This is a genomic window from Arthrobacter sp. SPG23, from assembly GCF_000876655.1.
Classification (GTDB): domain Bacteria; phylum Actinomycetota; class Actinomycetes; order Actinomycetales; family Micrococcaceae; genus Arthrobacter.
In genome coordinates, this window is sequence record NZ_JYCN01000031.1 from 1 (window position 1) to 56531 (window position 56531).

At 66.4% G+C, this 56531-nt stretch carries 52 protein-coding genes, 1 rRNA gene and 1 pseudogene (1 of these 54 running past the window's edge); 27 read left to right on the plus strand and 27 right to left on the minus strand.

Annotated features, from left to right (window positions below):
- The 4 genes from TV39_RS20295 to rpmB all read right to left on the minus strand — a co-directional run.
- Positions 1–210 (minus strand): 16S ribosomal RNA (locus tag TV39_RS20295); the annotation flags it as partial.
- A 688-nt stretch (positions 211–898) separates the two neighbouring features.
- Complete coding sequence (rpsN, locus tag TV39_RS20300; protein ID WP_043485315.1) at positions 899–1204, minus strand: 30S ribosomal protein S14; 306 nt, start codon at positions 1202–1204, stop codon at positions 899–901.
- Positions 1205–1209: 5 nt separating this feature from the next.
- On the minus strand, positions 1210–1377 hold the full coding sequence (gene rpmG / locus TV39_RS20305) for a 50S ribosomal protein L33 (protein WP_011693743.1): 168 nt from the start codon (positions 1375–1377) through the stop codon (positions 1210–1212).
- A complete protein-coding gene (rpmB, locus tag TV39_RS20310; protein ID WP_011693744.1) occupies positions 1377–1613 on the minus strand; it encodes a 50S ribosomal protein L28 in 237 nt (78 codons plus the stop codon). The genes rpmG and rpmB overlap by 1 nt, the downstream gene beginning before the upstream one ends.
- A gap of 479 nt (positions 1614–2092) precedes the next feature.
- Between rpmB and TV39_RS20315 the strand changes: the two genes are divergently transcribed.
- From TV39_RS20315 to TV39_RS20325, 3 genes are read left to right on the plus strand one after another with little or no spacing between them, the layout of a single operon-like run.
- Positions 2093–3538, plus strand: coding sequence for a ferredoxin reductase family protein (locus TV39_RS20315; RefSeq protein WP_043485318.1), 1446 nt, complete (start codon positions 2093–2095; stop codon positions 3536–3538).
- Entirely contained in the window at positions 3535–4086 is a 552-nt protein-coding gene (locus tag TV39_RS20320) for an FMN-binding protein (RefSeq protein ID WP_043485321.1), read from the plus strand. The genes TV39_RS20315 and TV39_RS20320 overlap by 4 nt, the downstream gene beginning before the upstream one ends.
- A 46-nt stretch (positions 4087–4132) precedes the next feature.
- Complete coding sequence (locus TV39_RS20325) at positions 4133–4927, plus strand: FAD:protein FMN transferase (RefSeq protein WP_043485324.1); 795 nt, start codon at positions 4133–4135, stop codon at positions 4925–4927.
- A gap of 43 nt (positions 4928–4970) precedes the next feature.
- Here TV39_RS20325 and TV39_RS20330 read toward each other — a convergent pair whose 3' ends face one another.
- The 3 genes from TV39_RS20330 to TV39_RS20340 are packed head-to-tail and all read right to left on the minus strand — an operon-like array spanning position 4971 to position 8127.
- Positions 4971–5732 (minus strand): SGNH/GDSL hydrolase family protein, encoded by a 762-nt coding sequence (locus TV39_RS20330; protein WP_043485326.1) that lies wholly within the window; start codon positions 5730–5732, stop codon positions 4971–4973.
- A 43-nt stretch (positions 5733–5775) separates the two neighbouring features.
- Complete coding sequence (glsA, locus tag TV39_RS20335) at positions 5776–7590, minus strand: glutaminase A (protein ID WP_043485329.1); 1815 nt, start codon at positions 7588–7590, stop codon at positions 5776–5778.
- A gap of 57 nt (positions 7591–7647) precedes the next feature.
- A complete protein-coding gene (locus tag TV39_RS20340; protein WP_043485332.1) occupies positions 7648–8127 on the minus strand; it encodes a MarR family winged helix-turn-helix transcriptional regulator in 480 nt (159 codons plus the stop codon).
- Positions 8128–8206: 79 nt separating this feature from the next.
- On the opposite strand from TV39_RS20340, the gene TV39_RS20345 reads away from it, so the two are divergent.
- Both TV39_RS20345 and TV39_RS20350 read left to right on the plus strand, forming a co-directional pair.
- Positions 8207–8839, plus strand: a complete 633-nt coding sequence (locus TV39_RS20345; protein ID WP_043485335.1) for an NADPH-dependent F420 reductase — start codon at positions 8207–8209, stop codon at positions 8837–8839.
- 22 nt (positions 8840–8861) lie between these two features.
- Positions 8862–9149: a YciI family protein gene (locus TV39_RS20350; RefSeq protein ID WP_043485337.1), complete on the plus strand. Its 288-nt coding sequence runs from the start codon at positions 8862–8864 to the stop codon at positions 9147–9149.
- Here TV39_RS20350 and TV39_RS20355 read toward each other — a convergent pair.
- The 6 genes from TV39_RS20355 to TV39_RS20380 all read right to left on the minus strand — a co-directional run bounded on the left by TV39_RS20355 (position 9146) and on the right by TV39_RS20380 (position 15386).
- The gene (locus TV39_RS20355) at positions 9146–9997 is read right to left on the minus strand and encodes an SGNH/GDSL hydrolase family protein (RefSeq protein ID WP_043485339.1); all 852 of its coding nucleotides are present in this window, start codon (positions 9995–9997) and stop codon (positions 9146–9148) included. The two genes, TV39_RS20350 and TV39_RS20355, sit on opposite strands and share 4 nt — an antisense overlap.
- A 211-nt stretch (positions 9998–10208) precedes the next feature.
- Entirely contained in the window at positions 10209–11249 is a 1041-nt protein-coding gene (locus tag TV39_RS20360; protein WP_043485341.1) for a siderophore-interacting protein, read from the minus strand.
- Entirely contained in the window at positions 11246–12073 is an 828-nt protein-coding gene (locus tag TV39_RS20365; RefSeq protein ID WP_043485344.1) for an ABC transporter ATP-binding protein, read from the minus strand. The genes TV39_RS20360 and TV39_RS20365 overlap by 4 nt, the downstream gene beginning before the upstream one ends.
- Position 12074: 1 nt before the next feature.
- On the minus strand, positions 12075–13157 hold the full coding sequence (locus TV39_RS20370; protein WP_442853516.1) for a FecCD family ABC transporter permease: 1083 nt from the start codon (positions 13155–13157) through the stop codon (positions 12075–12077).
- 32 nt (positions 13158–13189) lie between these two features.
- The gene (locus TV39_RS20375; protein ID WP_043485351.1) at positions 13190–14245 is read right to left on the minus strand and encodes a FecCD family ABC transporter permease; all 1056 of its coding nucleotides are present in this window, start codon (positions 14243–14245) and stop codon (positions 13190–13192) included.
- A 10-nt stretch (positions 14246–14255) separates the two neighbouring features.
- Entirely contained in the window at positions 14256–15386 is a 1131-nt protein-coding gene (locus TV39_RS20380) for an iron-siderophore ABC transporter substrate-binding protein (RefSeq protein WP_043485354.1), read from the minus strand.
- Between the two features lie 254 nt (positions 15387–15640).
- Here TV39_RS20380 and TV39_RS20385 point away from each other — a divergent pair, with 254 nt between their 5' ends.
- From TV39_RS20385 to TV39_RS20395, 3 genes are all read left to right on the plus strand, one after another.
- The gene (locus tag TV39_RS20385; protein ID WP_043485356.1) at positions 15641–17593 is read left to right on the plus strand and encodes an MFS transporter; all 1953 of its coding nucleotides are present in this window, start codon (positions 15641–15643) and stop codon (positions 17591–17593) included.
- Positions 17590–18147 carry a TetR/AcrR family transcriptional regulator gene (locus tag TV39_RS20390; protein WP_052500646.1) on the plus strand — a complete coding sequence of 186 codons (558 nt, stop codon included), beginning with the start codon at positions 17590–17592 and terminating at the stop codon, positions 18145–18147. Before TV39_RS20385 ends, TV39_RS20390 begins: the two co-directional genes overlap by 4 nt.
- A gap of 377 nt (positions 18148–18524) precedes the next feature.
- Positions 18525–19019 (plus strand): FBP domain-containing protein, encoded by a 495-nt coding sequence (locus TV39_RS20395; protein WP_043485359.1) that lies wholly within the window; start codon positions 18525–18527, stop codon positions 19017–19019.
- A gap of 29 nt (positions 19020–19048) precedes the next feature.
- On the opposite strand, the gene TV39_RS20400 is transcribed toward TV39_RS20395, so the two are convergent.
- The 4 genes from TV39_RS20400 to TV39_RS20415 all read right to left on the minus strand — a co-directional run bounded on the left by TV39_RS20400 (position 19049) and on the right by TV39_RS20415 (position 25791).
- On the minus strand, positions 19049–19771 hold the full coding sequence (locus TV39_RS20400) for a hypothetical protein (protein WP_043485435.1): 723 nt from the start codon (positions 19769–19771) through the stop codon (positions 19049–19051).
- A 202-nt stretch (positions 19772–19973) separates the two neighbouring features.
- On the minus strand, positions 19974–23453 hold the full coding sequence (locus tag TV39_RS20405; protein WP_043485362.1) for an ATP-binding protein: 3480 nt from the start codon (positions 23451–23453) through the stop codon (positions 19974–19976).
- The gene (locus TV39_RS20410) at positions 23450–24340 is read right to left on the minus strand and encodes a DUF4194 domain-containing protein (RefSeq protein ID WP_235347466.1); all 891 of its coding nucleotides are present in this window, start codon (positions 24338–24340) and stop codon (positions 23450–23452) included. Before TV39_RS20410 ends, TV39_RS20405 begins: the two co-directional genes overlap by 4 nt.
- A 2-nt stretch (positions 24341–24342) precedes the next feature.
- Entirely contained in the window at positions 24343–25791 is a 1449-nt protein-coding gene (locus tag TV39_RS20415; RefSeq protein WP_043485365.1) for a DUF3375 family protein, read from the minus strand.
- 304 nt (positions 25792–26095) lie between these two features.
- Here TV39_RS20415 and TV39_RS20420 point away from each other — a divergent pair, with 304 nt between their 5' ends.
- From TV39_RS20420 to TV39_RS20430, 3 genes are all read left to right on the plus strand, one after another.
- On the plus strand, positions 26096–26398 hold the full coding sequence (locus TV39_RS20420) for a hypothetical protein (RefSeq protein WP_043485438.1): 303 nt from the start codon (positions 26096–26098) through the stop codon (positions 26396–26398).
- A 64-nt stretch (positions 26399–26462) separates the two neighbouring features.
- Positions 26463–28448: an acyl-CoA dehydrogenase family protein gene (locus tag TV39_RS20425; RefSeq protein ID WP_043485368.1), complete on the plus strand. Its 1986-nt coding sequence runs from the start codon at positions 26463–26465 to the stop codon at positions 28446–28448.
- Positions 28449–28605: 157 nt separating this feature from the next.
- Entirely contained in the window at positions 28606–29436 is an 831-nt protein-coding gene (locus TV39_RS20430; protein WP_043485370.1) for a TIGR04086 family membrane protein, read from the plus strand.
- Here the strand turns inward: TV39_RS20430 and TV39_RS20435 are convergent.
- The gene (locus tag TV39_RS20435) at positions 29433–29819 is read right to left on the minus strand and encodes a YchJ family protein (protein ID WP_235347467.1); all 387 of its coding nucleotides are present in this window, start codon (positions 29817–29819) and stop codon (positions 29433–29435) included. The two genes, TV39_RS20430 and TV39_RS20435, sit on opposite strands and share 4 nt — an antisense overlap.
- 226 nt (positions 29820–30045) lie before the next feature.
- On the opposite strand from TV39_RS20435, the gene TV39_RS20440 reads away from it, so the two are divergent.
- The 6 genes from TV39_RS20440 (at position 30046) to TV39_RS20465 (ending at position 37359) form a co-directional block, all read left to right on the plus strand.
- Positions 30046–30687, plus strand: a complete 642-nt coding sequence (locus TV39_RS20440; protein WP_043485375.1) for a hypothetical protein — start codon at positions 30046–30048, stop codon at positions 30685–30687.
- Positions 30688–30837: 150 nt separating this feature from the next.
- Entirely contained in the window at positions 30838–31911 is a 1074-nt protein-coding gene (locus TV39_RS20445; RefSeq protein WP_043485377.1) for an aldo/keto reductase, read from the plus strand.
- Between the two features lie 50 nt (positions 31912–31961).
- Positions 31962–32966: an aldo/keto reductase family protein gene (locus tag TV39_RS20450; RefSeq protein ID WP_043485441.1), complete on the plus strand. Its 1005-nt coding sequence runs from the start codon at positions 31962–31964 to the stop codon at positions 32964–32966.
- A 2-nt stretch (positions 32967–32968) separates the two neighbouring features.
- The gene (locus tag TV39_RS20455; protein WP_043485379.1) at positions 32969–33871 is read left to right on the plus strand and encodes an SDR family oxidoreductase; all 903 of its coding nucleotides are present in this window, start codon (positions 32969–32971) and stop codon (positions 33869–33871) included.
- A gap of 149 nt (positions 33872–34020) precedes the next feature.
- Entirely contained in the window at positions 34021–36141 is a 2121-nt protein-coding gene (locus tag TV39_RS21490; RefSeq protein ID WP_052500648.1) for a hypothetical protein, read from the plus strand.
- A 108-nt stretch (positions 36142–36249) separates the two neighbouring features.
- Complete coding sequence (locus TV39_RS20465) at positions 36250–37359, plus strand: sulfite oxidase (RefSeq protein WP_043485382.1); 1110 nt, start codon at positions 36250–36252, stop codon at positions 37357–37359.
- 19 nt (positions 37360–37378) lie between these two features.
- Here the strand turns inward: TV39_RS20465 and TV39_RS20470 are convergent, their stop codons facing one another.
- From TV39_RS20470 to TV39_RS20485, 4 genes are read right to left on the minus strand one after another with little or no spacing between them, the layout of a single operon-like run.
- Entirely contained in the window at positions 37379–37870 is a 492-nt protein-coding gene (locus TV39_RS20470) for an RpiB/LacA/LacB family sugar-phosphate isomerase (RefSeq protein WP_043485385.1), read from the minus strand.
- Positions 37867–39630, minus strand: a complete 1764-nt coding sequence (locus TV39_RS20475; protein WP_043485387.1) for a dihydroxyacetone kinase family protein — start codon at positions 39628–39630, stop codon at positions 37867–37869. Before TV39_RS20475 ends, TV39_RS20470 begins: the two co-directional genes overlap by 4 nt.
- Positions 39631–39675: 45 nt before the next feature.
- On the minus strand, positions 39676–40452 hold the full coding sequence (locus tag TV39_RS20480; RefSeq protein ID WP_043485389.1) for an SDR family NAD(P)-dependent oxidoreductase: 777 nt from the start codon (positions 40450–40452) through the stop codon (positions 39676–39678).
- Between the two features lie 33 nt (positions 40453–40485).
- A complete protein-coding gene (locus TV39_RS20485; protein WP_043485391.1) occupies positions 40486–41310 on the minus strand; it encodes a sugar phosphate isomerase/epimerase family protein in 825 nt (274 codons plus the stop codon).
- Between the two features lie 184 nt (positions 41311–41494).
- Here TV39_RS20485 and TV39_RS20490 point away from each other — a divergent pair, with 184 nt between their 5' ends.
- The 5 genes from TV39_RS20490 to TV39_RS20510 all read left to right on the plus strand — a co-directional run bounded on the left by TV39_RS20490 (position 41495) and on the right by TV39_RS20510 (position 46011).
- Positions 41495–42832: an MFS transporter gene (locus TV39_RS20490; protein ID WP_043485395.1), complete on the plus strand. Its 1338-nt coding sequence runs from the start codon at positions 41495–41497 to the stop codon at positions 42830–42832.
- Positions 42832–43740, plus strand: a complete 909-nt coding sequence (locus TV39_RS20495) for a transketolase (protein WP_043485397.1) — start codon at positions 42832–42834, stop codon at positions 43738–43740. Before TV39_RS20490 ends, TV39_RS20495 begins: the two co-directional genes overlap by 1 nt.
- Positions 43737–44744: a transketolase family protein gene (locus TV39_RS20500; protein ID WP_043485400.1), complete on the plus strand. Its 1008-nt coding sequence runs from the start codon at positions 43737–43739 to the stop codon at positions 44742–44744. Before TV39_RS20495 ends, TV39_RS20500 begins: the two co-directional genes overlap by 4 nt.
- Before the next feature lie 132 nt (positions 44745–44876).
- On the plus strand, positions 44877–45536 hold the full coding sequence (locus TV39_RS20505) for a GntR family transcriptional regulator (RefSeq protein ID WP_043485402.1): 660 nt from the start codon (positions 44877–44879) through the stop codon (positions 45534–45536).
- 40 nt (positions 45537–45576) lie between these two features.
- Positions 45577–46011 carry a DUF1003 domain-containing protein gene (locus tag TV39_RS20510; RefSeq protein WP_043485405.1) on the plus strand — a complete coding sequence of 145 codons (435 nt, stop codon included), beginning with the start codon at positions 45577–45579 and terminating at the stop codon, positions 46009–46011.
- Here the strand turns inward: TV39_RS20510 and TV39_RS20515 are convergent.
- From TV39_RS20515 to TV39_RS20530, 4 genes are all read right to left on the minus strand, one after another.
- Positions 46005–46787 carry an SDR family NAD(P)-dependent oxidoreductase gene (locus tag TV39_RS20515; protein WP_043485408.1) on the minus strand — a complete coding sequence of 261 codons (783 nt, stop codon included), beginning with the start codon at positions 46785–46787 and terminating at the stop codon, positions 46005–46007. The two genes, TV39_RS20510 and TV39_RS20515, sit on opposite strands and share 7 nt — an antisense overlap.
- Before the next feature lie 95 nt (positions 46788–46882).
- A complete protein-coding gene (locus TV39_RS20520) occupies positions 46883–48583 on the minus strand; it encodes a DUF4389 domain-containing protein (RefSeq protein WP_043485410.1) in 1701 nt (566 codons plus the stop codon).
- A 74-nt stretch (positions 48584–48657) separates the two neighbouring features.
- Positions 48658–49713 carry a zinc-dependent alcohol dehydrogenase family protein gene (locus TV39_RS20525; RefSeq protein ID WP_043485412.1) on the minus strand — a complete coding sequence of 352 codons (1056 nt, stop codon included), beginning with the start codon at positions 49711–49713 and terminating at the stop codon, positions 48658–48660.
- Positions 49710–50111, minus strand: a complete 402-nt coding sequence (locus TV39_RS20530; RefSeq protein WP_144406491.1) for a hypothetical protein — start codon at positions 50109–50111, stop codon at positions 49710–49712. Before TV39_RS20530 ends, TV39_RS20525 begins: the two co-directional genes overlap by 4 nt.
- Positions 50112–50334: 223 nt before the next feature.
- Here TV39_RS20530 and TV39_RS20535 point away from each other — a divergent pair, with 223 nt between their 5' ends.
- Both TV39_RS20535 and TV39_RS20540 read left to right on the plus strand, forming a co-directional pair.
- Positions 50335–50973, plus strand: coding sequence for a hypothetical protein (locus tag TV39_RS20535; RefSeq protein ID WP_052500649.1), 639 nt, complete (start codon positions 50335–50337; stop codon positions 50971–50973).
- Positions 50974–50985: 12 nt separating this feature from the next.
- Entirely contained in the window at positions 50986–52521 is a 1536-nt protein-coding gene (locus tag TV39_RS20540; protein ID WP_043485415.1) for an amidohydrolase, read from the plus strand.
- Positions 52522–52623: 102 nt separating this feature from the next.
- On the opposite strand, the gene TV39_RS20545 is transcribed toward TV39_RS20540, so the two are convergent.
- Complete coding sequence (locus tag TV39_RS20545; protein WP_043485417.1) at positions 52624–53130, minus strand: hypothetical protein; 507 nt, start codon at positions 53128–53130, stop codon at positions 52624–52626.
- A gap of 160 nt (positions 53131–53290) precedes the next feature.
- Here TV39_RS20545 and TV39_RS20550 point away from each other — a divergent pair, with 160 nt between their 5' ends.
- The 3 genes and pseudogenes from TV39_RS20550 to TV39_RS20560 form a co-directional block, all read left to right on the plus strand.
- Positions 53291–54199 carry an SRPBCC family protein gene (locus TV39_RS20550; protein WP_043485419.1) on the plus strand — a complete coding sequence of 303 codons (909 nt, stop codon included), beginning with the start codon at positions 53291–53293 and terminating at the stop codon, positions 54197–54199.
- Between the two features lie 163 nt (positions 54200–54362).
- Positions 54363–55673, plus strand: a pseudogene (locus TV39_RS20555) (HNH endonuclease).
- A 372-nt stretch (positions 55674–56045) separates the two neighbouring features.
- Positions 56046–56531, plus strand: the 5' portion of a protein-coding gene (locus TV39_RS20560; RefSeq protein ID WP_043485421.1) for a uracil-DNA glycosylase. Its footprint extends 132 nt past the window's final position; only the first 486 of its 618 coding nucleotides appear in the window; it begins with the start codon at positions 56046–56048; its stop codon lies off the right edge, out of view.

The following is a 56531-nucleotide window of genomic DNA, read 5'->3' on the forward strand; positions in this document are numbered from 1 at the left end:
AAAGCTTTCCACCCCCCACCATGCGATGAGGAGTCATATCCGGTATTAGACCCAGTTTCCCAGGCTTATCCCAGAGTTAAGGGCAGGTTACTCACGTGTTACTCACCCGTTCGCCACTAATCCCCCAGCAAGCTGGGATCATCGTTCGACTTGCATGTGTTAAGCACGCCGCCAGCGTTCATCCTGAGCCAGGATCAAACTCTCCGTTGAAGTAAAACAAAAACAGACACACCATGCGCCCCCGGGAAAACGGGAAACACACAATGCACAAAATTTGAAACCAGCTGTAAAAACCAGACCACACCACGGGGTGGCGGATCCAGTCAATTCAACCAATCCATAAAATAAATTGGTATCAACAAACTTGGCACACTATTGAGTTCTCAAACAACAGACACACCCGGCACCACCACAACATCTCAGCCGTGGATCGCTCCGGAGCAACTTCCCAAACTTACCTGAACTCAAGACTCAAAGCAAATCAGCGTTTCCGTGATCTGCCGGTCATCGAGGCCATCCCCGCCTTCACACAGCACGCCAAGTGGCGAACCGTTTTTCAGGCTGTTTAGAAGGGGTTTTGGCCGCCTTCGGTAACCAGCTTCTCGCCGGCCCCCTCTCGGCGACTTAGAAAACAATACACCTACTTCGCCCTCACCGCAAACCCTCCCCGCTTGGAGGTCTAACCCCCGTCAATCCGGGCCAAAACGGGCACTGCCGGCACGTTCCGGGGCACCGGCGTCGTGCGCGGATTCTGTGTGCTGCATCACCGCAGCCGACTAGTCGGGCAAGCCCGACTGGAACCCGAACGGTTTAACGCAAGAAGGGTCGGCAACCGTGAGGTTGCCGGCCCTTCTTAGACCACTGGAATCAGCAGCTCTGAGCTAACAGCTGTACTGAATTACCAGGAAGACTTGGTGATGCCCGGAAGCTCACCGCGGTGAGCCATGTCGCGGAAGCGAACACGGGAGATACCGAACTTCTGGAAGGTACCGCGGGGACGGCCATCGATGATGTCGCGGTTACGCAGACGTACCGGGGAGGCGTTGCGGGGCAGCTTCTGCAGGCCGAGGCGTGCAGCTTCGCGTGCTTCGTCGGTTGAGTTGGGGTCAACCAGGGCCTTCTTCAGTTCGAGGCGCTTTGCAGCATAGCGCTCGACGATGACTTTACGCTGTTCGTTCTTAGCGATCATTGACTTCTTAGCCATAGTGCTTAGCGCTCCTCTCGGAATTCGACGTGCTTACGGATGCGGGGGTCGTACTTCTTCAGAACCATGCGGTCCGGGTCGTTACGACGGTTCTTGCGCGTGACGTAGGTGTAACCCGTGCCAGCGGTCGACTTGAGCTTGATGATCGGACGTACGTCCTTGTCCTTAGCCACTAGAGCTTCACTCCTCGTGCCAGGATGGCGGCTACGACAACGTCGATGCCACGCACGTCGATGGTCTTGATGCCACGTGCAGAGACCTGCAGGGTGACATTACGGCGCAGGGACGGAACCCAGTAGCGCTTCTTCTGGATGTTCGGGTCGAACCGGCGCTTGTTGCGGCGGTGCGAGTGCGAAATGCTGTGTCCAAAGCCCGGCTCGGCTCCGGTCACCTGGCAGTGTGCTGCCATGACGACTCTCCTCATGAAATAAATGAAACGGTCCGCAGCGTTCCGCGTCCCGTGCGACAGGCGGCGTCCGCATCCAGCTTTCACACATTCGGCAGTCCGCAGGCGTGGACAGTCGGCGAAAGCCGGCTGTCTTCCGTACTACGGGCGAACATGATTGGCCACGAGTACCGGGCAGAGGAATCCACTGCGAAGTACCGGGATGCTGGGCGAATACAGGAGTGCACGCAACTTGAGCCCCTAACTACCGGCCTTGAGGACTGTCGATGTTGAGGACAGATCCCGCCAACCGGAGCAATTGCACACGCTCCGCGCCACCTAGCGCCTACCAAGTCTACGAGCTTGACTAATTAAAGGCCAATCGGGTAGCCGTCGTTGCCGCTCGGGGGTGTATAAGACCGGCACGCTCACCGTTCCCAAGTCACATCGGCGCCGAAGACTTTTCACAGCAGAATGAAAGGATCCGGCCGCAGTCTTGAAGCATGAACACACAACTCCTGCCGGCCATGGCCGCCAGTTCCCGGGGCACCCGCAAGGGGCCGGGCACTTTTACGGCCCAGCACCGCCGGCGCCTTTTCCGCGCCGACCTGCTGACAACGTCAGCCTGGGCCTCCGTTGCCGCCGCAGTGGCGTTATGGCTGGCCGACGGCGGAGCTACCGGATTCTCTACACCCGCCGGAGCCTTCACCGCGTTGGGCATTGTGGCCGGACTCGCCGGCATGGACTTGGTCCTCCTGATGTTGCTGCTGGCGGCACGGATTCCACTCATCGATCAGACCGTCGGGCACGACCGTGCCCTGGAATTCCACCGGAAGCTCGGCAAACCGTCGCTCTACCTCCTGCTGGCGCATGGAATCCTGGTCGCCATCGGCTACGGAATGGCCGAGGGGCTGGATCCCGTCAGTGAAGCAGTTTCCCTCTGGGTGATGGTCCCGGATATGTGGCTGGCCTATATTTCCATGGCGCTGTTCATCGCCGTCGTGGTCACCTCCCTGGTTGCCGTCCGCAGGCGCTTTCCCTACGAGTTCTGGTACGCGGTGCACTTGCTGACCTATGCCGCCGTCGCTACCTCAATCCCCCACCAGTTCAGTGTGGGCGGGCTATTCGCCGAAGGTACCTGGCAGCGCTGGTACTGGCTGGCCGTGTGTATCGCCACGGGCGCCGCACTCCTTCATTACCGCGTCCTGGAACCCGTCGTTGCCACGTTCCGGCATCAGCTCACGGTAAGCCGGGTGGTGCAGGTGGCACCCGGCGTGGTCAGCATCGAGATGCATGGTCTGCACCTGAACGAGCTGGCCGGAACCGGAGGCAGGTTCTTCATCTGGCGGTTCCTGGCTCCGGGCCTGTGGTGGCACCCCCACCCGTTCAGCCTCTCCGCCGAGCCGCTGCAGTTCGATGCGTCCGGACGCGGCCTGCTGCGGATCACGGTCCGGAACCTTGGGCGGGGTTCGGCGCAGCTTGCCGCAGTGAAACCCGGAACCAAGGTGGCGGTGGAGGGACCCTACGGAATCTTCAGCACCGCCGCCCGGAGCCGGGACAAGGTGGTGATGATCGGTGCCGGGATCGGCATCACGCCTCTCCGGGCCCTCCTTGAATCGACGCCCTTCGCTCCAGGGCAGGCGACCGTCATCCTCAGGGGCCGCAGTGAGCAGGAACTCTACCTGGGCGACGAAATCCTGGAACTTGCCGGAAACCGGGGGGCGACCGTATTCCACCTGACAGGTGGCCGCTCGGGCCGGCACCCGGGCAGCTGGCTCCCGGACAGCACCACTAAAGCGGGCTACCGGCTGGCGGACTATGCCCCCGACGTCGCAACCGCGGATGTCTATGTCTGCGGACCGGCGGCGTGGGCACGGAATGTCCTTGCCGATGCCCGCGCCGCGGGCGTCAAAGAAGACCAACTCCACTACGAAAGGTTCGACTGGTGAGAATACGCTCAGCAATATCAGCAACACTTGCCTCCGCGGGCATCCTTCTTGCGGGGTGGCAATCGGGCATCCACGTGGAAGACACACGGGGCGCCGCGGCCAGCACGCCGGCAGGAACCAGCGGGACCACCGGTGCCACAGGTTCCAGCTCAGGCACCACCGGTTCCACCGGTTCAAGCTCAGGCACCACCGGCACGAGCTCCACTTCAGGCACCACCGCGACAGATTCGGGCGCGGCCGCGGAACCCACAACCGGTGCCGCTGCCAAGGCCGGCGGAACCTACGCCGGCAGCGTGGTGCAGACCCGCTTCGGTGCCGTCCAGGTCCAGATCACGGTCAATGCCGGTTCCATCACCGACGTCACGGCACTTCACCTGACAGACGACGACCGCAAGTCCATCATGATCAGCAACCGGGCGGCGCCCCTCCTTAAAGCCGAAGTCCTCGCTGCACAGTCAGCCGACGTCCAGACCATCGGAGGCGCCACCATAACCAGCGACGCCTACCTGAGCTCACTCCAGGCGGCCATCGATGCAGCGAACCTCTGACTATCCCCCGGCGCCGCCAGCCCTCCGGGCCAGGACCTTCAGCTGCATGGGTACGGTGGTGAGCCTGACCCTGCCCGCAGCATTAGGGGCAGACAAGCTGGCAGCGGCAACCGCCGTCGTCGAACAGCTTTTCGCGGGGCTCGACGAAACGTTCAGCCTCTACCGGCCGGACTCGGAGGCCAGCCGGCTGGCGCGCGCCGAAATCGCGCTCCCGGAGGCGTCCGAGGACATGCGCCGCCTGTACGCCGACGCCGTCGGCTGGCGGCTGCTGACCGAGGGGGCTTTCACCCCTGAGCGGCCCGACGGCGTCCTTGACCTGTCCGGGATCGTCAAGGGGTATGCGATCCAGGAGGCGGGTACGTCCCTGCTGGCGCTGGGCCTTCGCGACTGGTGCCTGAACGCCGGCGGCGACGTGCTGGTCAGCGGATCACCCGTGCTGGTCAGCGGATCACCCGTGCCGGGAAGCCCGGAATCCGCGGGACGCGAGCCGTGGCGGGCCGGGATTGTTGATCCGGAGGACCGCCGAACCTTGATTGCCGGCTACCCGCTGGGCGGCCGTTCCGGCGCGAAACTGGCCCTGGCAACGTCCGGGTCCGCGGAACGGGGAGACCACATCTGGGCCGCCGGTGCAGGCAGCGGCGCCCGTCCCGGATCGGCTGCTCCGGTCTTCCGCCAGGTTTCCGTTGCGGCGGCGGACATCGTGACGGCTGACGTGCTGGCGACGGCGATCGTAGCCGGCGGGCTGCCGATGCTCGACCGCGCCACCGACGGGTGGGATATAGAGGTACTGGCCGTGCGCGCCGGCGGCGAACTGCTCGCGACGCCGGGCTTCCGGCGATGACTTCCGACGTCGGCATCGGCTCACAGTGCCGGCGTGCGGTGGGTCAGAGCCGGGTGAGCTGGCTGTACCGGGGCTGGAGGCCGTCGCCCGAGGACTTCCCCGTGACCCGGCGGACCACCCAGGGTCCCGCGAACTCCCGCACCCAGCGCGCGTTTGCCCTGATGGCGTCAGCCCTGCTCAGCTCAGGCACAGGTGTCATGGGCGGTACATCAATGGAGTGATCGTGTTCGAGGACAGTCAGCACCCTCTTGGCCATGTTCGCGTGCCCGGCGGAGGACATGTGCATCCGGTCCTTGGCCCACATGCCCCAGTCGTAGTACTCGCTGAAACGCCAGTAATCCACCAGCAGGGCGCCGTGGTCGCCCGCAATGCCGCGCACCAGCTCGTTGTAAATGGCGGTGCGGCCGCGCATCGTGCCGAAAACCTTGGAACCGCGGGCGTCGAAGCCCGTAAACATCACCACGGTGGCGCCGGTGGCACTCAGCTTGCGGATGCCGGCGTCGTACTCCGCCAAAAGGTCGTCGATATCGATCTTGGGCCGGAGGATATCGTTGGCCCCCGCGTAAATGGTCACCAGCGTGGGTTTAAGTTCGACGGCGGCGTCCACCTGCTCAGCCATGATCTGCCGGAGCTTCCGGCCACGGATGGCGAGGTTCGCGTACCCAAAGGACGGGTCCGCTGCGCAGAGCTGCTCAGCCACCCGGTCCGCCCAGCCCCGCACGCCGTTCGGGCGGGCCGGATCGTCGTCGCCGACGCCTTCCGTGAACGAATCTCCCAAGGCAACATAGCGGGCGGCAAAGTCCATAGCGACAGTCTGCCACCCGTTGCCGCGAGCAACAAAGCGGCGGCTACTCGCGGATCCGGACGGCTGATTCGCGCAGGTACTGTTCCACCCGCGTGTAAGCATCCCGGGTCAGGGCTTTCCACAGGGCGATGGCAAGCCTCGGATCGGTGGACTCCAGGTCGGAGATCGCCTCGGCGCTGAGCACCATCACCTCCACGGGCCCGTCCGCCCTGACCGTCGTTTCCTGCCGGTTGCCGCTGCCCAGCGCCAGCTCGCCGAAGGTCATGCCGGCGCTGAGGGTGTTGAGCTTGACCCGGTCCGGGCCGGGCCCGGCCGACGTACTGCTGACCTTGCCGGAGGTAATGAAGTAGACCCCGCCGAACCGCAGCCCGATGCGTCGGATGACGTCGCCGTCGTCGAACTTCTTCGCTGTCATCAGGCCCTGCAGGGCCAGCGCGTCCGCCTCCTCGAGCGGCGCCAGCGAAGGCGAGTTCGTGACCGGAACGTGGTCCCGGAGCAGCAGCCGGTCCCCGTACTTGGCCAGCAGCCGGTTTTCACAGAATTCGACGGCGGCACTCCGGGTCGAAAACGAGGGTACCGCCCCGTCCCGTTCGCCAAGGGACTCCGCCACCGCGCCGTCCGCCTCAATCAGCACCAGCTCGCGGCCCGCGTGGGACAGCCCCTCCCGGGACTTTTCCAGCAGGCGCAAGGCGACCTCGCTGACCTGGTCGGTCCGGCGCAAGTCCAGGACCACCAGCTCGACGTCGTCGTCCAGGCTGCTGAGCTCGCGCACCATGGATTCGGTCCCGGCGAAGAGGAGGTCACCGTTGAGTTCGATCACGCGCGCGCGGTGCCCGTGGGCGCGGAGGATGTCCGCCGCTTCGGCGTTGCGCCGGATGCCCGAGGGCGTTTCGGTGACGTCGTACGCGGCAAGTATGGCCGAACGCCCGGTGCGCGCAGCCCGGACGAAATGCAACTCCATGTCCCGTGAGAGCCTCTGGGCCGTGGCCAAACCCCGCACGCTGCTGCCGTGTTCGTCGAGCGGCGGCGAGTAGACCGCCAGCCCCACCTGGCCGGGCAGGACGGCGATAATCCCGCCGGCAACACCGCTTTTTCCGGGCATGCCCACGCTGCTGATCCAGGCGCCGGCATCGTCGTACATGCCGGACGTCATCATCACCGACAACACCCGCTCCACCGGGCCGATGTCCAGTACCTGCCGGTGGGTGAGCGGATTCTTTCCGCCGTTCGCGAGCGTGGCAGCCATGATGGCGAGGTCGAAGCTGTTCACCATGACCGAGCACTGCCGGAAATAGTCCTCCAGGACAGGCGTGGGATCATCCTCGATGATGTCGAAGGACCGGAGCAGATGGGCCAGCGCCGTGTTGCGGTGGCCGTGCTTCAGCTCGGATTCGTAGACCTTTTCGTTGACCGAAAGCTGACGGCCTGCGAATGCCGAGTACGTGCTGAGGATCCGTTTGAAGCTCGACTGGCCGCCGGACCCCCTGATCAGCGACGTAGCGGTGAGTGCACCCGCGTTAATCATGGCGTTCGCCGGGCGGCCCGTCCCCTCGGCCAGCGAAATTTCGTTGAAGGAGTCGCCGGAGGGTTCAACATCCACCTTGGCATCCACGGCCTCGCTGCCGAGATCCTCCAGGGCAAGCCCGTAGGTGAACGGCTTCGAGATGGACTGGATGGTGAATTCCGCACGTGAGTCCCCCACCTCATACACCTGGCCGTCCACTGTGGCCAGCACAATGCCGAAGCTGTCCGGGTCCACGTTGGCCATGGCCGGAATGGTGCTGTACGGCTTGCCGTCCTTCAGCAGGGCGATCTCGGCGTGGATCTGGCGCAGGTAGCTCTGGATGGGCGATTCCATGGAGCCAACACTACGGGCGTGGCGCACCCCTACGCGTCGCTGGCCGGGAGTCGCTGGTCAGGACTCGCGCAGGATCCAGTGATCGGCGTCCAGGCGGCCCACGATCTTCTCGCCAATGCGGGCGAGGTCAGCGACGTCGCGCTCGGACAGGGCATCAAGGAACAGCGTCCGGACCGCTTCCACGTGGCCCGGCGCCAACTCCACAATGGTGGCCATGCCGGCATCCGTCAGGTGGGCGGTGGTCACGCGCGCGTCGCGCGGATGCGGACGGCGTTCCACCCACCCCCTCTTCTGCAGCTTGGTGACCACATGCGACAAACGCGACAGCGAGGCACTGGTCCGGGCCGCGAGTTCGCTCATGGGGAGGAAACGGCCTTCCGCTTCGGAGAGCATGGCGAGTACGTTGTAGTCGAAGAGCGAAAGCTTGCCCGCCGCGTGCAGCTTCGTGTCCAGCGCCGCGGGCAGCAAGGTGTTGATGCTCAGCTGGGCAAGCCATGCACGGCGTTCATCGGTGTTGAGCCAGCGCGGTTCGGTCATGGATACATCCTAGGAGAAAAAATGATTGACAGTTCAAGCCCCGGCTGTCCTGATCAACTGTCCCGGTCACAGGAGCGCCATGACTGACATCACGATCATCGGCACCGGCAACATGGCAGCGGGAATTGCTGCCCGCGCCGCCAGTGCCGGACGGAGCATCCAGATCCTCAGCCGGGACGCCGTGGCTGCTTCCGCGCTGGCTGCCGAAACAAACGCGACCCCCGGGACAACCGGACAGGAAATTGAGGGAAACATCGTTGTCCTTGCCACCCATTTTGAGGTGTCCAAGGAAATCGCCGCCCGGTATGGCGAGGCACTCAACGGCAAGACGATCGTGGACGTCTCCAACCCCGTCAACAACGAAACCCTCGATTCCCTCACTGTGCCCGCCGGGAGCTCCGCAGCCGAGGAGATTCAGGCGCTGGTTCCGGGCGCCAACGTGGTCAAGGGCTTCAACACGGTCTTTGCCTCCACGCTGGCGGACGGAGAGGTGGGCGGGCAGACCCTCGATGTCCTGCTGGCCGGGGATTCCGCCGACGCCAAAGCCGCCGTCGCCGGCTTCATCAATGATTCCGGCCTGCGCGCCATCGACGTGGGGCCGCTGCGCCGGGCGCGGGAACTGGAGGCCTTCCAGCTACTGGTCATTGGGCTGCAGGCGGGTGACGCCCACCCTGACTACAACTGGAATAGCGCACTCAAGCTGCTTCCGTAGCAGGAACCGGTAGGCTGACCGCATGTACGTTGTCTCCCTGACCTACAAGGTTCCCGAAGAGATCGTCGATTTCCATCTCAAAGCACACGTTGACTGGCTGCAGGACGCGTTCGACCAAGGCATTTTCATTGTGGCCGGCCGGAAGATCCCCCGCACCGGCGCGCTGCTGCTGTCCAATGCGGACCGGGCCAGCCTAGACGCGGCGCTAGTCAGGGACCCGTTCTACACCAACGGGGTGGCGGAGTTCGACGTCGAGGAATTCCATGCCGGCAGGGTGGCCCCCGGTTACGAAAACCTGCTGGACAGCTAGTTCTCCCGGGGCGGCCCGTCCGGCGCCGTCTTGAGGAGTTTCTTCAGTCCGCCCTTCCGCGGGACCCTCACCGGTTCCGGCCAGCGCGGGCTGAGCCTGTCCCCCAGGGTGACGCCGCGCAGCTTGCGGCCAAAGAGCGGCAACACCCAGTCGTGCACCCAGCGCCGCTGCCGCTGTTCCCACTCGCGCAGGCTCAATTTGTCCGGCGGCTCCCACTCCAGCGGGCTAATCTTGTGCGGCACACCCAAATGGTCCAATACCTGGGCGGCGAGGTATTTGTGGCCGGCCTTGGACATATGTAACCGGTCCGAATCCCACATCCGCCGGTCATGGAACGCTTCGAAGCACCAGTAATCCACCAGGACCGCGTTGTATTTGGCTGCGATTTCGCGGACCCGGCGGTTGTAGGCGGTGTTGCGTTTCTTCAAGGGCTCCAGGACTGCGGAGACCTTGACGTCGAATCCGGTGAACAGCACCACCGTGGCACCCGTGGCGGCAAGCCGGGCCACGAGCGCCTCGTACTCGGCCATGAGCGCATCCACGTCGGTGCCGAAGTCGAGGATGTCGTTGCCGCCGGCATACAGGGTGACCAGCGTCGGCTCCATCGCGAGCGCCGGCTCCAGCTGTTCGTCGATGATGTGGCGAAGCCTCTTGCTGCGGATGGCCAGGTTTGCGTACTCCCACCCCGGTTCGGCCTTCGCCAGCTTCTCAGCCACCCGGTCCGCCCAGCCGCGGACCCCGTTGGGTAGCCGCTTGCTCCGGTCCCCCACGCCCTCGGTGAACGAATCCCCCAAGGCAACAAACCGCCGTCGCCCGTCCCGGTCCGGAAGCAAAGGAAATGAACCCATCCCGGCACCCTAACCCCTTAACAAAACCAGTAGGGAAAGACGGGTTGAATCTGAGATGACTGACCCGCGAGCCGCAACCGCTGGCTTGCTTAGGAGCGCATCGCCGACCAGAGCGGAGCAAGGCCGTCCGCGGCCGAGCGCAGCGTCGGGAGGTGTCTAAGCGACGGCAAGGTCAGCGGTGGAGGCGGACTAAGCGCGGCCGCATCTAGGCCTAAAGCTCCGCTTTCCCCTGGCGCCAGTAGCCCATGAAGGCCACCTGTTTGCGGTCGATCCCGACGTCGCGCACCAGGTAGCGCCGCATCTCCTTGATGACCCCCGCTTCGCCGGCAATCCACGCGTAGAACGGCATGGCGCCGGCGGGCATTCCGGGGTTCTTCGCGGCCGCGATGGCCGAGGTTTCCATCCGCGCGGGCGTCTCCCAGAGGATCTCCTGGTCCACATCCACGTCCTCCGGTTCCGGACCGGCCCCGCCGGAGGCGGCTTTGATGCCCACCCAGCCCGGTTCGGGAACGGCGGCCCGGACTGCTTGCTGCAGGAGTTCACCGTGCGGGCGTGATCGCCCGATCGACGCGCCACGCGCCAGCCAGGTGATTTCGACGTCGGCGTCCGAGGTCAGGTCCTGGAAGTCGCCGGCTTCGGGGACCTCGAGGAAGGCGTGCCCGCTCATGTAGGCCGGGAGGCTTTCCAGGATGGCGCTGATGGCGGGAACAGCGGTTTCATCGCCGGCAAGCAGCACGCGCTGGGCCAGTCCGGGACGCCATTCGATGCCGGAGTAGGTTTCGGCCGTGACGCAGTGCGCTGCGCGGTTGTTGGGGCCGATAAGGGTGAGCGCGTCCCCGGGTTTGGCGTTCAGGGCCCAGTGTGCGGCCGGCCCGCCGTGGCCGTTGGAGTCGAAGTGCATCACGAAGTCCACGTCGATCTCGGGGTAGACGGCGTCGAGCCGTTCCTGCCGGACGGTGTAGGTGCGCATGGAGCCACGGGTGGCCGGATCCATCGCCAGCCATTCCCGGTACCAGCCGCTCTGCTCCATCCGGAACACGGGCAGCGGCAGCCGGGTGCCGTCCTCGGCAAGGGACGGGATCATCAGCTTCACCCGAAGGTCCAGGGTTCCGCCGTGGACGCCGAAGTCACGCAGCGAGTACCCGCCGAAGGTGATGCGGCGGAAGTTGGGGCTGAGTTCCTGCACGGCGGTGACGGTCACGTCGAATGCGAGGGTCATGGGTTCGGTGGTGGCGATCCCGCGGGTCTTCATGAAACGAACTCCAGTTCAGTTGCAGTGGTGTGGTGCCGGCCGAGCGGAATGATCAGCGGTGTGCCGGACACGGGGTCGGGAAGCACCCGGGAGTCCAGGCCGAAGACGTCCCGGACCAGGTCTTCGGTCACCACGTCGGTGGAGGCGCCCTCCGCCACGATCCGGCCATCCTTCATGGCAATCACGTGGTCCGCGTACCGCGCCGCGAGGTTCAGGTCATGCAGGACGATGGCCACGGTGGTGCCGCGCTTGCGGTTCAGGTCCGTGATCAGGTCCAGCACTTCCACCTGGTGGGCCAGGTCCAGGTAGGTGGTGGGTTCGTCCAGGAGCAGCACGTCGGTCTCCTGGGCCAGTGCCATCGCGATCCAGACGCGCTGGCGCTGGCCGCCGGACAGTGCGTCCACGTTGCGCCCGGCGAGGTCCAGCGTTTCGGTGGCGTCGAGCGCGCGCTGCACCGCGCGGTCATGGTGCGACAGGTCGCCTGTTGACCAGCTGCGGAAGAAGCCCTGGTGCGGGTACCGCCCGCGTCCCACCAGGTCGCGGACCGTGATGCCGTCCGGCGCGGTGGGGTGCTGGGGCAGCAGACCCAGGGTGCGGGCCACATCGCGGGCGGAGCGGGTGTGGATGTCCTTGCCGTCCAGCGTCACGATGCCGGCCGCGGGCTTAAGCAGCCGGGACAGTCCGCGGAGGAGGGTGGACTTGCCGCAGGCGTTGGCGCCCACGATCATGGTCACCTTGCCCTCCGGGATATCCGCGTACAGCCCGTCAACCACCGTCCGCTGGGCATATTTGAGGGTGAGGTCCGTGGCGCGCAGAACAGCCATCTCAGGCATCCTTTCGGTTGGAAGTGACCAGCAGCCACAGCAGGAACGGGGCGCCCAGCGCGCCGGTGACCACGCCGACCGGAAGGACAGTGCCATCCAGCAGCAGGGGCGCGATGTTCGCGGCGAAGTAGTCCGCCGCCAGTACGATCAGCGCCCCGACGAAGGCCGACGCCGGGAGGCTGGCTTTTGCGGTGAAGCGGCGGGCGATGGGACCGGCCAGGAAGGCGACGAACGCCACCGGGCCGGCTGCCGCCGTCGCCACTGCCGCGAGTGCCACGGCGACCACCACTACGGCCAGCCGCGTGAAGCCGACCCTGATTCCGAGCCCGGCAGCGGCGTCGTCGCCGAGTTCGAGGATGCGCAAGGGGCCGGAGAGTGCGGCTGCGGCCGGGATGAGGACAAGCAGCGCAAGGGCAAGGACTCCGGCGCGGTCCCAGCTGGCGGAATTGAGGGAGCCGTTAAGCCACACCAGGGCGTCGGCGGCGGTGCGGATGTCCGCCCGCGTCATGAGGAAGCTGACCACGGCGTGGAGCGCGGCGGCGATGCCCACGCCCGCCAGGATCAGCCGGCTGCCTGCGGCGTTGCCACGGTTTCCGCCGCCGGAACCCAGTGAGCCGCCGCGGGAGATGGCATAGATGAGCGCGGCCACACCCAGCGCGCCGGCGAGGGCGGCGCCGGAGACAACGGCCCCGGACGCGCCGAAAACAACGATGGCCGTGACGGCTGCGGCGCTGGCCCCGTAGCTGATGCCGATGACGTCCGGACTGGCCAGCGGATTGCGGAGCATGGTCTGGAAGAGGGCGCCGGCCAGGCCGAACCCGGCCCCGATCATGGTGCCGATTACCGCGCGGGGAAGCTTGTTTTCCATCACGATGAAGCTTGCGCCGGGGATCTTCTGGCCGCCCGTGAGGTGGGCGAGCAGGATTTTGACGAAGTCGGGGATGGTCACGGTGTAGCTTCCCAGCAGCACACTGACGGCGAACAAGACCACGACGGCGAACGCCAGCACGGCGGTCCGGTTCACGGCGGTGCGGTTCAGCGCGGCGGGGTGCCACGTACCAGCGCCAGGCGCGTTGTCTCCCAGTTCACGCCCAACGTGCGCGAGGTCTGCCTTGCTCACAGTCCGGCCCCCTTCCCGCGGCGGACCAGCCACACGAAGACGGGCGCGCCCACGAGGGCCGTCATGATTCCCGCCGGGACTTCGCCGGGCAGGAGCACCACGCGGCCCAGGATGTCCGCGGACAGCAGGAGCACCGGGGCCAGGACGAGGGAAAAGGGCAGGATCCAGCGGTAGTCGGGCCCGGTGAGGAAGCGTACGGCGTGCGGAATGACGAGTCCCACAAAGCCGATGGGCCCGGCCAGGGCGGTGGCGGACCCGCACAGCAGCACGATGCCCAGGGCGGTGACGCCGCGGACCAGGCCCACCCGCTGACCGAGGCCGCGGGCGATGTCGTCCCCCAGAGCCAGGCTGTTGAGGATCCGGCCGGTAGCCAGCACAATCCCAGCGCCAAGAAGGAGGAACGGCACGCCGGGCAGCACCACGGACCAGTCGCGCCCGGCGATCCCGCCCACCTGCCAGAACCGGAACCGGTCCAGGGTGTCTTGGCTCGAGACCAGGATGACGTTCATCAGCGAGTACAGCCCGGCGCTCAGGGCAGCGCCCGCGAGGGCGAGTTTCACCGGCGTCGCACCGTCCCTGCCCAGCGAGGCGACCAGATAGACGACGGCGGCAGACGCCGCAGCGCCGAGGAACGCGAACCAGATGTAGCCGGTCAGGGACGAGATCCCGAAAACGTAGATGCCGGTGACCACAGCCAGCGCGGCTCCGGCATTGACCCCCATGATGCCGGGGTCGGCCAGCGGGTTGCGGGCCACGCCCTGCATGGCGGCGCCGGCCAGGCCGAGGGCTCCGCCGGCGAGGAGGCCCAGGGCCGTGCGGGGAATACGCGCGTGGACCACGGCGTGGTCGCCGTTGGCAGGATCGAACCGGGTCAGCGCCTGCCACACGGTGTCGAGGGGAAGCCCGCGGGCGCCGACGGCAAGCGACACGGCAGAAACAAGGACAAGTACGACGACGGCGGCCAGCAGCCAGGCGGCTTGCCTACCTGCGGGGCGGCCGGAAGGTGAACTCAACGCATCGGCCGGACGCGCCGTCGTCGTACTGGGTGTCATGGTGAGGTGCCTACTTCACTGCGTCCGCGACTTTATCCGCTGCGCTCACCAGTTGCGGCAGGAACGTGTCCAGCGACCACGGCAGGCTCAGGGGCGACGACGCCGAGATGGACAGCGTGAGCGTGTTGTCCGAGTCGGCAACCAGCGCGCCGTTCTTGATGGCCGGGATCTGGCCCAGCAGGGGGTCGGACTTGATGGAATCGGTGGTGGCGGAGTCCGGAACCCAGGTCACGAAGATGTCCGATTCGAGCTCGTTGGCCTTTTCAGCGGACCAGGGAATGAAGAACTCCTTCGAGCCCTTCGAGTTCTCCTCCACAACGGGGGCCAGCTTCATGCCGATCTCCGAGAGGAAGCGCGGACGGTTGTCGTTCGCGGTGTAGACGTTGACGCCCTCGCTCTTGGCGGGCTCCAGGTTGCCGTAGATAAAGCTCTTGTCAGCGAGCTGTGGGTACTTGGCGACCTTGTCCTCGATGGTGGCTTCGGTGTCCGAGACGAGCTTGGCGGCCTCGGATTCCTTGCCCAGGGCCTTGCCGATGATGGTGGTGGAATCCTGCCAGGAGGTGCCGTAGGCGATCTCGGGGTGGGCCACGACCGGGGCGATCTCGCTGAGCTTCTTGTAGTCCTCTTCCGTCAGGCCGGAGTAGGCGCCCAAAATGACGTCCGGGTTGAGCTTGGCGATCTCGGTGAAGTTGATACCGTCCGCCTCGGAGAACTGGACCGGCGCCTTCTCGGTGCCGAAGCCTGCGCCCAGCTCTTCCAGCTTGGCATCCTTCCACGGCGTGGAGCCCTTGTCGTTGCCGCCCCATTCGTTCTTGGGGACGCCCACTGGAACGACGCCCAGGGCGAGTGCGACGTCGTCGTTGACCCAGGAAACCGTGACAACCCGCTGCGGCTGGGACTCGATGGTGGTCTCGCCGAAGACGTGCTTGATGGTGACGGGGAACTGCGAGCCGGCGGACTGGCTGGCCGCTGCAGTGCCGGTGCCGGACGCCGCCGGACCGGTGGAGCAGGCAGTGAGCGAGAGTGCCGCAGCTGCCAGGACGGCGGTTGCCTTGCCGGCGGTTTTGAGCAGCACGCGGCGGGACGGGCCTGCAAACATGCTGCGGCCGGCGCCCGGGCCGGAGAAGAGGGGGGAAGTCACGGAACTCCTTAGGTCAATGATGCGAACCCAAGTAAGGCTAGCCTATCCTTCCGTGAATTACGGAAGGTTTGCGTAACGTAATTGTCTCGATCGCCACCAAGTCCCGGACGCAGTGCCCCGGGCGCCGGCCTGAAAGTGAGGCTTCACACCCTCTAATTTCTTGATGGCGCGGGGTGAACAATGGTTCACTTGAAGACGAGTAAACGCGCGTTCACCCCTTTGTGGCCGCCTCACGCCCAGAAGGTTCCGCCCTGATGCCCCAATCCCGTAGTAGATCCATGTCCCCCGGCGCCATCACGGCAGTCCTCGCACTGAGCGGCACTGTGGTGGCGCTGATGCAGACCCTGGTGGTGCCGCTCCTTCCGGACTTTCCCGGAATCCTGGGGGTCACGGCGGACGACGCCTCCTGGCTGGTCACCGCCACGCTGCTCTCCAGCGCCGTGGCCACCCCGATCGTGTCCCGCAGCGCGGACATGTACGGCAAACGGAAAATGATGGTGATCTGCCTCGCCATCATGGTTGCCGGCTCCATCGTGGCCGCCGTGGGGGGAAGCTTCCTCTGGCTCATCGTCGGCCGGGCCCTGCAGGGGTTTTCCTCGGCGTTGATTCCCGTGGGTATCAGCATCATGCGCGATGAACTGCCGAAGGAAAAGATGGGGTCCGCCGTCGCCCTGATGAGCGCCACGCTGGGCATCGGCAGCGCGCTGGGTCTCCCGCTGGCCGGCGTCCTCTACGAAAGCATGGGCTGGGAATCCATCTTCTGGGTTTCCGGTGGCGCCGGCACACTGCTGCTCGCCGCCGTCGTCCTGGTGGTCCCCGAATCCAAGGTGCGCACGCCGGGCCGGTTCGACTACCTCGGCGCAGTGATTCTTTCCGGGGCGCTGGCGGCGCTGCTCCTGGCCATCTCCAAGGGCGGCTCGTGGGGCTGGGGTTCCGAGCCGGTACTGCTTCTGTTCCTTGCCGCCGCCATCCTCCTGGCCGCGTGGCTGCCCTACGAGCTGAAGGTCAGCCAGCCGATGGTGGACCTCCGCACCTCAGGACGGCGCCCCGTCCTCCTGACCAACCTGGCCTCCCTGCTGGTGGGCTTCGCCATGTTCGCCAACATGCTCCTGACTACCCAGCAGCTTCAGCTGCCCACCTCCACCGGCTACGGTTTCCAGCTCAGCGTGATCACCGCCGGCCTCTGCATGGTTCCGTCCGGCCTGGCCATGGTGGTCTTCGCCCCCGTTTCCGGCGGCATCATCCGGCGGTTCGGCGGGAAGTCGGCGCTGATCGCGGGCGCGGCAGTCATGGTGGTGGGCTATGTTGGCCGGGTCTTCTTCTGGGATTCCATTGCCTCGGTGATCATCGGCTCCACCGTGGTCAGCGTCGGGACGGCAATCGCCTACGCAGCGATGCCCACCCTGATCATGGGCGCCGTGCCCATCACCGAAACAGCCTCGGCCAACGGCCTCAACAGCCTGGTGCGGTCCATTGGAACCTCGACGTCGAGTGCGGCCGTCGCCGCCGTCCTCACTTCCGTGACCATCACCGTGGGATCCGCCCGGCTGCCGTCCTTCGAAGCATTCAAGGACGTCTTTTGGATGGCAGCACTGGCGTCCGCGGCCTCCATGGTGGCTGCAGTGTTTATCCCGCGGGCAGCGGCCGCCGCCAAGGCAGGGCTGCCGGCACCGGCCGCCACCGAGCTGGTGGTGCAGGGACGCGTCCTGACAGCCGACCGCCGCCCGGTCACCCCCGCCGTCGTCACCGTCCTGCAGACCAGCGGCGAACCGGTGGACTGGAGCCGGGTGGACAGTGACGGCAACTACTCCGTGGCGCTGCCCGGAGCGGGCACCTACCTCATGGTGGCCAACGCTGCAGGCTGGGCACCAATGGCCGAGGTGTTCGACTTCGACGGCCGCACGCTTCAGCAGAACTTCCATCTGGAAGACCGCCTGGAACTGGCCGGAACCGCCACCGTGGGAGGCAAACCCCTCCCGGACGCGGTGGTGACCCTGCTGCAGGCCTCCGGCGAACACGTGGCAACAGTCCGTACCGATGTCGAGGGCCGGTATTCGCTGCCGCTGCCGCTGGCCGGACGCTACATCGTCACGCTGCTGCACCCGGCGACCCACCAGGCCATGGCCCGGAAGCTGGCCGTGGACAACCGCTCGGTGACCGCAGACCTGTCGATGGACACTCCCGCCGGGCAACTGGTGGACGCATGAGCGCGGCCGGGGTGTCCAGCCGCGACGCCGTCCTGGATTCGGCCGGCAGGCTGTTCGGTGAGCGCGGCTACCGGGGCGTGACGGTCCGCGACATCGCCTCCGACGCCAGCGTTTCCGCAGCCCTGGTGATGAAGCTTTACGGCTCCAAGGAAAAACTGTTTGCAGCTGCCAAGCCGGATGAGTCGCTGCTGTCCGAGCTCGACGTCCCGGCCGCCGAGCTGGGTGCGGCGCTGGTGTTCCGCGTGCTGATGCGCCGGGAGCGCGGACTAAAGGAGCCGTGGGCCATGCTCCCCTTCACCATCCAGGACTCCCCGACGCCCGACGCCGCCCGCGCGGAAACGCGCGAACGGTACCTCGCCGCGATGGCCGGGATTCTGAAAGATACGACGCCGGACCGGCGTTACGCCTCCACCGTCGTCGCGCTCATGACCGGTTTCGGCGAGGCGGTAAGGACGCTCGGGATGTTCGACGGCTGGGACTTCGACGACCTGGTGGCCCACTACGGGTCGATCGTCCAGGCCCAGGTCGACGCCTGCGGCGCCGCCCGCCCGTAACGTTCTCTCCCTTTTGGCCCCCTTTCCCCCAACGCTCGTTACCTCCCGCCGGGGCCTGCATTGCCGACGCCTTTCGAATTTGGGAGGATGGCGGAGCGGGCGCTAGCGTCCGGCAATCGGGCGGCTTGGATCGGGCCGCCCGCGGAACGAGGGGAATGAGCATGCCGAAGACCGTCGAGGTCATCGCAGCCGCGGGAAGCGGGGCGGCCGGAATGGCCTGCTTTGCGGCCATAGCGACGTCAGCATTCCCGCACCGGACCCGCCTCTAGCCGTCCGGCAGGTACTTTCCTTCCCTGAGCCTCCGGTGTGCCCGGATTCAGCTGACAAGAGACCGCCAATCCCCTTGCGGGGCCCTACGTTGTCGAAAGCTCATTGTCATGCAAAAAATCACCGCCCAGCAGATCCGTTCATCCTTCATCAACGCCAGCCGCTCAGAGACGGCCAAGCTCACCCTGCCCCGGGAGTTCGACACCCTGGACTGGGACAGCCTGGACTTCTTGGGGTGGCGGGACGCCAAGATGCCGCTCCGCGGCTACCTCGTGGTCCCGGTTCCAAGGGGGTTGACGGGCATCATGCTCCGCGCACCCGAGGGCGGAGCCAAGAAGAGCCGGTCCGTTCTGTGCGAACTGTGCCGCGATGTGTTCTCAAAGGACGACGTACTGTTGTGGGTTGCCAAACGTGCCGGCCAGTCAGGCCGAAACGGCAACACCATAGGGACGCTGATCTGCGCCGACTTCCTGTGCAGCGGGAACGTGCGCGTGGAACCGCCGGCCAATGAGATCAATCCGGACCCTGCCGCCGTCGCTCTTCGGCAAATCGACGGACTGGTGGCGCGGACGGAACTGTTCCTCAACCGGGTCCAAGAACGCTAAACCGGGCGCGACGGGGCAGGCGCGACAAGTCAGCTGTACGAAATGCTCAACAACAGCGCTTTGAGTGCCTGCCCCTCGGCCCCTGCCAGCCAGGACTTGGCCGCCTCATCGCCGGCGAACGGCTTCTCGATGAACCGGACATCGGCCACCAGGACCTCGTCCCCGATGCGGATGATCCCGTCAACCCGGGAGTCCTCCCCGCTCGCGGGCGTCCCGGCCGTCAGGTGCATGCGGTACGCCGGGTTGCCATCCATCCGGTCCACGTAGAAGGAGTAGTGGGCGGCGGGAGCAGGCTGCTGGCTGAGGCCCGGGACGGGTTCAGACTCGAAGACGGTTCGGTTTACCGGGTGGCTCACAGCATCGGCCATCTGGCCGGAATACACCGTGACCTGCTCCGTGCCGCTCGCGTCGAAGACGGTCGCCGTGCGCGACAGCGAAGGCTCCCCCGCCCCGGTGAACAGCTCCACCCTCCAGTCGGCCGGGTACTTAAACGACAGGCGCCCGTCCGGGAACGTATACGTCGCGACGTCGGCAGGGCCGGGAGCGGACGACGACGGGCGGCCGCCGTCCGTCGTCGGGGCAGCCGTGGCGGTGGCTGATGCCGCGCCCGCCGACCCCGACGGCGTTCCGACACTCGACGGAGACGGGCCGCCGGAGGAGGCCGCGGGGGTGCCTGCACCGCAGCCGGCCAGGGTGAGGGCGGCGGCGGTTGCAAGGGCGGCAATGAAGGGGACGCGACGTGCAGAAAGCATGATGGTGCCTTTCACGAGGAGGCCGTCAGCTCGGTGGGCTGGCTTCCGGCACGCCGTGAGGGCAGTGGCTCGCGGTAACCCTGATGGAGCATGTGGCGATGTGTTGTGCTCAACAGAATCGCACGCAGGGGCAGCGCCCTTCCATATCACCCGCGATAAATCCATCGATTTGTTATAATCCGCCACGATCAGGCGGCCGGGGTCAGCGCAGGACGATGTCCACCGGGTTCGCCTCGGACCTCCACTGGCCCTCGGCACCGGGCCTCGGGCCGATCACAGGAGCAGTGAGCACACCGGACCGGTTGGTGCGCTTGTCCCGCAGGATCTCGGTGACCGAACCAAGGTGCCGGGACAGGTCGATCACGTTCTCGGGTGCGGCCAGGAGCAGCTGGAATCCGAATTCATGCAGCGCCTTGATGCCGGCACCCGCGAATTCCTCCGAAGCCAGCACGAAGGCCTCGTCCATCATCACGGTGCCGTACGTGGTGAAGCCCTGCTCCGCGATGCCCAGCTGGTAGCTCAGCGCCGCCGCCATGATGAACGCCGTGAACCGCTGCCGTTCGCCGCCGGACATGGAACCCGTATCCGCGTGCATGAATACGTCGGTCCGCTTGCCCCGGCCCTTTCCGTTCGACGGCGTTCCCGCCACTTCGCGGTGCTCCTTGCACTGGATGAACAGGTGCCCGCGCACATCCAGCACCTCGGCCCGCCAGCGCCGGTCCTCCGGAGTCTGCGACCCCAGCCGCTTCACCAGCGTTTCCAGCGACTTGTAGCGGTTGGTGAGCTCGGCGTCGTCGTCCGCTTCCGAACCGGAAGCCGGTGCACCGGCCGCGCGCGAGGGCCGGACATGCCGGATCCTCAACGCATTCTGGATGGCGTCCTTGAACTGCTTCGCGGTGGGCGGCAGAGTCTGTTTGATGTCGAGTTCCAGGAAGCTGCCCTCATGGAAATTGACCTCGGACAGGATGCCGTTCAGGGGCAGGATGCGGCTGGTGATGGACCGGCGTTCCTCATCCAGCAGGTGCAGCAGGGTGCTGAACGATTCGTGCGTGCGCTGGTTGAAGAACTGCCGGAACTCGGCCTCCTGCGCCGGCAGGCCATCGCTGACAATCGCGTGGTACCGGGCTTCGAACTCCCCGGCGGCGCCGATCGAGGTGCCGTGGTCCGCGGAAATGGCCGTGCCCCATTCGCGGACGAATCCTTCGAAGATTCGGGTGAGGCGCTCCGAGGTGGCCTGCCCGCGGGACTCTGCAGCATGCAGTTCGGCGAGGAGCCGGGTCCGGACCTGGTTGGCCAGGTTGTCCAGCTCATGCATTTCCGTGACGTCGCCAACGCCGCCGAAGTCGGCACAATATTGTTCCAGCGCGGCAACGGTGGCGTCCGACGGCGGAGCCTGGCGCAGGCGGGTGCGCGCCGCTTCCAGCAGCGAATCCGCTGCGGTGAGCTGTTGATCCAGCGCTTTGTATTCGCTCTGCAGGACCGCTGCGGCCTCGGTGCTGGACTGGTGCTTCTGCCGGGCCGCCTCGATGTTGGCGCGCAACGGCTCCAGGTCGGCCTGGGCGGCGAGGGCATCCTTGAGGCGCTGCTCGATTTTGCCGAGCTCGTCCTCCGCCACAGCCGCGGAAACCTGTTCCCAGGGCCGGTGGTCTTCGGCGATCCGGCGCAGGGCCTCCAGCTGGCGGGTCATCCCCTGGTGCGACTCTTCGCGGCTTTGCGCGAGTTCGGCGGCTTTGGCCAGTTCCTGCTGCAGGTCCTCCACCTGGGCGGCAACGAGTTCGAGCTTCGACGCGTTGTCGAAGCCGAGGACGTAGTCCTGCCTGCTAGTGAAGCGGTCGTCTTTTTCTACGGTGTGGCGGTTGCGTTTGACCACGCCGCCCAGGCTCAGGCCCTTGTCCAACGCGGCCAGTTGGTCCGGGTCCTCGACGCACGGGTAGGCGAAGTCGGCAGCGATCCGCTCGCGGATCCACTGCCCGGCATCGGCCGCAGGCCCGGCGGTGAGGATGTCCAGCTTGCTCAGCAGATCGCCGTCGGCCACGTCTTCAACGGCCAGCGCACCGCCGGCGAGCGGCTTGGATACGTCCACCGCACGGAGCGCGCCGCGGACGGAGTTGTCGTTCAGGTAGCGGGTGACGGCGGCGAAGTGTTCGCCGGGGACCAGCAGCGTGGTGGCCAGGTTCCGCAGCGCGCGTTCGGCGGCAGGGCGCCATTGTTCCTGCCCATCGGCGAGGTCGATCAGTTCGCCGCCGAACGGCATCTGCTCCTCCGGCACGCCGGTTGCCGCCGCGATGGCGGCCCGGTTTTCAATGCTCGACGGCGGGAGCAGGGACTTGCGCGTCTTCAGCGAGACGAGTTCCTGCTGGGCCGCCGCCAGCTCACGTTTCTTCGTGGCGTGGCCGTCGAACGCCTCGAAGCGCAGCTCCTTGAGCGCCTCGGAGTCATCCTGCAGTTCGGCGGAGCGGTCGGCGGCGTGGGTGTGCGCCTGCTCCCAGCCTTCGGCCGTCCACTCGAGGTCAAGGCCGGCATCCGCCAGCGCCTGCCGTGCCGCCTGCTCCACCTGCTGGCGGAGCTTGAGTCCCACCCGGGCGTTCTCCAGCGACTGCTCAATCGCCGAGATCGCGTTGCCGCCCTGATTGTTGTAGTCCGCCTCCAGCTGGCGCAGATCCTTGGCCAGGCCGTCCCGGACCGCGCGCTCCGCGGCAAGCTCCCTGGCCTTGGCCTGGGCGAGGTCCTTGTAGCGGGCCAGGGTCTTTTCGTGGACCGCAACCGCGAGCTGCTGCTTGAAGGCATCGAACTCTTCGCCGGCAAGCTCCCGCAGACGGTTCGCGTCCAGCAGGGACTGTGCGTATTCCCTATTGAGGCCCGGCACCGGAGCCAGCTGGTCGCGCTGCTGCCGTACGTCCTCCAGCCGCTGCCGGATGGACATCAGGTTGCTGAATTCCTCGACGACGTCGTCCGCCGCGGCCAGGGTGGCGGGCGCATCAAGCACCTGGTCCCGGAAGAAGGTGTTGACGCTGCCGCCGAGGCCCTTGCCGGCCTGGATGACGCGGAGCAGCGGCAGGGCCTGGTCCGAATTGATGCCCAGCAGGCGTCGGAACCGCTCGGCGAAGGCCTTGTGCACATCGAAGACCTGCGCGTCCGGGAAGATCGTGTCCAGCGCAGCCTTGGTGAAGCGCTTCTCGGCAATGCCCTCGATCGCGGCAAGGTCCAGCGGTTTGTTGTCGATCAGGTAGTACCGGCCGACGCTCGACTCCGTGCCGTTCTTCGGCAGGTCGAAGAGCGCCGACACCGTCACTTTCGTGCCGGCCGCGTTATCGAACGTCAGGGCGACGGCGGACCAGGTAGCACCGGGGCGCTGGAAGGCGCTGGCGGAGCCCTCGCCCACAGCTTTGTCCCCCACCTTGCCGCGCATGTAGGTGAACGTGGTCCTCTTGTCCTCCACGGCACCCGAGCGTTGCGCCGCAGCCTCGTTGGAGCGCGGCCGCGCATCGAACACCCGCAGCATGGCGTCAAACAGCGTGGACTTGCCGACGCCGGAATTGCCGGTCAGCAGGGTGCCGTTGCGGTCCACGTGCATCGTGTGGGCGCCATGGAACGTGCCCCAGTTGACCACCTGGACCAGGGCCAGGCGCATCTGGCCGGGGTTGGTGAGCTCGCCCATGGGCAGCATGGTTGCGATGCTCACTTGCTGTCCTCCGCGTCGTCGTCAGTGTCGTCGTCATCCGTTTCGACAGGCTCAACCACCGGATTAGCGTCAAGCTCAATGAGCGCTTCCGTTCCGGCGGGGTCTGCTGTTGCCGCCACCAGGGCCTCGATATGGGCCGGGATGTCGCCGATGTTTTCGAAGGGGAGGGCCAGCGGCAGGGCGTTGGAGATGGTGTAAACGTCCTCGAGGCCCGTGGTGATGAGGAGCTGGCGGGCCAGGAGCTTGGTGATGGCGCGGTTGACGACGTCGGAGTCGCGCAGGGCGTCCTGCTGGCCGGAGGGCTGGTAGTGGGCCACCAGCTCGGCGATTTCTTCCTTCGTGATGGTGGGATCCGTCTGGGCCGTGACGTGGCGGTCCAGCAGGAGCCGCAGGCGCAGCAGCACGATGGTTTCCACCCGGCTGAGCGCACGCTGCTGGCGCAGGATGCTGGAGCGGGTGCTGCCTCCGATGGCTTCAGGGTCCACCGGGCGCAGCACTGCTACCTTGCGTTCGTGGTCCAGCTGGAGTGTCAGGAACAGCTCGGACAGCCGGCTCCGCAGGATCAGCTGGTTGTCCAGCAGCGTGGTCCATAGTTTCTCGTCCCGGCCGCCATCAACATAGGGGCCTTTCAGCAGCTTCACCAGTGCTTGGCGGACCTTCATCGGGAGGACGCCGGTGTCCCCGGGGAACAGCGCGGCGCCGTCCACGAAAGTGTCCCGCGGAGTCACCGTAAACGGCTCGGCGTGGATGTGTCCGGGGGCGGAGGGTGCCTCCGGGGTCTCGACGGGCTCGACCACCGGTACTTCGGGCTCGACCACCGGCACTTCGGGATCAGCGACGGCGGCGTCCGCCGTCGCTGCACTCGTAGTGCTTGAAAATTCAGTCATCGTCAATCCTTTGTGAGGGTGACCACCGGCAGGAATGCCTTGCGGGTGGTTCCGTCTATTTGTTCGAAGTCGATGGCGTCCCAGCCGGCGCGGTCGAAGCCGGCCCCGTCGTGCAGGGCGTGGGACAGCAGCGCGCGGATGGAGTTGATGTGGCGTTCCTCCGGCGGAAGCTGCTCCCAGGCCTCCGGGAGCGTGGCGGCCCCGGCGAGCGCGGCGCGGATGGCTGCCGGTTTGGCCTTGCCGGTGCGCGGCGAGCGCACCCGGTCCGAGTCGCTGAAGGCGATGGGGTCGGCGAGCTTCGGGGGCGCCGCGAACTCGTCGGGGTCGAAAAGCTTGACCATGGACAAGGACTCGAAGCCTGCGTTGAAGAGCACCGGTCCGGGCACCAGGCCGGGGCGTTCCCGCTCATAAGGCAGCGAGCGGATGGCCTGTTCAGCTTCCCGGAGCACCTTCCGCAGCCGCACGGACTGGCGGAAATCGTCGCTCTGGACATAGGTGTTGAGGCTTTCGCTGAGCTTGCCGTAGATCCGCTGGATCTGGCTATGCTGCGTTCGGAGCTCGGCCACCAGGTTCTTCAGCGTCTCGCGGTCGTCATGGCTGAGGTCGTCCGCGAACTGGCGGCTGAGCACCTCGCCGATCGCCGACCGGAAACGCAGCTGCTGCTGGGGATCCTCCAGGAATGCCGTGAAGGACCGGAATGTCCTGCCTTCAGGACTCTGCCGCAGCCGCTTGTCCGCCTCCAGCACCTGCGCCATGGTGGCACCTTTGCTGAGGGATTCCTCGATGATCTGGTTGCGGAGCTCGCCCACCAGCTCTTCGATCCGGTCACGCATCTTCTTATAATCCGCGGGCAGGCTGGCGGCGAGGTCGAGGATGTTTCCGGCGGCCTCCACTGCTTCGTCGTCGTCCAGCAGCCCGTCGAAGTCGCCGGAGCTGATGTCCTGGATGAGCTGCTGGCGCTCCTCGATCTCGTCCTCGAGCGACTCAAGCCGGGCACTCTGGTCCGGGTTGGTCTCGTTGGCGAGCTTTTCGACGTCACCGAGCAGCGTCCCCAGGCGGGAACCGTTCAGGGTGGAGCGTTCGCTGGAAAGGCTGTCCAGGAAAGCCAGGACGCGGGCCGCGGGTTCGGTGATTTCGTAGACGATCTGCCCCGACTGGTTGCGGCGGGTCAGGAAATTCTTACGGGTCCATTCGTCCCCGAAGGATTTCCCGTTGGCTATCCCGCCCAGTCCGGGGTCCTGGCGGCGGAGCTGTTCAAGGAAGGCGTCGACGTCGGCATGGAACTCTTCCAGCGGAAGCTGCGGACGGGTGCGGGTGAAGGAAGCCTGCAGGACGGCGATGACCCACGGCGCGGACCGCGTGAGCGCCCAGGCCGGCCCTTTGGTGAGGAGTTCGAGGTCCCGGAGCCGGGCGCTGATCGCGTCCGCGGAGGACGGGGCGGATCGGGACACGCACTCTCCTTCAGCTGCCACGGGACTCGTCGGGCAGCGGAAAACCCGAAAACTGCCAACTACAAGGTTAACGCAGTGCCCCGGGCAGCAGCTCCGGCATGGTGTCCGGCCCGCCGGCAGCCCGCGACTCCTGTTACGCGTGTTACTGGTGGGGTTTAAGTGACCGCACCGTGACCTACGCTCCGGTAGCATTTCGATCGCGCATCAACCCCCGCGCCACGGCGTGCTGAGTCTGGCTGACCGCGCCGCCCGCACCCTACGCTCGTGCTACTCGATCCATCAGGCAATGACGCAGGGGGAAACCATGCAGTTCGATCTCAGCGCAGTTGAAACAGGCACTTTCGTGTTCATCGGAACTCTTATGTTCGGGATGCTGATAGTGGGTTTCATGATGACGGCCGGCTTCCTGGCCATGGTGCTCGTGGGAGTGGGCCGGCTCGCCTGGTTCATCGTTGCCGGCACCCTGCTGGGATTGGTCCACGGCATCAACCACCTGTGGGACCGGATGGTGCACCACGCCTCCACAGTGGAACTCCCCGGCGACTTTCAAGGGCAGCCTGCCCCTAGCACGGGAACTTACCCGCGGGTAGCATTGAGGGACAGCTGAAGGGTTCTCCACCCGAGGCGGACCCAGGGCTCGAGCCGGCCACCCCGGTTAGAGGAGATGCCCCGTGAGCTCTGCCACTGACAGTCCAGCCGCCGATGTTCCCGTCGCCCCCGACAAGATCGGACCGGAGGCCACCGAGGCGGATGCCCGGGCCATTACGGAGGCCGCCCGGGAAACCTCCTGGGACCGGCCCAGCTTCGCCAAGGGTCTGTACCTCGGCAGCTTCGATCTCTCGCTGATCCATCCCTGGCCCGAGGCCAGGGCCGAGGACGTGGAACGCGGCGACGAGTTCATGGCCCGCCTCACCGCCTACTGCAGGACCATGTCCGGCCGCCTGATCGAGCGGGACGCCAAAATCCCGGACGAGTACCTCGCCGGCCTGGCCGAGCTGGGCGTCTTCGGCATGAAGATCCCGCGCGAATATGGCGGCCTCGGCCTGTCCCTCGTGTACTACGGCCGCGCGCTGGCCCTGCTGGGCTCGGTGCACCCGAGCCTCGGAGCGCTGCTGTCCGCGCACCAGTCCATCGGCGTCCCTGAGCCTGTCAAGGTGTTCGGCACTGCGGAGCAGAAGCAAGAGTACCTTCCCCGCTGCGCCGCCGGCGCCATCACGGCGTTCCTGCTGACGGAGCCCGACGTCGGGAGCGACCCCGCCCGGATGGGCAGCACCGCAGTTCCCACGGACGACGGCGATGCTTACGTGTTGGACGGCGTGAAACTGTGGACCACCAACGGCGTGATCGCCGAACTGGTGGTGGTCATGGCCCTGGTCCCGGAGCACAGGGATTCCGACGGCACGGTCCACAAGGGCGGCATCAGCGCCTTCGTGGTGGAAATGGACTCCCCCGGCATCACGGTGGAAAACCGCAATGCCTTTATGGGGCTGCGGGGCATCGAAAACGGGGTGACGCGATTCCACCAGGTGCGGGTACCCGCGGCTAACCGGCTCGGGCGGGAGGGCCAGGGCCTGAAGATCGCCCTCACCACCCTCAACACCGGACGGCTGTCCATCCCGGCCCTCTGTGTGGCATCCGGCCGGTGGAGCCTGAAGATCGCCCGCGAATGGTCCAACGCACGCACGCAGTGGGGCCGGCCGGTAGGCAAGCACGAAGCCGTGGGCAAGAAGATCGCTTTCATCGCCGCGAGCGCCTTCGCCCTGGACGCCGTGTTCGAGCTGTCCGCCGAGATGGCCGATGCCGGCCAGAAGGATGTCCGGATCGAGGCCGCCCTGGCCAAGCTCTGGTCCACGGAGATCAGCTGCCGGATAGCTGACGAGCTGGTGCAGATCCGCGGCGGACGCGGCTTCGAGACGGCGGACTCTCTGGAGGCGCGAGGCGAGCGCGCCGTGCCGGCAGAACAACAGCTCCGGGACCTCCGGATCAACCGGATCTTCGAGGGTTCCTCGGAAATCATGAAGCTCCTGATTGCCCGTGAGGCCGTGGATGCGCACCTCGCCGCCGCCGGGGACCTTGCTTCCGCGGATGCCAGCCTGCAGGACAAGGCGCGGGCGGCCGTCGGCGCTTCAGGCTTCTACGCGAGGTGGCTGCCCAAACTGGTGGCGGGCGCGGGGATGGATCCGCGGTCCTACACGGAGTTCGGCCGGCTGGCCAAGCAGTTGCGTTTCGTGGAGCGCTCCTCGCGGCGGCTGGCCCGCCAGACGTTTTACGGAATGGGCCGGTGGCAGGCAAAGCTGGAGCACAAGCAGGCGTTCCTGGGCCGGATCGTGGACATCGGCGCGGAGCTGTTTGCGATGGCGGCATGCTGTTCGCGGGCTGAAGGCATGCTCCACACGTCGCCCGAGCAGGCCGCCACTGCCTATGAACTCGCCGAGGCCTACTGCGAACAAGCGCGGGTCCGGGTGGACGAGTACTTCGACCAGCTGTGGCGGAACACCGACGACGCCGACCGCGAGCTCACCGAAAAGGTACTGGCGGGCGACTACACGTGGCTGGAAGCAGGCGTCCTGGACCAGTCCGAAGGCACCGGGCCATGGATCGCGGACGCGTCCCCGCGGCCGTCCGTGAAGGAGAACCTGCACCGCAAATACCGCTGATTCACGCTGATTTCCGCCCCGCCGGAGATACTAAGCATCCTTGCTACCACCGGCAGGCCGTGGTTAGGTGGTGATAAGAGCACCATGCACGTCTCCGCATAGCGGTGGCCGGCCCAAACAATGGGCCCGGTTCAATCGATGAAAGCGAGAACGCCTGATGAGCAGCACAGCAGGACCCGAAGACAGACAGCCGCGCCGCGCCCGCGTCGACCGTACGGACGGCGTCGACGCGAGCCACGCAGACCGGAACGGGGTGGAAGGCAGGCTGGAGGGCCGCCGCAGCTACGCTGACGCTCCGCGTACCAGCGGCAAGTACGACGCCGGCACGGACCACGACGCCGACACCCGCGCCTACACGGTGCCTCCGACGTCCGAGCCCGTTGTGGCCGCTGACCCCCATGCTGCCACCCGCGAGACTGTGGTTGCCCGCGAGAAGGAACAGTTCGGCGGCATCAAGGTCGGGTCCGCATTCTTTGGCTGGCTGGCCGCGACGGGAACGGCCGTCTTGCTGACGGCCCTCGTTGCAGCGGCGGGAACAGCAGTGGGGCTTGCCACCAGCACGGACGTCAACGAGGCCGTGAACCAGGCCTCCGGCGACCAGACCGTGGGGCTGGTAGGGATCATTGTGCTGCTGGTCATCCTCTTTGTGGCTTACTACTGCGGCGGTTACGTGGCCGGCCGGATGGCGCGCTTCAACGGCGCCAAACAGGGGTTCATGGTGTGGGTCTGGGCCGTGATCTTCGCAATACTTGTTGCGCTGCTGGCCATGATCGCCGGTGGACGCTTCAACATCCTCGCCAACCTGAACAGCTTCCCGCGGATCCCCGTCAATGAAGGGCAGCTGACCACCTCCGGCATTATCGCCGCCGTCGTGGTCGCTGTGGTCGCACTGATTGGGGCCGTGGTGGGCGGCATGGCCGGCATGCGGTTCCACCGCAAGGTGGACCGGGCCGGGTTCACCCCCGTTGAAGCGGACGCTGACCGCTAGGGCGCAACCTCGTCCAGGTAGTACCAACGGCGGTCAACACGCAGGAACCGGCTGGTTTCGTGGTGGACGCCCCGCTCGCCGTCGTGCCGGAAGTGGGCCCTGAACTCGACGGTCCCTTCCGAATCCAGCGGTCCGCCGCGGACCGTGGAAACAACGTCCAGCCGGCGCCATTCGATGGCCGGATCCAGTTTGAGTTCCGCGGGCCGGGTATCCGGATGCCAGGTTCGGAGGAGGTAGGCGGCATCGTGCACCACGAACGCGCTGTACCGGGAGCGCATCAGCTGTTCCGCCGTGGGGGCATCGGCGTCACCGCGGTGGAACCGGCCGCAGCAGTCCGCGTACTGCTCACCGGACAGGCAAGGGCAGTTTCCGGGGTTGGGCACGGCGGTCCTTTCAGGCTGACTGAGGGGCTTCAAATGACTGTCTCCGACTATATGCCCGGACCGGGGCGGAACCGGCCGTGTCATATCCGATAACAGCTTCGACACAACCCCGTCGCGGGCCTCAATGCGGGCGTGTTGCCCCGCAAAAGTCCGTATTGTTAAGGGGTGCTTATCGGCGGGTAGTTGCTGCCCGTACACAGGCGCTGCAGGCCGTGAGGAGAGGTAAATGGAAGATCCCACCACCATTGCCCTGAACCTGACCTTTTTTGGCACGCTCGGTGTGGCCTTCGTCATGTTCATCGGACTCTTCCTGGTCTTTGTTGCCACCTTGCTAATTGCAGGGCTGGGCCGGCTGGTCGGCGTAATGGTGATGGCGCTGTTCGGCCGCCGCGCCGCCGGGCCCGCTGCGGAAACCGCCATCCGTGCGCCCCGCCGTACTTTCAGCCTGAAGGCTCCTCAGTCCGGTCCCCTCAAATCGAAGCTGCGGGGCCCCAAGGAACACCCGGCGCGCACCAGCACGGCCCGCGGCGAGGCTCCCGCCCTGGCCGAGGACTGGGCCGCTGCCGTCGCCCGGGCAGACGCCCGCGCTGCCGCCCGGGTTGAGGCCGCGGCGCCGCCCGAAGTGAAAGTCACCGTGCGTGATCTCCCCAGTCCGGATGCCCCGGTGGAAGACGTCAGGGCGGTTGCACCGCTGGTGGAGTCCGCCACGGACCAGCACGCCACCGTCAAGGCCATCCCGCGCTCCTTCGAGAAACCCCCGGCCCCGGGACGGATGGCCATGCTGGACACTGGTTCGCTGGTCTCGCTTGCCGGCCATCCCGGCGCCCTGAAGGGCACCCTGCCCACTGATCACCGCCGCGCCGGCTAAGTCACAATTCTTCATTGACCCCCGCTGCGTTACCCCGCACTACGCAAGGCTAAGAAGTGCTTCGGCGCCGGCGTCCGACCGGCCAATTTTGTGTAGCCTCGTGACGATCCACAGCAGTCGGCTGTGGGGTCAAACGTGAGGAAACCGGGAATGAGCCTCAACCAGCTACGGGTATTCGGGCGCAGCGGGACATTAATCAGCCCGCTCACCCTGGGCACCATGAACTTCGGCGAGGGCGCAGCCGCGGACCCGTCAGGCGCCGGCGGCAGCGCCCACGGCTACGCACCCACCGGTGCCGATGAAGGCATCCGCATCATCAACGCTGCGTTGGACGCCGGCATCACCGCCGTGGACACTGCGGACGTCTACTCGCAGGGGCAGAGCGAGCACGTGGTGGGCCGTGCCCTGAAAGGCCGCCGCGACGACGTCTTCATCGCCACGAAGTTCCACGGCCAGATGAGCGCCAACCCTGCCCACTCCGGAAACTCGCGGCGCTGGATCATGCAGGCCGTGGAGGGCAGCCTTCGACGCCTGCAGACGGACCGGATCGACCTGTACCAGGCGCATCGTCCGGACTACAACACGGATGTGCTGGAAACCATCACGGCGCTGAACGACCTCATCCGGCAGGGCAAGATCCTCTACTACGGAACGTCCGTGTTCACCCCGGCGCAGCTGGTGGAGGCCCAGTGGCTGGCCACCACCAACCACCTCATTCCGCCCGTTGCCAACCAGGTCCCCTATTCGATGCTGGTCCGGGGCACCGAGCGCGACGTCCTGCCGATCGCCCAGCAGTACGGCCTCGGCGTGCTGGCCTACGGTCCGCTGGCCGGCGGCTGGCTGTCCGGGAGCTTTGTCCTGGACGCCGGGAAGCCGCCCACGCGGGTCCACTCCCTTCCCGGGCGGTACGACATCTCGGGCCCGGCAAGCGAGCGGAAGCTGCACGCAGCAGACGCCCTGGCCCGGCTGGCGGACAAGCTGGAGCTGCCGCTGGTGGACCTGGCAGTCGGCTTCGCGCTGAACCATCCGGCCGTCAGCAGCGTGATCGTCGGCCCGCGGAGCGAGGAGCACCTGCACGCCTACCTGCACGCTGCGGACACGGTGCTGGACGAATCCGTGCTGGATGCCATCGACGAGCTGGTGCCTCCCGGCACCAACTTCGTGGAGCGGGACGCCGGCGCCGTGGTCCCCTCCCTGGAGTACGCGGAGCTTCGGCGAAGGTAGCTGGCGGAAAGCCCTTACCCTGAGCAACCAAGTGGGCTACGGTGAAAACCATGGAATTCAGATACCTCGGCAACAGCGGCTTCAAGATCTCCGAAATCACTTTCGGCAACTGGCTCACGCACGGCTCCCAGGTGGAGAACGATGTGGCCACCCAGTGCGTGCGGGCAGCACTGGACGCGGGAATCAGCACGTTCGACACCGCCGACGTCTACGCCAACACTGCGGCGGAGAAGGTACTGGGCGAGGCGTTGAAGGATGAGCGCCGTGAGTCCCTGGAGATCTTCACCAAGGTGTTCGGCCCCACCGGACCCAAGGGCCACAACGACGTAGGGCTGTCCCGCAAGCACATCATGGAGTCCATCAACGGTTCCCTGACACGCCTCCAGACCGACTACGTGGACCTCTACCAGGCGCACCGCTTTGACTACGAGACGCCGCTGGAAGAAACCATGCAAGCGTTCGCGGACATCGTCCGGCAGGGCAAGGCGCTGTACATCGGGGTCAGCGAATGGACGGCCGGCCAGATCAGGGACGGCCACGCCCTCGCCAAGGACCTGGGCTTCCAGCTGATTTCAAACCAGCCGCAGTACTCCATGCTGTGGCGGGTCATCGAGGCCGAAGTGGTCCCGACATCCGAAGAGCTGGGCCTGTCCCAGATCGTGTGGTCCCCCATGGCCCAGGGTGTGCTGAGCGGCAAGTACCGGCCGGGGAAGCCGGCCCCCGAAGGAAGCCGTGCCACGGACTCCAAGGGCGGCGCCAGGATGATCGAACGCTGGATGTCCGACGAAGTGCTCACCGGCGTCCAGCAGCTCAAGCCGATCGCGGAGGAAGCCGGACTCACCATGGCCCAGCTCAGCATCGCCTGGGTGCTGCAGAACAAGAACGTTGCCTCCGCCATCATGGGCGCGTCCCGTCCGGAGCAGATTGCCGGCAACGTGGCGGCCGCCGGCGTCAAGCTGGACCAGGCCATCCTGGACAAGATCGACGACGCCATCGGGTCACTGGCCGAACGGGACCCGGCCCAGACCAAGTCGCCCGCGTCCCGGGAGGCCTAGCCGTGGCGGACGGGGAGGGTGCCGCCGGCACGGGGACGGGCGGACCAACGGTCGGGGACCTGCCCGGCCTGGCGGTCACCGGATCCACCGGACAGCTCGGCGGACTCGTCGCCAGGATCATCGCTGACGCCGGGCTGCCGCAGCGGCTGCTGGTGCGCGACGCCGCCAGGGCACCTGACCTCCCGGGTGCTGTTCCGGTGGTGTCCACGTACGGGGACCCGGTGCTGGCGAAGTCCTCGCTGGCGGGCGTGAAGACGCTGTTCATGGTGTCCGCTGCCGAGGCCGAGGACAGGCTCCAGACGCATTTCGTGTTTATTGACGCAGCTGCCGCGGCCGGGGTTGAGCATGTGGTGTACACGTCCTTCTTCGGCGCCTCCGCAGACTGCACGTTCACGCTGGGCAGGGACCATTACGCCACCGAGGAGCGGATCAGGGCCTCCGGGATGAAGTACACGTTCCTGCGGGACAACTTCTACCTCGACTTCCTGCCGCTGCTCACCGGGGAGGACGGCGTCATCCGCGGCCCGGCGGGCGACGGCGTCATGGCTGCCGTAACCCGCGGGGACATCGCCCGGTGCGCGGCGGCAGTGCTGGGTGATCCGGCGGTACACGTGGGCAGGACCTACGACCTCACCGGGCCGGAGGACATTTCCCTGCAGCGGGCCGCGGAGCTCCTCACCTCGGGCACAGGACGGACCGTCAGCTTCCACAATGAAACCGTGGAGGAGGCCTATGCCTCCCGGGCATCCTACGGCGCACCGGCCTGGCAGGTGGATGCCTGGGTGAGCACCTACACGGCCATTGCCAACGGCGAACTCGCCGGCCCGACGTCGGACGTTTATGGCCTCACAGGCAGGGAACCCCAGGGGCTCGCGGACTTCCTCAAGGAGGCGCATCACCTCTAGCGCCCACGCACGTTCAGCGTGTTAACAGTGTTGTTTGAGTTCATCAAAGTGGCTGTTGTTATTCTCAAAACCCCAATAACGGATTAGGCTTTGCTCACCCGCCATTCGGTCGGGGCATGTTGCTACAGCACGCACTTTTTGGGGATCCAATGCGCTCTACAACTTCCGCGGTTCTGCGGGCTCTGACTTTACTGACTTTCCTGGTTTCAGGAAGCCTCGTCGCCGTCGCTCCGGCGCAGGCCGTAGACACGCCGCCGTCGCCGCCGCCAGCGCCCGTCGACTTCATCCGATCAGCGCCTTCGGGGGTCACGTCCGGGTCGCTCACCACGGAGTGGCTCCCCCGCGCCGGCAACGTCAAGGTATCGCTTGTCACAATCCAGACCGCGGATAAGACCACCGCTGAGACGGACGCTATCAATATTGACGCCGCCAAGAATTCGATCGGAGCCGCCAGCAGTTACTGGAACGGAATGTCCGGCGGGCGGCTGTCCCTGTCCATCGTTGACGTTGTCAAAGGGTTCAAGACCAGCGCACGCTCGGACTGGAACTTCGACGACATCCTGGAGAGAGTCACCAAGGAACTTGGCTGGATCGAAACAGCCAACACCAGCCTTGTGATTTTCATGCCCCGCAACGACGTGGTGGTTTACGGCCAGGGCGGAAATCTTGGCGCCGGCTGGTCCGGCGGAGCCACCAGCGGGCGCGTCCTGATGCCCTACCCGGGGACGTTCACGAATACGGTGATGACCCACGAGTTCGGCCACGTCTTCGGCCTGGACCACGCCAACAGCATCCAGTGCTCCGACGGAAGTTCGGACTCGACGGCGTCGTTCGGCCGGCTGGACAACGGCAACTGCTGGTCGCGCGCCTACGGCAATGACACGTCCGTCATGGGTCCCACGCGCGCCGCCATCCCCACGATCGACTCGTACCACTACGACCTCGGCTCGTTCGGCAACGGTTATGAGATCCGCGATGCCGGTACCATCCTGGGTGCCAAGAGCTTCAAGGTGACGCCCTGGGCCGGCACCGGTGACTACCGTGCGCTGAAGTTCACCGATCCCATCAGCAACGAGGTCTACTACGTGGAACTTCGCATGCCTGTGGGTTACGACGCTCTCACTGCCGTGTCCGGCAACCAGGGCGTGCAGATCCTGAAGGCCGATCCGTCCGATCCGGCCGCATCAATGATCCTCATGCCCAATACCAAACCCTATGACGGCTGGTACCACCCGAACCTGGCCTGGCAAGGGGGCAGGTTCACCACCGCCGCGGGCACCACGATCACCATAGACTCCATCACGAGCAGCGCGGCCACCATCACCATCCGGGGCAAGAGCCCGTATTCCTCCTACTTCAAGCACGTCGATTCGCCGAGCATTTACGGCAAACGTCCCGACGGGTCCTTCAAATCGCTGACCTGGAGTGAGTACTCGGATCTGGGGTTCCCGGCGTATGCCACCCTTCCGGCAGTCAGCTTCGTCAAGAACAGCTGGAGCACCACCATCTATGCCGTGGACAGCACCAACAAGGGCCGGGCCCTGAGCTACGCCGACTGGACTGCGTACGGGCAGCCCGCCCCGGCGAGTTTCAAGCTCCTGGCCGGAACGTATTTCTTCGGCAAGTTCAATGACTCCGCCTTGTACTACTTCAGCCCGGCCGGGGAAGCCACGGCGTCCCAGTCGCAGTGGACCAGCGCCGGATCCCCCGCCGTCAGCCTGCCCGTGAAATATGTGAAGTACTCCTGGGAGCCCACCATCTTCAAGGTGGAGGCAACGGCAACCGGCCAGGCCGAATACGACGCCAAAGTGTCTGCCCTGAGTTTCTCCGACTGGAGCGCCGCCGGTTACCCGACGCCGATGGCCACCGGCTTCGTCGGCGGCTCCATCGCCAGCAAGTACAGCAACCTGCCCACCATTTTCCTCAAGTCTCCGTCTGGCAACGTCCACGAACTCACCTACGCGGAATGGATGGCCATCCCCGCGGCGAAACGGACATTCACGGATCTCGGAACGGGCCGTTTCGTGAAGAACTCCTGGAGCGGCGCCATCTACCTGGTGGGAAGCACCTATAAGGGCAGCCATCTTAACTTTGCGCAGTGGCAGAGCTACGGGATGCCCACGCCGCAGACCAGCACGCTCATTCCGGGCAGCAGTTTTGTGAAGCTGACCGGCAGCACTTCCCTTTACTACGATTCCCCGGCCGGCCTGCTTACGGCCACAAACGCCGAGTATGTTGCCGCCGGCTCTCCCGCCGTCGTCATCCGCTAGACCAGGTTCGAAGGCAGTAGCTTGTGCCGGGTTCCCCAGTCGGGGTGCCCGGCATTGCTGCGTGGGCCCGCCCTTGACGCACCGGCGGCGTCGGCGTAGACCAGTGCCATGACGAAGCAGATTTCCCGTCGCCGTCAGTCCCTGAAGCCCGCGGCGCACGCAGGAGAACCCACCCACGGCCCGCTCACCGCAGAGGAACTGCAGCTTGCCGTCAGGAACCATTCGATGCCGCTGGAGGCCTTGCGGGAGGACACCACGCCGCCGGGGCTGCACTACGTGCTGACGCATTTCGATATCCCGTTCATCGACGCGGATACCTGGCACCTGCGGATCGGCGGTGCCGTGCAGCGGGCCGTCGAAATCAGCCTCCGGGCGCTCCGGCGGGACCCGACCATCAGCATTCCGGTGACGCTGGAGTGCGCCGGCAACGGCCGTTCGCTGCTGCACCCGCGGCCGCTGAGCCAGCCGTGGCGGCTCGAGGGCGTGGGAACCGCGGAGTGGACCGGTGTTCCGCTGGCGTACCTGCTGGCCCAGGCCGGGGTGGATGATGACGCCGTCGAAGTGGTGTTCACCGGAGCCGACGCCGGCATCCAGGGCGGAATCCGGCAGACGTATGCGCGCAGCCTGCCCATCAAGGAGGCCCTGCGTCCCGACGTCGTTTTGGCCTACGAGATGAACGGGCGCGAGCTGCCGCCGCAGCACGGCTACCCGCTGCGGCTGGTGGTCCCGGGCTGGTACGGCATGGCCAGCGTGAAATGGCTGGAGTCCATCCAGGTGCTGACCCACCCGTTCGAGGGATTCCAGCAGTCGGTGGCGTACCGCTACCAAGAGGACGCGGACGACGCCGGCACCCCGGTCTCCAGGATCAAGGTCCGTTCGCTGATGATTCCGCCGGGCATTCCGGACTTCTTCACCCGCAGCAGGGTCCTCTCCCCCGGGCCGGTGATGCTCCAAGGCAGGGCCTGGTCCGGCGAAGGCTCCGTGGTCCGCGTGGAGGTGGGGATCGACGGGAAATGGGTGCCCGCGCATCTCGGGCATCCAGCCGGACCGTTTGCGTGGTGCGAATGGACGCTGCCGTGGGTGGCGGACCGGGGCGAGCATGAGCTCGCCTGCCGGGCCACCGACGCCACCGGAGCGATGCAGCCGCTGGAGCAGGTCTGGAACTACCAGGGCATGGGCAACAACGTGGTGCAGCGCGTGAAGGTCAACGTCGAATAGCTGCCGCTGACTTGGCGCGTCAGCAGTCTTCGAAGTCGGTCAGGACCTTGACCTTGCCGGCCGAGGCGGAGCCGGGGTCGAAGGTGTAGCCGAGCCACTCCCGGGCAAGCCTGCGGGCAAGCTCCACGCCCACCACGCGCTGGCCCATGGTGAGCACCTGGCAGTCGTTGGAGAGCACCGAGCGTTCCACCGAGAAGGAGTCATGGGCCGTGGCTGCCCTGATTCCTTCCACCTTGTTCGCGGCGATGGCCACGCCGATCCCGGTGCCGCAGAACAGGATGGCCCGGTCCGCGAGGCCGTCCTTGATCATCTCCCCGGCGGCAATCCCCACGTACGGGTACGGAGTGGTGAACTGCTCGGGGGCATCACTGCGGTTGACGCCGATGTCGATGATTTCGCTGACCCGGGGATCGTTCCGCAGGTCCTCCATGATCCGGTCCTTGTAGTCCACGCCGGCTTCGTCGGCGCCCAGGATGAGTCGAATGCCCACGGCCTGTCCTTCCCCGGTCATGAGGGTGTTCCTGCGGGCTGGCGGGTTGCAGCCGGAACTGCAAGGTGCGGGCCCATGACGGAGAAGATCATGGCCAGGGACGTGGCCCCGGGGTCCGCCGTGCCCACGCTCTTTTCGGCGAGCGGCCGGGCCCTGCCTTTGAGCGGACGCAGGGAAGCGGTGGCTTCCGCCGCCGCCGTGGCGGCCGCGGCAGCTTCGGCCCACGCCGCTTGAAGCGACGCCCCGGTGTGCCCGGCACCGTCGGCCACCAGCCGGCTATACGTTTCGGTGAAGGGCAACAGGGCGTCAACCATGGTCTTGTCCCCGACGTCCGCCTTGCCGAGGCCGGTGATCCTTCCCGCGAACGCCGCTACCGCCGCGGCCAGTTCCGAAGGTCCCGGGGCCAGCTGGTTGCCGAGGGCTTCGCCGAAGGACCGCAGACCGGCACCCCACAGCACGCCGGAGGTTCCGCCGGCTTTGTCAGCCCAGGCGTCCCCGGCGGCCGCAAGAACCGCCCCCGCTCCGGCACCGCCGGCGGCGGCGTCCTCGGCTGCGGCCACGGCCGCATCGATCCCGCGGACCATCCCGCGTCCGTGGTCGCCGTCGCCGGCTACCGCATCCATGTCCCCCAACCGGGCTTCGGCACCGTGCAGGGAAGCCCGGGCCGCAGCGAGCGCTGCCAGGCAGTGTGCCGCATAGCCGCGCGAGTCTTCGGTGGCCTCAAAAGCGGCGGGTGCGGCGTCGTCGGACGTTTCCTCCGCCATCCGGTCACCGAGCTGCAGGGCGGCATTGCCCCGCCGGTAGGCCGGCGTTTCAGCCGGAGCGGCCCAGAGCGGCTCAAGGTCGTCGTCCAGCCAGGTGATGGTGAGGGAGACGCCGGACATGTCCAGGCTGGTGACCAGTTCGCCCACCTCCGGCATCACCAGCGTGTAGCCGGCGGCGCGGAGCAGCGGAGCCACGGTGAGCCAGAGGACAAACAGTTCCTCATGCTTGGTGGAACCGAGGCCGTTGAGGATGACGGCGAGGCGGTCGCCCGCGCCGTGCGGCGTCTCGGCCAGCAGCCGGGAAACGAGTTCCTGGCCCAGTTCCTTGGCGGGCGGCAGCTCGGTGTCGAACAGGCCGGGCTCGCCGTGGATACCCAGACCCAGGCCCATCTGACGGTCCTTGAGGGTGAACAGCGGCGCCTCGGCACCGGGAAAGGTGCAGCCGTGGAAAGCGCTGCCGATGGTGCGGGTCAGGCTGTTGGCCTTCCGGCCAAGACGCACGACGTCGGCCAGGCCTGCGCCCGCTTCGGCGGCGGCGCCCATGATCTTGAAGACGGTGAAGTCACCCGCGATGCCGCGGCGTTTCTCCGCTTCCGACGGCGGTGCGCTGGCGACGTCGTCCGTCACCAGGACGTTTTCCACCTGGATCCCCTCCGCAGCGAGCCGTTCACTGGCCATGCCGAAGTTCAGCACGTCCCCGGCGTAGTTGCCGTAGGTGAACACCACACCGGCGCCGGAGTCCGCCGCCTTGGCCACGGCATAGGCCTGCTGCGCGGAAGGGGATGTGAAGATGTTGCCCACCACGGCGCCGTCGGCCAGTCCGGTGCCGATCAGGCCGGCGAAGGCCGGGTAGTGGCCGGAACCGCCGCCCGCGAGGACAGCCACTTTGGGCTTGGCGGGGCGGTGGCGGCGCACGGCCCCGCCGGGAACCTGGCGGACCAGGTCGGCGTGGACGTCGCAGAACCCGGCGAGGGCTTCCTCGGCGAAGTCGGACGGATCGTTGAAAATTCTGGTCATAGTGGGCTCTCCAGGCTGCGCTCGGTCTTCTGAATGGCGAGACTGCTAGTGGATGTGGCTTCCGCCGTTGATGTCGATGGTGGTTCCGGTGAGGTAGGCCGATTCCTCAGAGGACAGGAAGGTGATGACGGCGGCGATTTCCTCGGTGGTGGCGTTGCGGCCCAGTGGGATGCCGGCGTTGATGGCGGCCTCCTGCTCCTCGGTGCTGCCCACCCGGATGTTGGTGTCCACGGCGCCCGGGGTGATGGCGTTGACGGTCACACCTGTGGCGCCGATTTCCCGTGCGAGCGCCTTGGTGAAGCCCAGGATGGCGGCCTTCGCGGCGGAATAGGGGACCTTGCCGAAAACGCCGCCGCCACGCTGGGCGGAGACGGAGGACATGTTCACGATCCGGCCCCAGCCGCTGGCGATCATGTCCGGCAGGAAGGCCTTGGTGACCAGGTAGGTTCCGGTGGCGTTGACGTCCATGACCTTGTGCCACAGTTCCAGCGTGGTTTCCAGGAACGGCACCGGGGAGGTGATGCCGGCAATGTTGGCCAGGGCGCCCACCGGGGGAAGGTTGCCGGCGCTGACTTCTGCTGTGACGGCGGCGTAGGCGGCGTTGACGGAGCCCTCATTGGCGACGTCGATTTCGTGGCCGAAGGCGGCGACATTGAATTCGTTGCCGATTTCGGCGGCGACCTTGGCGGACTTCTCGCCGTCGAGGTCCAGGATCACCACCGCCCAGCCCTGGCTGGCGTAGCGGCGTGCGGTGGTGATGCCGATGCCGCGGTCCGAAGTGGCTCCGGTGAGGACGGCGGTGCGCTGGATGGTGGTAGTCATGATGCTCCTTGTTGCTTGGTGTGTATGTGGCGGTCAGATGAGGTCGGTGATAAAGCTGGCTGCCTTGGCGGCGGCCGCCGGGCGTTCGTCGTGCGTGACGTCCCGGGTTTCCAGTTCCAGCGAGAAGTGGCCGGCGTAGCCGCGGGCCGCGAGTGAGCGCAGTCCAGCGGCAAAGTCCGCCTGGCCGTTTCCGATGCTGAGGTTGATGTTGCCTGGGACAGCGTCCCTGAGGTGGACGTGGGTTATGCGGCCGTCATGGCGTTCGAGGTATTCCAACGGGTCCTCGCCGGCGGCCACGATGTGGCTGAAGTCCATGACGATCCCCACGCGGGAGCCGGCCAGCCGGTGCGCCAGCAGTTCGGCGCGTTCCAGGTTCCAGCAGAACCTCAGGAAGTGCAGGGATTCGGTCCAGAGTTCGACGCCGAATTCAGCCGCCCGCTGCCCGGCATGGATGAGCTGGGCTGCGATGGTGTCCAGGTCCTCGTCAAGGCCCCGGACCGGATCGTGGCCCAGGGCGCCGCACGGCAGGACCAGCGCCTTCGCGCCGGTATTGGCCGTGAGGGTGAGCAGTGCTACCAGGTGCCGTTCGCGGGCGGCCTGCCCGCCGGCGTCGAGCACTGCGTTGAGGTCCCCGATGTCCCCATTGACCGAACGGACCCGCAGCCCGGAGGCGGCAACCTCCGCCGTGACGGAACGGACGGCGCCCATATCCAGTTCATACGGGACGTGGTCGCAGACGCCGGGCAGGGCGCCGAGGTCGATCTCCTCAAAGCCCAAGCCGCCGATAGTCCGCAGGGCCGTGCCCAGGTCCTGGTGCCGGAAGCTGATAGACGAGCAGCCGAGTCGGGAGTTGAACATCTTCGTTGATCCTCTGAACGAGCGGGGTGATGTGAATCACTGTAGGGGCTCCACTGTTAACAGTCAACCTCCAACATTGACTGTTGACATTGATGCATGACCGGGGTCACACTGGCATATCATTTGTTAACAGTCGACAGCGGCGGTGCGGAAGCGTTGCCCGCTCTTCGAAAGGGAACCAGCTATGAGCAATGAGGCTCTGAAAATGCGCGGCCACGTGCACGGCACAAAGGACGCTAAGCGCGTCGCTATCGGCTCCGGCGTCGGCGCCGTTATCGAGACCTATGACTTCATCGGCTTCGGCACTGCCGCTGCCCTGTACTTCGGAACGGCCTTCTTCCCTACCGGCGACCCGGTCACCGGAACGCTGGCAGCCTTCGCCACGCTGGGTGTGGGCTTCGCTGCCCGCCCCATCGGCGGCATCATCGGCGGACACCTCGGCGACAAGGTGGGCCGGAAGCCCGTCCTGGTTGCCTCCCTGATCCTCATGGGCGTTGCCACATTCATGATCGGCCTGCTCCCCACCTACAGCCAGGTGGGCCTGCTGGCGCCTGCACTGCTGGTGTTCGTCCGCGTCGTCCAAGGCCTGGCCTTTGGTGCTGAGTGGGGCGGCGCCATCCTGATGAGTTACGAGCACGCGCCCTGGAAGTCCAAGGGAAAGTACACCGGCATCGTGCAGGCCGGTTTCCCCGTTGGCCTCCTCCTGGCCAACCTCGTCTTCCTGGTCAGCGTGAACCTGGGCGGCGAACTCGCCTGGCGTGTTCCGTTCCTGGCCAGCATCGTGCTGGTGGCCGTCGGCCTGATCATCCGCTCCAAGGTCCCGGAATCGCCGGTCTTCGACGAGGTCAAGGAGAGCGGTTCCATCGTCAAGTCCCCGATCATCGAGATCATCAAGACGGACTGGCGCAGCATCGTCCGGGGCATCGGCCTCCGCATTGCAGAGACTGCAGGCTACGCCGTGTCCATCACCTACATGATTTCCTACCTGCACACCCAGCAGCTGGCTGATAAGACGCAGACCCTTGTTGCCCTCTGCATCGCTTCCGCGATCGGCATCTTTGCCACCATGGCGTGGGCAAGGCTAACGGACAGGATCGGCCGCCGGCCGCTTTACGTCTGGTCCTGCGCCTTCGCCGCACTGTTCGGCATCCCCATGTTCCTCCTGGTGAACACCGGAATGTTCATCTTCATCATCGCCACGATTGTCATCTCCTACGCTGTCTGCCAGAACTCCCTGGCCGGCGCCCAGGGCCCCTGGTTCCCCGAACTGTTCCAGGCCAAGACCCGCTCCTCCGGAGCCTCACTGGCCTATCAGATCTCCGCCATGGTCTCCGGTTTCACCCCGTTCGTCACCACGCTCCTCTTTGTCAGCCTGGGCTGGATGGGCCCCGCCCTCCTCTTCAGCTTCTACGCAGCCATCGGACTCTGGGCCGCCATCGTCACCCGGGAAACCTGGGGCAAGCGCGAACGCCAACTGGCCGATGAGGCCACCAAAAGCACCCCGCAGGCAGTAAACGCCTGATGACCACCACCACAGAGGAAGCTCAGATGACTGCCACCCAGGAAACCATGGCTCCCACCACAGAACGCATCGCCAGCGTCAGCGCCGCGGCCTACCGGATCCGCCACCACGCCCTGAACATGGGCGAGGTCCAGGGCCAGGGCTACGTGGGCCAGGCCCTCGGCGCCGCGGACATGCTGGCCGCGGTCTACGCCGACCAGCTCCGCTACCGCGCCGATAACCCCGAGTGGGAGGGCCGGGACCGGTTCCTGCTCTCCACCGGCCACTACGCGATCGGGCACTACGCCGCTTTAGCCGAAGCCGGAATCGTCCCGGTGGAGGAACTCGAGACCTACGGCTCAGACGACTCCCGGCTGCCGATGTCCGGGATGTCCACCTACACCCCCGGGATGGAGATCTCCGGCGGCTCCCTGGGCCACGGCCTCACCATCGCGGTGGGCATGGCACTGGGCCTGAGGTACCAGGGCTCCGGGGCGAGGGTCTACAACTTCCTCTCCGACGGCGAACTGGACGAAGGCTCTACCTGGGAGGCCGCCATGGGCGCGCACCACCACCAGCTGGGCAACCTCACCGCAATGGTGGACATCAACGCGCTGCAGGCAGACGGGAAAACGGACACCGTGCTCCGCACCGAACCCGTCACCGAGAAGTGGGAATCCTTCGGCTGGTACACCCAGCGGGTGGACGGCAACAACATGGCCGCACTCCTGCAGGCCTTCGACAACGCAGCCGCCCAGGCGGCCGCCGTCGGACGTCCTTCCGTGATCCTGTGCGACACGAAAGTGGGACGCGGAGTACCGCTGCTGGAGGAGCGCGAAAAGGCGCACTTCATGCGCATCGAAGAACACGAATGGCAGCAATGCCGCGAACAACTGACCGCAGGATTCGAAGGGACCACCGGACGATGAGCACAGCAGCCGCCGTAAAGGGCACCGCCCCCAAGCTGAAGACATCGGCCATGATCGCGTCCTTCGCCGATCCCGGCCAGAAGACCGCTTCCGCCCCGTTCGGACATGCACTGGTGAAGGCCGCCCAGGAGAACGACAAGATCGTTGGCCTTACCGCCGACCTGGGCAAATACACGGACATGCACATCTTCGCGCAGGCTTTCCCGGAACGCTTCTTCCAGATGGGCATGGCTGAGCAACTGCTCTTCGGAGCAGCCGCGGGCCTGGCCGAGACGGGGCTGGTGCCGTTCGCGTCCACGTACTCCGTGTTCGCCGCCCGCCGGGCCTACGATTTTCTCTGCCTGGACAGCGCCGAGCCCAACCTGAACGTGAACATCGTGGGCGGTCTGCCCGGGCTGACCACCGGCTACGGTCCCAGCCACCAGGCCACCGAGGACATGGCGATCTTCCGCGGCATGCCCAACCTGACCATCGTGGACCCCTGCGACTCGATTGACATCGAACAGGCCGTTCCCCAGCTTGCCGCCAGCGAGGGACCGACGTACCTCCGGCTGCTCCGCGGCAACGTCCCCACTGTGCTGGATGAATACGGGTACACCTTCGAGCTCGGCAAGGCGAAGGTCCTGCGCGGCGGGAACGACGTCGTCTTCATCTCCAGCGGGCTCATGACCATGCGGGCGCTGCAGGCAGCGAAGGCGCTGGCCGCGCACAACGTGGACGTCGCCGTCGTCCATACCCCCACTATCAAGCCGTTCGACGCGGCGACGGTCCTGGCCGAGATCAACACCGACCGCCTCGCGGTGACGCTGGAAAACCACAGCGTGATCGGCGGACTGTTCGAAACGGTTGCGTCCGCCGTCGTTACCGCCGGCCTGGGCAAGCGCGTGGTTCCGGTGGCGCTGCCGGACGAGTTCCTCGACGCCGGCGCCCTGCCCACCCTGCACGAGCGCTACGGCCTCTCGGTCCAGCGGATCGTGGCGAAAGTGCTCGCGGAGCTGGGCTAACCGCAGCGCGGTTAGAGACCGACGGCGGAAGCGCGGCCCCGGACAGGAGACGGGCCCGCGCTTCTGCCGTACCATCAACAGTTAACACACCGACTGTAAACAGTCGACCACTGACATTGAGGAAGTGCAACGATGGCCGGAGTGACAGCACCACTGCTGGGACTGCAGAAAAAGAGCCTCCGCGAGCAGGCCCTGTCCGCGCTGCGCACCGCCATCACCAGCGGCGAACTGGAACCCGGGCGGCACCTGGTGGAAACCGAGCTCTCGGACATGCTGCAGATCAGCCGCGGAACGCTCCGGGAAGCTCTGCGGCAGCTGGAGCAGGAAGGCCTGCTCTCAGCCGGGCCGCGCGGCCGCCTTTCCGTCCGTCACCTCGATGCCAAGGAAATCCGTGACATCTATTCGGTGCGTGCGGCGCTGGAATCCCTGGCCGCCCGCACCCTGTGTGAGCTCCCGGACCGCCAGCACGTGATCGGCTCGCTGCGGGCTGCCATCGGCGCCATGGATGCGGCAGCCAAGGGCAGCCTCGAGGAGCGGATCGAATCCGACCTCGAGTTCCACCGCACCCTGTGCCGCCTCACCGGCAACGAGACGCTCCTGCACTCTTGGGAATCACTGGAAGGTTCCATCCGGATGTCCATCATGTTTGCCGGACTGGAAAAGGGCGTTTCGAACATGAGCGTGGACCGGCACCATGACATCGTGGCCGCCATCGAAACCGGGGACGCCTCCCTGGCCCGCAAGACCATCCGCGAACACATGGACACCGCCGCGGACAACCTGGTGGCTTAGGGGCCCCGGCCGCGCCTGCTCCAGCGCCTACGCTGGGCACATGACCGAGCACAAGAAAACGTGGCACGCCGAACACAAAGCCGGACTGAGCAAGGGGCAACGGGCAGCCGACGTCCTGCGCAACGGCATGGGCAGCTGGCCGTTCGTGGGAATCTTCATCGCGTCCATGATCGCGTGGGCACTGGTCAATTCGTTTGCTCTTGCCGACAGAGCGTGGGATCCCTACCCCTACATCCTGCTGAACCTGTTCCTGTCCATGCTGGCCGGCCTGCAGGGCGCCATCCTGCTCATCGCCGCGAAGCGGCAGGATGCCATCGCAGCCGCCATGGCCCGGCATGACTACGACACGGATGTGCGGGCGGAGGACGAAATCCAGAAGCTGACCGACATCAACAACCAACAACTGGAGATCCTCCGGGAACTGCGGCAGCTCCTTGCGGAACGCGACCGCGACGGCGGGGCGAGGGCTCAGTAGTCCACGATCGCGCCGCAGGAAATATTCACGGTGGCGTCGGTGATGGCGCCGGCCCGGTCCGAGGCGATGAACACCGCCACGTTGCCCACATCCTCCAGCGTTGCCGTCCGGTTCAGGTGCGCGGTCCGGGTGATTTCCTCCACAATCTCTTCACGCCCCTCAGCCTGCCAGGGAATGGTTTCCACGATCCCGCCCGTCACCAGCGTGACCACCCGGACGCCGCTTTTGCCGAGTTCCAGCGCCCACTGCCGGCGCTGGCCCTCCATGGCGTCCAGCGCAATCTTGAACCCGCCCAGCCCGTGCAGGGTCTGCGGACCCGAGCCGCCGAACATCAGAACCACGCCGGAACGCTGCCTGATCATGTGCCGCGCCGCGGCGCGGGTGGTGAGGAAGTGGGTCCGCGTGGCTGCACTGATGGGCTGGCTGAAGTCATCGGCGGCGATCTCCATCAGCGGCTGCTGGACGTCCCCGTAGGAGATCAGGTTGAAGGAGATGTCGATGCGCCTGGTCTTCTTTGCGGCCTGGTCCACGAAGGCGTCCACCTGGTTTTCGTCCAGGGCATCGACGACGGCGGTATCCGCGCTGCCGCCCGCCTCGCGGATGTCGCGGGCTACCTTGAGGAGGCGGGATTCCGTCCGGCCGGCCAGGAAGACGTCCGCGCCCTCCGCCGCGAAGGCCCGCGCGACGGCCCCTCCGACGGGACCGCCGGCGCCGTACACCAGGGCGGTCCGGCCCTTCAGGAGACCACCGGACCCGGTTGTGTTTTCCTGCGGCATTGCGGGCCTCCTGCCCGGAAGTGGACGATTCCTCCCACTATCTTCCTGTGGGCCGCAGGTGGCAAGGGGCACTGGGGATCAGCCCTCCGAAGGGATCAGCCTTCCGGAGGCTCAGCGCGCGGGGGCGCCGGGGGCGGCTGCGTGCGCGGGCCTGCTGCCGGCGGCGCCGGCGGGCCAGGGGGCACGGCGGACTGCGAGGCTGGCACCGGCGGCGGAAGATAACCGGCCGGCGGTGCGTCGGCCGGGTCTGTCGGCCCCATGTCGAGGCGGAACGGCGGGTACTCGTCCCGCATCAGTGCCACATAGGCAATGACGCGGTGGGTCCAGCGGTTCAGGCCGATCAGCAGGTCGAAAAGCCTCCGGCCGAAGCGGCCCGTAAACAGCAGGCTGAAACCGGCCACGATCACCAGCAGCCCGATCAGCGAGATCCCGCCGCCGCCCTGGTATCCCACCCATGTCCCGTCAGCCCAGGTGCCGTCCACCCATCTGCCGTCCACCCATGTGCGCCGGTTGCCCCATGTGCTTGCCGCGCCTGAGAAGGCGGCGACAATCAGGAGCTGGGGAAGGGCCAGCAGCCACCATTTAACCAAGACCAGGCCCCGGGAGAGGTGCTCGGGATAGTCGACGTCGAAATCCGCCGGGTAGTCCGTCCGGGCCAGGGTGAAGGGCGGGTAGCGGTCCGTTCCGATCGCTGCATAGGCGTAGAAGGCAACCCGCCAGTTCCACCGCAGGACGCCCACGTTGAAGTTGAACAGCGAGCGCGGATAGCGGCCGGTGAACAGGATGGCAAAGCCCGCCACGATGGTGGTCACGCAGAAGGCGAACCAGAGGAAGAACAGCACGATGTAGTGCGGGATGGCCAGGAACCACTTGATCAGCCACATGCCGCGTGAGAGGGCCGGGTCCAGGTAACCATTCAGCCGAACCGGGTACCGGGAAGTGTCCGATGGCTGCGGGTCCGTGGGCAGCGGCGTGCGGCCGCCTCCGGGCGGTATGGCCGCGGCCGCCGTAGGGTAGGGACCTGCGGCCCCCGGAGCTGCGGCGTACGGGGCATGGGCGTCCGGCCCCACTGGCACGGAGCCGGGGCCCATCGGCGCGGCCGCCGGGTAATGCGGCGGCGGGCCATGCCTGCCGAGCCCTGCGGCGCCGGCCACAATAAGCGGCACCCCCACCACCAGCAGGGCGATGCCGCCGATCAGGAGGCCGATGAAGACCGGCAACAACAGATCGGACCGCACGCCTGCCTGCAGGTCCACGGAGACCGGGGCAGCGCCGTCGGCGTTCATAACCACCACGGCCCAGCGGCCGCTGCGCAGGTCCCACTCAATCTGCTGGGTTCCCGTTCCCTGGGCGGAGGTGGACCAGAACGTCTGCGCCCCGGGGGCGGCGGGTACGGCGTCGCCGGGGACCTCACGGTACTGGACGCGGAACGGGTAGGACTTCAACTCAGTGATTTCGGAGTGCCGGACGTTGTCAAGGTACCGGGCAACGTCCTCCTGCGGTCCGATCCCGATGAAGATCTGCTGCCCGGCCGCCGCCGTGCCGCGCAGCAGCAACCGGCCAGCGCTGTCCACCGGCAGGACGTCCGGCAGTTCCTCGTCCACCAGAACGTTCAGGCCGGGCGAGGTGATGGCACGCGTGGCCACGTCGTAGCGCTCGGTGGGCGTGGTCAAATATCCGTTGTCGCGCTGCTGGAAGTTGACCCATCCGACGGCGCCGGCGGCTGTCAGCAGTCCAAGCCCCATCAGGGCGGCGAGGGTGCCGAGCACCAGCATGACTATCCGGCCTGGTTTCATGGCCAGTCCTTTCTTGCCTCTTGCTTGGCCCCCCGGGGTCTTATCCGCCCGCTCTTTTGAGCGGGCGGACGCTTTCACGCCGTGATCACGACTTTGAGGGCCTTGGTTTCGGCGGCGCGGGCGAAGGTGTCGTAGGCGTCCATGAACTGGTCGAACGTGAAGTGGTGGGTGGCGAATTTCTCGGCCGGAACCTTCTTCTGCGCCACCAGCTTGAGGAGCATCGGCGTGGTATTGGCATTGACCAGGCCCATGCTGATGTTGATGTTCTGGATCCAGAGGTTTTCCACATGGAGTTCGACGGACTTGCCGTGCACGCCCACGTTGGCCACGTTGCCGCCGGGGCGCACCACCTCTGTGCACATGCCGAAGGTCGCCGGGATGCCCACCGCCTCGATGGCCACGTCCACACCCTGCCCGTCAGTGAGCGCCAGTACCTGTTCCTTCCAGTCGGCGTCGCCGGAAAGCACGACGTCGGTGGCGCCAAACTCGCGGGACTTTTCCAGCCGGTTCGCGTCAAGGTCGATCGCGATGATGGTTGCCGCGCCGTACAGTCCTGCGGTGGCGATAGCTGCCAACCCGACCGGACCCGCGCCCACAACCGCCACGGTGTCCCCCGGCTTGACCCGCCCGTACTGCACGCCGATCTCGAAGCCGGTGGGCAGGATGTCGGAGAGCATCACGGCCTGGTCGTCACTGACTCCTTCAGGGAGGAGGTGCAGCGAGTTCTCCGCGTACGGGACGCGCACATATTCGGCCTGCGTGCCGTCAATCAGGTGGCCGAAGACCCAGCCGATGCCGGATGCCCCTTCCTCGCCCATGCAGTGCGAGTAAAGCCCGGTCTTGCAGTTGGCGCAGTGGCCGCAGGACTTGATGCAGGAGATGATGACCCGGTCCCCCACCTTCAGGCTGGTAACCGAGGAGCCGACTTCGGTGATGGTCCCTACGCCTTCGTGGCCCAGGATCCGGCCTTTCTGCACTGCGGGCACGTCGCCTTTGAGGATGTGCAGGTCCGTTCCACAGATGGTGGTGGTGTCCACCTTGACGATCACGTCGCTGGGGTTCTGGATGGTGGGATCCGGGACGTCGGTCCATGACTTTTCGCCGGGGCCGCCGTAGACGAGCGCTTTCATGCGTACTCCTTGACTCTGTGGATAAAGCCGGGGTCAACGATTTTCACGCGGCACGGCACCAAGGAGCGGTCCACTCCGGACGCCAGCCGGGACAGGCGGGCGCACTCGTGGAGTTGTTCCAGGACCGTGTCAGTGACCCGGGCGCGGGAGAGGTCGATGGTGATTTCTTTGCCGTGCAACAGCGAGGTGGTTCGCCGCGCGACCACGTACAGGGCGCGGAGGTTGGCCCCCGTCACTACGCCACGGACTTCGATGCTGGCAGCCTCCAGGTCCGCTTCGATGCGGACCACCACTTTCAGCCGATGGTCCGAGTGTTCATAGTGCGTGGTGGATGGGGCTCCATGACGGGAGGGGACGGAGGGTCGAGTACCCAGGACAGTTCGGGCGTGCTGATTCATGAAGCCGGGTCTCCTGCTATGTCCGGGAGGCGCACTGCGCCAGCCCTTCCCCAATGTTGTAGCGAGACCTGGTGCTGATCGGCGAAGCATTTCCCTCCCCAAGGTGCGTGCGTGAGTAACGCAGGCGTGAGATGCCCCACATCAAGGATGGCCGGTCCGGGCCGCGACAGTAAGGGACGAAAGACCCCTATGCCGGGTGCGGGCCGCTCTGGAGAATTGCCCGATGAGGAAGCCACGGAACATACAACATATTTCCAAGCCCGCAGTGTTCGCCTGGCTGGTGGCATCGGCCTTCCTGTTCCGGCGTTTTCAGTTGCGCTGGGGTGCCACGGACGCCGAAGCCGACGGCGGGCTGCCTGGCGACGAATTCCTGTCCACCGCGGATCTGCAGTCCACGCGGGCGATCACCATCAAGGCTCCGGCGGATGAGGTGTGGCCCTGGCTGGCGCAGATGGGGCAGGGCCGCGGCGGACTCTACAGCTACGACTTCCTGGAAAACCTCGCCGGCCTGGACATCCACAGCGCCGACCGCGTCCACCCGGAGTGGCAGGACATCAAGGCAGGCGACCGCTTTCACCTGGCACCCGCTGCTTCCGCCGATCTGGAAGTGGGGCTGGTAGACCAGGGCAACGCCCTCGTGCTGCGCGTTCCTCCCGGATCCCCGCCCGGGCCGTTCGACTTCAGCTGGGCGTTTGTCCTGCAACCGCAGCCCGACGGCACCACCCGGATGGTGGTGCGGGAACGTTACGCCTACCGGCAGTGGTGGGCCCGGTGCTTGGTCGAAGCGGTGGAGGTTGCCAGTTTCATCATGTCCCGGCGGATGCTCCACGGGATCAGGAGCCGCGCAGAGGGAAACTCTTAGTAGCCTGTCCGTATGCCTGCCCCTTTGCCTGAACCCGCTGCGCCCGACCTCGTCCTTGCCTCCGTCCGGCAGCCCGGCGGGACGGACTGCTTGGACATTCACATTGCCCGGGGCGTTGTCACCCGGATAACGGCCGCGGATGGGCAGCGGAGCGGCGCGCGCACCGTTGACTTCGGCGGCCGGTACGCCATCCCGGGCCTCTGGGATGAGCATGTGCACATGACCCAGTGGGCCATGGCCGCCAACCGCATCGACCTGTCGCACGCCGCGTCGGCGAGTGACGCCGTCGACGTCGTCCGTTCCCGTATCGCCGGCAGTGGCCTCCGCGTTGCGGTGCACAACCAGAACGACGGCGGCAGCGGCCCGACGCTGGTGGGCGTCGGCTTCCGTGACGCCGTCTGGGCGGACGTTCCCAGCCTGGCGATGCTCGACGCCGTGACGCAGGGCCGTCCTGCGGCGCTCATCAGCCATGACCTGCACTGCGTCTGGCTGAACAGCGCCGCAGCGAAACTCTACGGGGTGGAAGTGGACGCCGGCGGCCTGCTGCGGGAGGAACCGGCCTTTGCCCTGACCCGGGAGCTCGGCCGGCTGCCTGATCCGGTGGTTGACGCCTGGGTTGGCGAGGCTGCACGGAAGGCTGCCGCCCGCGGGGTGGTGGGGATCGTGGACTTTGAGATGACCTGGAACCGCGACGTGTGGCTTCAGCGGGTCGGCGCAGGCTTCGGTTCCCTGCGGGTGGAGGCGGGGGTCTATCCGGAACACCTGGACCGGGCGCAGCAGCAGGCTATGCGGACCGGGCAGGACATTCCGGGCGGGAACGGCCTGCTCAGGGTTGGGCCGCTCAAAGTGCTGATCGACGGTTCGCTGAACACCCGGACCGCGTACTGCGTGGACCCCTATCCGCACGGCGGGCGGGGCCTGCTCACCGTCAGCGAACCGGAACTGCTGGCGCTGCTCATCCGGGCCAGGGACGCCGGCTTCGTTCCGGCAGTCCACGCGATCGGCGACGCAGCGAACCAGGTGGCGCTGGACGCCTTCGAGGCCGCCGGCGTCCGGGGACGGATCGAACATGCCCAGTTCGTCCGGCAGGAGGACTTCGCCCGCTTTGGCCGGCTGGGCCTGACGGCGAGCGTCCAGCCGGCGCATGCCCTCGACGACCGCGACGCCGCCGACGCCAACTGGGGCGACCGCACCGACCGGGCGTTCCCGCTGCGGTCGCTGCTGGCTGCCGGGGCCACGCTGGCGCTGGGTTCGGACGCTCCGGTGGCGCCCCTGGATCCATGGACCGCGATGTCCGCCGCGACCACGAGGGCCGGCCGGGACGGACGCGGACCGTGGCACCCCGAGCAGGCCATCACCCGGGAGGAAGCCCTGGCGGCGTCCGCCCGCGGACGGAGCCGGATCAAAGTGGGCGACCCGGCGGACATCGCAGTGCTCGACGTCGACCCGCTCGCCGTTTCAGACGAGGTGTTCGCGTCGATGCCGGTGGCGGCGACGCTGGTTGCCGGCAGGTTCACGTACGACGACGACGGGACGGTTGCGTCCTAAACCTGACCAGCGCGAACGGACACTTGAGGCCCCAAGCTCCGCCCGCCGTCGTCGTTCTCCGGCTGCGCCGTCAGCAACTTACGGCGCGAACGCGGCTCATGCCTAGCCCTTGACCCGGGCCTGCACCAGGTTGGCGAACGGCAGGCGGCCGTACGCCTCCCGGAAGTCGGCGTGATACTTGGCCTCAGCCTGGTTAAGCCCGCCGGCGGGCAGCTCTTTCCAGGCGATGAGCAGGGACCTGGCGTTTGCGAGTTGCCAGATGAGCCGCCCGTCCCAGTGCCCGGGCGGCTTGCCGTTGCCAAAGTCGAGGAACTCCTGAATTTGCCGGCGCAGGCCGCGGTTGCCCTTGCTCCCCGGTCCGGCCTTTCCGACGTAGAGGACCTCCGCGCCGTCCACCCATTCGGCAGCGAGCTTTTCCGTGGAGAGCGAAGGGTCCTTTTTCTTGAATACCCCGGCCGTGCTTTTCGCCAGGAACTGCACCTGGAATCCGTCGGGCTGGAGGACGGCGAAGATACCTGGTGCCTGCGGAATCCGGTTGATGTCGACGTCAGCGATGGTCCTGAAACCGGCGAATCCGTCTTCCCGGAGCGCCCGTTTGGTGACCTGCATGGAGGGGTTCCTTGGCTCGTGAACTCGTGGAACGGCGGGGGCCGCCAAAGAAACTCTAGCCGGATGGCGGCATCAAAGTTATAGTAAGTATGCTGATTAGTTGGCGAAACCATCGTGATCGCCAGGCAACGCACAACCCGTCCTAGTCAAAGGAGACACCATGAGCACGAAGGTCGAGAAACGCATTCTGGTCAACGTCCCGGCAAGCACGGCGTACAACCAGTGGACCCAGTTCGAGGAATTTCCACACTTCATGGGTGGCGTGAAGAGCGTGACGCAGCTCAGCGACGACCGTCTTGAATGGGTGGCTGAGATTGCCGGTGTGCGCCGGCAGTGGGAGGCCAAGATCCTGGAGCAGGTCCCGGACCGCAAGGTCGCCTGGGCCGCAACTGAGGGCGCGACAAATGCAGGGGCTGTGACGTTCGAAGATGTGGGCGGCGGCCAGACCTCGGTGCAGTTGTCGCTCGAATACGAGCCGCACGGCGTCGTGGAGACCATCGGAGACAAACTCCATGTCGTCGACCGGCAGGTTGAGGGGGACCTGAAGAGGTTCAAGGACTTCATCGAGGATGAGGGCTACGCGAGCGGCGCCTGGCGGGGAACCGTCAACGAAGGCGCCTCGACAGGGACGCCCGGAGTGGAGGCGGCCGCAGCTTCACGCGGCGATTCCGGCAAGGCCGGCGTCTCCGGAAAGGTCGCAGCCGGAGTCGGAGTCGCCGCGGCAGCGGCGGCAGGCGTGGCCGCGAGCATGCGGGACAAGGACGCGGAGCCCGCGCGCACCACGGCGCCCGTTTCAGGGACCCCCATCACCGCCGTACCGCCCACCAACGCTTCCGGCTATGTGGAACCCGCGGAAGCAGCTGGCACTGCATCCGGCGTCGGTTCCGGTTCCGCGTTGAGTGACGACCGGATTGCGAAGCCGTTCGACCAGACCAACGGCCTGGTCGATTTCGAAGGCGACTCGGATGAGACCGCCGACAGCGACACAAGAAGCGCCGCCGAGCGCAGGGACGAAGAGAACCGCGACGGCGGCCTTCCGCCCGCGGCTGGAAGCCTCGGCCAGCACTAGGAGCGCAAGCAAGGGGCGTCGCCTCGGGTCCCGGGACCTGAGGCGAGGCCCCTTCTCCATGACCACTTAAAATGTCGGTGGTCGCGGGGAAACTTAATGCATGGACGGCGGTCAGGGACCTGAGCGGGTCTCGAATGCAACGGGCGGTGTGTCGGTCAGGGAAATGATCCGCACACTGGCTGACACGCGGCCGGCCGCGGACAGCGCAGGGATGATCGACCAGCTCCGTGAACTTGAGGATCTGAAATCCGCTGCCGCTGCGCGGCAGGCCCGGATCGCGGTCGCGTTCGACCTAAAGCAGCGCAGGGAGCAGGCCAGCGCTGGCGTCCCCACCGAGCAGCTCGGTGCCGGTGTCGCTGCGCAGATCGCTCTCGCCCGGCGGGAATCACCGGCCAAAGGCAGTCGGCTCCTAGGCCTGGCGAGGGCGCTCGTCACCGAGATGCCGCACACCCTGGCCGGCCTGCAGTCGGGCCAGCTCAATGAATGGCGAGCCACACTTCTGCTGCGTGAGACTGCCTGCCTGTCCGCGGCTGACCGCAGTGCCGTCGACGAGGAGTTGGCGTCCGACGTCGGGACGTTCAGCGGGGCGGGCGACCGTGCCGTCATCGCAGCAGCACGGTCCGCCGCCTATCGGCGAGATCCGAGGTCCGTTGCCGACCGCGCCAGCCACGCCGCCGCCGAGCGCCACGTCAGTTTTCGGCCGGCGCCTGACACCATGTGCTACGTGACGGCGTTCCTCCCGGTCGCCGAGGGTGTGGCCGTCCATGCTGCACTCAGCGGGCACGCCGATACCTTCCGATCCGACGGCGATGCACGTTCCCGGGGCCAGCTCATGGCAGATGCCCTGGTTGAACGCGTCACGGGAACGGAAGGTGGAGTCAGCGGCGTCGAGATCCAGCTCGTCATGACCGACCGCACGTTGTTTCAGGGAGACAGTGAACCGGCCCGGCTTGCGGGCTACGGAGTTGTCCCTGGGGGGTGGGCGCGGAAGATCGTTGCCCGGGATCAGGACAAGCCCATGAACCTGTGGCTCCGGCGGCTTTATACCGCACCGCGAACCGGGGAACTCGTGGCGATGGAGTCGAGGGCAAGGCTCTTCCCGCCGGGACTTCGCCGCTTCATCCAAGTGCGGGACCATATCTGCCGTACGCCCTAGTGCGACGCCCCGATCCGGCAGTTGGACCACGTCTTCCCCTGGCATAGCGGCGGAGCGACGAAGCAAGGTAACGGCGCGGGGCTTTGTGAAGCCTGCAACCACGCCAAGGAAGCCCCGGGGTGGAGCGCCCACCCCCGTCCAGGACCCCGGCACACACTCCAACTGACAACACCTACGGGGCACGGCTACCAGTCCACAGCCCCGCCGTTGCCGGGACATGAGCTTCCCGAAAGAGCAGCATCCCGCCACCGCCGTGAACTCCGGCACCGGGCCAAGGCGCTCAAGCGCGTCAGGACAAGGGCCGCGGCCGCTGCGTGAGGGGGCGGCGGGTTATCCGGCTGACGCGCGCGCTAATCAGCGGGCTGACGCGCGCCTGAATCACCGCGCCTGAATCGCAAAAGACCGCCTTAAACAACAAAGACCTGCAGGTACCTTCGCGATCTCGCTATGAGACGGCCCGGACATTCGCATGTCCCGAACGGCCCGCGTTATCTGAACGGTTACCTGCAGGCGCTTTAAGCGTACGCCCGGGCGGCCCTCCTGAAAATAGGTCGGGAGCCTCTTGCCGTGAAGCCCGGATGCGGTGCGGTAACCACCTCCTTTGGAAATCCGCTGAACATCAACCCCGGCCAAAAGCGTAGAGTGGAACCAGACGCCTGATTCTGGACGCCGTGTGCTGAGGGAGAAATCGTGACGATTGACTGGGACGAAAAAAAGGCCCTGCTGCAGGAACCGAACATCGCTGCTGTAACCCAGCTTTGCGACGAACTCATGGAAAAGAAGCCGGGATCCGTAGTCCCGTACATCGACCCCGTCCATGACGAGGACGAATGCAGGATCGTCAGTCTCCATGTCAGCCCGGGCAAAGGCACCGAATCGGGCTTCGTGTCGCATTTCAACGACGATGAAGCAGCCCGGCGGGCCACGTCAATCTACGAGATCGTGGAACTCGACCCCCGGTACGTCATGCCGTGGAACGCCTACCCCTGGGTACGCGATCCCGATCTCCCCTCCGCCCTCAACGTCCAGGAAAAGACGGACGGCCTCCGTCCCTTCCGCCAGTTCCTGAAGATCAACAGGCGCGTCTCGGCCATCATCGCCCATGGCACGGACGCCCAGACCTTCCTGACCCTCTTCGAGAAGACGTACCACCAGTCCCTGAAGAACTCCGGAATC

What these genes read in the sequence shown, in the direction of transcription:
- TV39_RS20365 (WP_043485344.1), bottom strand. Translation starts at nt 12,073, where the DNA reads ATGGCTGTTCTGCGCGCCACGGACCTCACCCTCAAATATGCCCAGCGG.
- TV39_RS20330 (WP_043485326.1), bottom strand. Translation starts at nt 5,732, where the DNA reads ATGGACTTTGCCGCCCGCTATGTTGCCTTGGGAGATTCGTTCACGGAA.
- rpmB (WP_011693744.1), bottom strand. Translation starts at nt 1,613, where the DNA reads ATGGCAGCACACTGCCAGGTGACCGGAGCCGAGCCGGGCTTTGGACAC.
- TV39_RS20495 (WP_043485397.1), top strand. Translation starts at nt 42,832, where the DNA reads ATGACCACCACCACAGAGGAAGCTCAGATGACTGCCACCCAGGAAACC.
- TV39_RS20520 (WP_043485410.1), bottom strand. Translation starts at nt 48,583, where the DNA reads ATGAAACCAGGCCGGATAGTCATGCTGGTGCTCGGCACCCTCGCCGCC.
- TV39_RS20325 (WP_043485324.1), top strand. Translation starts at nt 4,133, where the DNA reads ATGGGTACGGTGGTGAGCCTGACCCTGCCCGCAGCATTAGGGGCAGAC.
- TV39_RS20395 (WP_043485359.1), top strand. Translation starts at nt 18,525, where the DNA reads ATGCAAAAAATCACCGCCCAGCAGATCCGTTCATCCTTCATCAACGCC.
- TV39_RS20530 (WP_144406491.1), bottom strand. Translation starts at nt 50,111, where the DNA reads ATGAATCAGCACGCCCGAACTGTCCTGGGTACTCGACCCTCCGTCCCC.
- TV39_RS20340 (WP_043485332.1), bottom strand. Translation starts at nt 8,127, where the DNA reads ATGACCGAACCGCGCTGGCTCAACACCGATGAACGCCGTGCATGGCTT.
- TV39_RS20515 (WP_043485408.1), bottom strand. Translation starts at nt 46,787, where the DNA reads ATGCCGCAGGAAAACACAACCGGGTCCGGTGGTCTCCTGAAGGGCCGG.
- TV39_RS20360 (WP_043485341.1), bottom strand. Translation starts at nt 11,249, where the DNA reads ATGAAGACCCGCGGGATCGCCACCACCGAACCCATGACCCTCGCATTC.
- TV39_RS20345 (WP_043485335.1), top strand. Translation starts at nt 8,207, where the DNA reads ATGACTGACATCACGATCATCGGCACCGGCAACATGGCAGCGGGAATT.
- TV39_RS20350 (WP_043485337.1), top strand. Translation starts at nt 8,862, where the DNA reads ATGTACGTTGTCTCCCTGACCTACAAGGTTCCCGAAGAGATCGTCGAT.
- TV39_RS20525 (WP_043485412.1), bottom strand. Translation starts at nt 49,713, where the DNA reads ATGAAAGCGCTCGTCTACGGCGGCCCCGGCGAAAAGTCATGGACCGAC.
- TV39_RS20420 (WP_043485438.1), top strand. Translation starts at nt 26,096, where the DNA reads ATGCAGTTCGATCTCAGCGCAGTTGAAACAGGCACTTTCGTGTTCATC.
- TV39_RS20475 (WP_043485387.1), bottom strand. Translation starts at nt 39,630, where the DNA reads ATGACCAGAATTTTCAACGATCCGTCCGACTTCGCCGAGGAAGCCCTC.
- TV39_RS20400 (WP_043485435.1), bottom strand. Translation starts at nt 19,771, where the DNA reads ATGCTTTCTGCACGTCGCGTCCCCTTCATTGCCGCCCTTGCAACCGCC.
- TV39_RS20465 (WP_043485382.1), top strand. Translation starts at nt 36,250, where the DNA reads ATGACGAAGCAGATTTCCCGTCGCCGTCAGTCCCTGAAGCCCGCGGCG.
- TV39_RS20385 (WP_043485356.1), top strand. Translation starts at nt 15,641, where the DNA reads ATGCCCCAATCCCGTAGTAGATCCATGTCCCCCGGCGCCATCACGGCA.
- TV39_RS21490 (WP_052500648.1), top strand. Translation starts at nt 34,021, where the DNA reads ATGCGCTCTACAACTTCCGCGGTTCTGCGGGCTCTGACTTTACTGACT.
- TV39_RS20485 (WP_043485391.1), bottom strand. Translation starts at nt 41,310, where the DNA reads ATGTTCAACTCCCGACTCGGCTGCTCGTCTATCAGCTTCCGGCACCAG.
- TV39_RS20375 (WP_043485351.1), bottom strand. Translation starts at nt 14,245, where the DNA reads ATGACACCCAGTACGACGACGGCGCGTCCGGCCGATGCGTTGAGTTCA.
- TV39_RS20535 (WP_052500649.1), top strand. Translation starts at nt 50,335, where the DNA reads ATGAGGAAGCCACGGAACATACAACATATTTCCAAGCCCGCAGTGTTC.
- TV39_RS20430 (WP_043485370.1), top strand. Translation starts at nt 28,606, where the DNA reads ATGAGCAGCACAGCAGGACCCGAAGACAGACAGCCGCGCCGCGCCCGC.
- TV39_RS20450 (WP_043485441.1), top strand. Translation starts at nt 31,962, where the DNA reads ATGGAATTCAGATACCTCGGCAACAGCGGCTTCAAGATCTCCGAAATC.
- TV39_RS20480 (WP_043485389.1), bottom strand. Translation starts at nt 40,452, where the DNA reads ATGACTACCACCATCCAGCGCACCGCCGTCCTCACCGGAGCCACTTCG.
- TV39_RS20410 (WP_235347466.1), bottom strand. Translation starts at nt 24,340, where the DNA reads ATGACTGAATTTTCAAGCACTACGAGTGCAGCGACGGCGGACGCCGCC.
- TV39_RS20490 (WP_043485395.1), top strand. Translation starts at nt 41,495, where the DNA reads ATGAGCAATGAGGCTCTGAAAATGCGCGGCCACGTGCACGGCACAAAG.
- TV39_RS20470 (WP_043485385.1), bottom strand. Translation starts at nt 37,870, where the DNA reads ATGACCGGGGAAGGACAGGCCGTGGGCATTCGACTCATCCTGGGCGCC.
- glsA (WP_043485329.1), bottom strand. Translation starts at nt 7,590, where the DNA reads ATGGAATCGCCCATCCAGAGCTACCTGCGCCAGATCCACGCCGAGATC.
- rpsN (WP_043485315.1), bottom strand. Translation starts at nt 1,204, where the DNA reads ATGGCTAAGAAGTCAATGATCGCTAAGAACGAACAGCGTAAAGTCATC.
- TV39_RS20540 (WP_043485415.1), top strand. Translation starts at nt 50,986, where the DNA reads ATGCCTGCCCCTTTGCCTGAACCCGCTGCGCCCGACCTCGTCCTTGCC.
- TV39_RS20505 (WP_043485402.1), top strand. Translation starts at nt 44,877, where the DNA reads ATGGCCGGAGTGACAGCACCACTGCTGGGACTGCAGAAAAAGAGCCTC.
- TV39_RS20445 (WP_043485377.1), top strand. Translation starts at nt 30,838, where the DNA reads ATGAGCCTCAACCAGCTACGGGTATTCGGGCGCAGCGGGACATTAATC.
- TV39_RS20390 (WP_052500646.1), top strand. Translation starts at nt 17,590, where the DNA reads ATGAGCGCGGCCGGGGTGTCCAGCCGCGACGCCGTCCTGGATTCGGCC.
- TV39_RS20440 (WP_043485375.1), top strand. Translation starts at nt 30,046, where the DNA reads ATGGAAGATCCCACCACCATTGCCCTGAACCTGACCTTTTTTGGCACG.
- TV39_RS20510 (WP_043485405.1), top strand. Translation starts at nt 45,577, where the DNA reads ATGACCGAGCACAAGAAAACGTGGCACGCCGAACACAAAGCCGGACTG.
- TV39_RS20550 (WP_043485419.1), top strand. Translation starts at nt 53,291, where the DNA reads ATGAGCACGAAGGTCGAGAAACGCATTCTGGTCAACGTCCCGGCAAGC.
- TV39_RS20500 (WP_043485400.1), top strand. Translation starts at nt 43,737, where the DNA reads ATGAGCACAGCAGCCGCCGTAAAGGGCACCGCCCCCAAGCTGAAGACA.
- TV39_RS20315 (WP_043485318.1), top strand. Translation starts at nt 2,093, where the DNA reads ATGAACACACAACTCCTGCCGGCCATGGCCGCCAGTTCCCGGGGCACC.
- TV39_RS20355 (WP_043485339.1), bottom strand. Translation starts at nt 9,997, where the DNA reads ATGGGTTCATTTCCTTTGCTTCCGGACCGGGACGGGCGACGGCGGTTT.
- TV39_RS20545 (WP_043485417.1), bottom strand. Translation starts at nt 53,130, where the DNA reads ATGCAGGTCACCAAACGGGCGCTCCGGGAAGACGGATTCGCCGGTTTC.